The following is a 57,671-nucleotide window of genomic DNA, read 5'->3' on the forward strand; positions in this document are numbered from 1 at the left end:
CGAGCTGCTGCCGAGGTATGTGCTGGATCAGAAGACGGGGATTTATAAGCTGTGTGCGCTGTTGGACTGTAAGCTCTGTGTGGATGCTCATACAGGAGAAGTGATTTCGCTCTAGCTAGTATGAGAGGTGAGACAAGAGGGACGGTTCTCGTGTTTCATAGTGATTGGAACGACAGGGACGTATCTTGTCCAATATAAAAATGAAGCACGCGATCCCGTTCAAGGTTCGCGTGCTTCTTCTTTTTCATCAGCATCCCTTTTCTGATGTTTCAGTTCAACGAGCAGCTCTTCATTCAGTTCAATGAGTTTGTTGTTCTGATCGATCTGCTTCGATAGATAGAAGACCATGACCAGCAGTAAAATGATTATAAAAAAGATGATAGATAGGCTCCTTTCGATTTGAAATAGGGCTATGTATATGTCAAATCATAACATATTGGAACAAGAGAACCGTCCCCACCGTTTTTAAAAGGCGATTTCTTCGGCAAGGACCGTATCCGCAAACCACCTTAGTGCGTCGTTGTGATGCTGGATGATCTGCTTAGCCGTGAGATTGTGTGAATCCCATGTGCCGTGCGTATCGACAGCGAGCGTCACCTTGTAATCCATGCTGAAGGCTCTGCGGCAGGTCGTATCGACGCAGATTTCGGTCTGGATGCCGGTGAGGATAATGTGTTCTACGCCTTGTTTTTTCAATTCGTCATCCAGCGGCGTTTCGAAAAAGGCGTCGGGTGTGTGCTTCTCGATGATGGTGTCTTGATCGGTGGGCGCGATATCCGCGTGAATCTCCCAGTTTTCCGTGCCACGTTCCAACGGGGCCCCGGCTGGTGCGTTATGCTGGATATAGAAAATCGGGGTATTCGTGCTTCGTGCCCGGGTAATCAGGCTTTTCAGGTTCTCAAGAAGCTGTTCTCCGTTATGTACGGCTTCTTGGAACATGTAGTTCTGAACGTCGACAATCATCAGTGCTTTTTTCATAATACGCTCCTAAGTTCGAGCGGTTTTTTTCTCAAGTGTAGCTTGCTTCCAAACCTTTTATGGTGACCGTCCATTCCACTTCAGGGCAGTCAAAAAGCCCGCGAAAGGCGAATCCGTCCTCCGTTTTCTGCAGTTCGTGGTACAGCAGCCACTGTCCCACTTGGAGTGGTTGCGCAGCCTGCTGGGATTGGATGCCTAGAAACGAGAGCGTGATGGTATTTTTTTCTGAAAATCCAGACTCCATATTCAAAACCATGTGAAGGGCGTCCGTTTCGTAGTTAACCTCTTCAATGACCGCATCATGAAGACTGTCCGAGAATACGTCACGGGCTTTTTCGGATAAAAAGGGCAGCGCTTTCTCTGTCTGTTCCTCGGCCGCTTGGAGGACTTCGTTGAACTCGTTCTCTGCGTCTCTCTGAAACGAAAGGTAATCCTCCCTCACGGAATCTGGTAAACTCGGTTCGACGAGCGATCCTTCCTCAAGGTAGGGATGGAACCTCTCAGGCAGCGTTTGTTTGAGAAGAGGCTTTCCTTCCTTCAACTCATCCCGCAAGCTGTTTAAAGCATCGTCGTCCTCCTCTAAAAGTTCCTCCCACTCTTCACTTGATTCCGGTATCGGAAGCATCACTTTTATTAAAAAATCATCTTTGGCTTGTTGTGAGATATTCCACATCTTTGACCACCTCTACTGATATTGTACAATATTGGAAGGATGATGTAATTGTATAATAGAGTAATAGGCTGAGGTGAAACATGGACTTTCTTATCAGAAAAGGAGCTGCCGCTTTTTTTGTGACGTTGATCGGTAGTCTCATAGGAGCTTGGTTTGTGTACGATTTCGACGGTAATGTTTCTGGAGAATCCTTACTGACATGGACGTTCGGACTCTCCCTTTACATAGGTGCCGTTGTGTTCTTATACGGAACCCTCGCATCAGGACTCATCGAACTTCTCCACCACCGAGTGAGAACATTACCATCGCTGGTTTTCATCCTTATCCATGGCCTGTTCGGAGCACTCAGCGTGCTGGTAGTCGATTCATGGTCCTTCGGGTTGATCGCATTTCTGTTCGCTGTCGTCTATGCCGCTATTGACCGTTTGATCTTTTTGAGAAAAATGAAGCGGAAGATGGTCGCGGTAATCTGTGCGGTTCCACTCGTCCTTATTCTGGTCTCTGTTGCTGGACTGGAGCTGGCATCCCCACCTGAGCCAGCATTCGAAGCAGAAGATGCCGTGGAACGAGCCACGTCCGGTCAAGGCACGCGGACCGCAGACTTCCCTAATCATATCGGAACAGAAACTGGCGAAGAGGAGGGCTTGGTCTTTGAGCGGACGACATCGGTCGAAAAGCTCGGCGAAGAAACCTACCTCGTGACCTTTACCGAAGAATGGTCCGATGATTACGACAGTGGGAAGTAGTACCTCCGCTATGAAGTAGACCGTGACAGCACGACCTTCAAAGATGGCGGAGGGGTCGAGCCACCGATTTGATTTTGAGGAGGATTGGGACAGCCAGCTTTATGAGAGGAGCCGGTGAGTCTCAATAATTGAGAATCAGGACAGTCAGCCTAGTGGAGCGGAGTCAGCTTGTCCCAATAAGAGAGAATTGAGACAACGAACCTAGTGGAGCGGAGTCAGCTTGTCCCAATAAGAGAGAATTGAGACAACGAACCTAGTGGAGCGGAGTCAGCATGTCCCAATAAGAGAGAATCGGGACAGCCAGCTTAGTGAAGCGGAGCCAGCTTGTCTCAATAAGAAAGAATCGGGACAGCGAGCTTAGTGATGCGGAGCCAGCTTGTCTCAATAAAGAAAAATCGGGACAGGCCGCCCTGTGAAAGGAGAGCAGGAGTCCCAATAGAAGGGGAGGTGATGAATGTGAAACGATTTGAATATAAAGTCGAGGATATTCAGGTTTCCTTGAAGCAGAATCAAGTTCGGTTGGAAGACTTTGAAGAAAAGTTGAATGCTTTGGGCGAACAAGGCTGGGAGATGACGGGTGTGAACGGAACGCTGTTTTATTTCAAAAGAGAGCTAGAATAGGAGGAGTCTATGGAAGTTCTAAAAGATTTGATCTTCTTTTTCTCTGTATTTTCAGTCGTTGCTTTTTTACATAACGCATTAGACAAGGAAGGTAAGCTGTGGACGTGGACGGATGTCCGGTTCGCGCTTTTCACCTCCATTCTTTCAGTCGTGATTGTCTGGACACTGCGTCTGTTCAACATTCAAATCCTATAGGAAGGAGGGATCGGCCAATCGAATCTGTGATACCTATTGTTCTAGCAATCATTTTAGTCACCACTCTATCCATAGCGGCCGTCGTTGATTACAGGAGATTGACGGATAAGCAGAAAAAGAGACCACTCCATTTGATCATGGAGGCGCTGCTTCCTTTGGGGATTGTCTTCTATATTATAGGGGGTTCTATATTAGGCTTTGATCGATCGAGGGATATCGGACTCTGGATGTTCGTTATCGGGTGTGGTTATTTTCTGGTGACGAATAGAAACGGACTGCGGAAGAAAAGAACGTTTATGTGGGCGGGTCTCTTCGTGGTATGGCTGGTCGTTTATCTCGTTTAATTTTGAAAGGAGAATGATGATGGCAGAAGGTTTACTGCACCATGTTGAAATCTATGTATCTGATTTAGAAAAATCTTGTTCATTTTGGGAGTGGTTTCTGAAAGAGTTAGGCTATGAATCTTTTCAAAAGTGGGATCAGGGGCAGAGCTTCAAGCTTGGGGAAACGTATTTGGTTTTCGTCCAGGCGGAGGAGAAGTATTTGGATGTTCCTTACCACCGGTGCCGGCCGGGGCTGAACCATTTAGCTTTCCACGCGTCTTCAAGGGAACGGGTAGATGAACTCACCGAGATGCTTCGGGAAAAGGGCATCAACATTTTATATGAAGACCAGCATCCATTTGCGAGTGGTCCGGATTATTATGCGGTTTATTTTGAGGATCCGGACCGGATGAAGGTGGAGGTCGTGGCGCCTTAACTTTATACCTGAGTTCTGCCTGCGGGTGGAGCTCAGGTATATTTTTTTGAAACCGTTCGGCGGGTTCGATTGTCATTATATATAGAAAGGGTTGATGGAGGTGGTAGTTTGGACCAGCAGACGTTTAAAAAAGTGAAGAAGCGGGAGGAGTCCGCGTTCCTTTCGATGATGCAGGAGCATAAAGGGACGGTGTATTATACGGCGCTCACTTATTTTAAAAATGAGGACCTGGCGCGCGAAGCGGTTCAGGAAGTGACGTTTCGAGCCTATAAGAACGTACATAAAGTTAGAAAAATTTCAGCGATCAAGGCGTGGTTGACGCGGATCACAATCAATTACTGCCTGAACGAAATCAAGAAAAATAAGCGGTTCTCCCAAGATGAGCAAGTGCTTGAGGGGCTGTCTGAGTCGTTTGATCCTTCGGGGTCGCTTGTTTTATCTCAGGCGGTCCAGTCGTTGAGCAAGAAATATCAGACGATCGTCATCATGAAGTATCAGCAGGATTTGACGGTGACGGAGATTTCGGAAAGTCTCGGAATGCCAGTCGGCACGGTGAAGACCTATCTGAACCGCGCTTTGAAGGAACTAAGGGCTTACATGAAACGGGGAGGGGTGAATGCGCATGACTACAAAGCATGACGTAGAACAAGAATTGAAGCAGACCAGCAATCAGCCGCTGCCAAAAGGACTCGATCAGCAAATCCATCTCGGAATGGAGCGGGGAAAACGGCAGAGGAGGCGGTGGGATCTAGTGAAAAACAGCGGATTGTCTGCAGCCGCGCTTTTGATCCTGTTCGTTTTGTCCGTGAATTTCATCCCGAGCTTCGGTCCTGCCGCAAGCAACATTCCTGGAGTGAAGAAGCTTGTGGAGCTCGTTGAATATGACCCGGGCTTGAAGGACGCGGTGGACAATAAGTATGTGCAGGTGATTGATGAGAGTGATACGGAGAATGATGTGACGTTTACGATCGATCATTTGATTGCGGATCAGCGGAGGTTGATTTTATTTTATTCGGTAGAGGTTCAGGGAGATATTGAAGCTCTTGGGTTAGACGGTGTGACGCTGACGAACAGCGAGGGTGAAAAGTTGGAGGGGTACGGTCTTGGCAGCAGCCCACTCACATTAGAAAACGGGAAGGGTTCAGCAAGGTTGGACTTCACTTTCAATCAAGATCAGGAGTTCACGAATGAGATGACGCTTCGCTTTGCGCTGGAAGAGCATGTCAGAGAAGGTATTCTTAACGGAAAGAAACTGGATGATCCTTACGAGGTGACGTTCGCCATCGATCAAGATAAAATCCAAGCGAGTGAAGTATATGAGATCAAACAGTCAGCTGCGATCGAAGGGCAGGAGATTTATTTTGAAAAATTTATTTCCTATCCGACGAGTCAGGTGCTCTACCTGGAGGTCAACGAGGACAATACGAAAGAGATTTTTCATATGGATTCTATTCGGTTGGAGAACGAGCATGGAGAAGAAGTCGGAACTTATTCGAGATCCATTAGTGATGGAAATAAAAGAACCATCAGCTTTACGAGTGATTATTTCAAGGATAATGAGAAATTGTATATTGTTGCGGAGAAATTGATGGCATTAGACAAGGGGAATACGACGGTCAAAGTAGATCTGGACAATGAGAAGCTGTTGGAAGCACCGGATGATCGGCTTTCATTACGCGATATCCAGACTGAATCCATCGGGGATGGTGAAAAGGGTGCTGTCGCATTGAACTTTGGTGTGGATACGAGCGGAATGGAGCAGGAGGTGTTTTACGTATTGAGCGGTGAGTATCAGGATGCGACTGGGGAGACATTCTTTAGCGGAAGTCAGGCAGCATCGGCGGGCTCAGAAAACACAGAGTCTGTTTATCAGTTTTACTTGGATGACAATACGTATGAATCGCCATTGACGTTCCAAGTGAGTCAGTATCCAAGCTACATTGAAGGGGATATCAAAGTTCGAGTGAAATAATAAAAGAACCACGATGAAACAAGCGCCTGACCGCAGAGGTCAGGCGCTTGTTTGTATTCTTCTACAGCTCCTTCTTAAACGCCTTCACAATAATCCCGTCATTGGCGGGTTCGAAATCGTGTTCGGGCTGGCGTTTGAAGCCGTGCTTTTCGTAAAGCGCCATTGCTTGCTCCATAAATTCGCCTGTGTGAAGGCCGATGGCATCGTAGCCTTGGGCTTTGGCGCGGTCGATGCAGGTTTGGACCAGCGCTTGGCCGACGCCTTTGCCGCGGGCTTCACTGCTTACGGCGAGCACGCGGAGTTCCGGGTAGGCGACGGCGTCGACGTAGCCTTCGTAGGCATCCGTTTTGGCGGGGAAAAGGGCGACGCTTCCTACGATGTTTCCGTCAAGCTCTGCGACGTACAGCTCGACGCCGGGCTGCTGGTCGGCTTCTGATGAAATGGCTTTTTTCAACGCCTGCCAGTGCTCATCCGGAAGGGAAGCGGCGTGGTCGCTGTAGGCTTCCACGCGCTGCTTTCGGATGAAAGGAAGTTCTTCCTGGGTGGCTTCTCGAATCTGCATCTGTTTTCCTCTCCTTATCTGCGAAACTTATCGGTGCTTGAGCTCAGACGTTCACGGTCGTGAGATTCTTCCCACGGCGCAAGGTCTGGACCTTTTGGCAAAATATTCGTCTCTGCTTTATCCGGGTTGATCGTGATCGACACGTGGTAGTGACGCTTGATCGAATCAAAGTCCGTCGTGTCACCGAATCCTTCTGTCTGATAGAGGTCGCGGGCATAGCCCCATAGGTTCGGCATTTCGCGGATCAGGTTGCGGTTCGTGTTGAAGCCGTTGTAGTAAGCGGCGTCGAACCTCGCAAGCGTCGTGTACAGGCGGACGTCGGTGTCTGTGATGAAGTCACCGTGCATGAAACGCTGATTGGACAATCGCTCTTCCAGTTCATCGAGGCGGGCAAACAAGGTGTCAAACGCCGCTTCATAAGCTTCCTGAGAATGGGCGAATCCGCATTTGTATACGCCGTTGTTGATGTCGTGGAAAATGGCGTCGCTCCATTCGTCGATTTCCTCGCGGAGCTCTTCTGGATAGAGGTCGGGCGCATTGTCTTTATGGTGATCGGACCATTCCACTTCATAGTAGTTGGTCAGGTTGAAATAATCGTTGTTGACGGCTTTGTTGGTCGTCGTATCGACCATGACGGGTACCGTCGGGCGGCCGCTGTAATCGGGATCGGCTTTATAGTAGACTTCGCTGACGTACTGGATGCCGAGCTCGGGATCGAGATTCTTTTCATCTAATGAGAACTCCCAGTCGACGCGGTCGATGTTCGGACGCATCGGACTCGTCGACCCGAGGCTGATCGCATCTTCAAGGCCCAGTACCTTCCGCACGATGACGGCACGATGCGCCCACGGACAGGCGGGGGACCAGAGAAGTCGGTATCGTCCCGCTTCCACAGGCAGGTGCTCTTCTTTTTTTCCAAAAGGTGTTGTGAATCGGTTCGTCTGTCGCTTGAACGATCCGTCCTGGCTGATTTCTTTCGGTTTATCAGACAATTGAATACCCTCTTTTCAGCTTGGAATAATGTGGCTACCTTGTTTATCGCATGATATTATCTCGAAGTCAAACAAAATGATGGGGTGGATTCTTTGCGAAGCGGGCTGGTGTGTATTACACTTCGATTCAGAATCTATTTGTGAGGAGCGTGGCTTATGAAGGAGCAGAATCTGGTATGGTACGCGAGTTTTGGGTCGAATATCAATGTTGATCGTTTTCTATGTTATATCCGGGGCGGGAAGCCGGAGTTGTCCAATGATACGGAGCGGGGCTGTCGTGATGCGACGCTTCCGCGGAATGAGAAGCCGTTTGTGATGAATCACCAGCTTTATTTTGCCAAAGAAGCGGCGCGCTGGAACGGGGGAGGCGTCGGGTTTATTGCTGGTGAAGAGGATGACTCTTATGAAACGTACAGCAATATGTACTTGATCACGAGGGAGCAGTTCCTCGATGTGGTGGCGCAGGAGAACGGGCTCGATGAGTTCGAGATGGACTTTGAAGAGGTTATGGAAAAAGGATCGGAGAAAGTCCAGGAATCGTGGTATGGCAACATTCTCTATCTCGGCGATGAGGACGGTTATCCGGTCTTCACGTTCACGAGTCCTTATCCGATTGCGCCGGATGAAGTGAAGAAGCCGTCGGTCGAGTATTTGAGCACGATCATCGGTGGTTTGAAAAAAGGCGTCGGGCTGAGTGATGATGAGATTGTGGCGTACTTTATGGAAGTCCCCGGTGTGAAGGATGAGTTTTCCGAGGAAGCGTTACGAGCTGTGGTGGCGGACGTGTAAGCAGGGCCGTTGAGGCTCTGTTTTTTTGTGGGGGAATCTTCCTTATTGGAACGGGAGAACCGTCCCCAATGTTCCACTTTTTGAAACAGGAGAACCGTCCCCGATGTTCCACGCAAAAATTCAGAATTCCCGAACATTCGTCAAAGCCATTGACCCATTGGGCGTATGACTGATACGATTCTTCCTATAATTTATAACAGAAACACCTTGTATAAGCTCAGGAATAAGGCCTGAACGTATCTACCAGCTACCGGAAATAGCTAGTCTACAAGGGATTGTATGAAATTCATTTCTTTCTTTCCCTATGTGCAAGCACCGGTAGTCTGCCGGTGCTTTTTTGTATTCTAGGAGGCAGCAACATGAGAGAGTTCTTCAACTTCACAGAGCGTGAAACCAATTTTAGAAAAGAAACGCTTGCCGGCATTACGACGTTTCTTTCGATGGCCTATATATTAGTCGTCAACCCGATCATTTTAAGCCAGGCCGGTATCGATAAGGGAGCGCTCTTCACCGCAACGGCTCTATCGGCGATTGTCGGTTCGCTGTTGATCGGCCTGCTTGCGAACTTCCCTGTCGGCATAGCGCCGAGTATGGGACTGAACTCGTTCTTCACCTTCTCGGTTGTGATCGGAATGGGTATCGAATGGCAGATCGCGCTGACGGGTGTGTTCATTGCGGGAATCATCTTCGTTATATTGAGCCTGTTTAAGATCCGTGAAAAAATCATCAACGTCATACCGAAGGATCTGAAGCATGCGATCGCTGGAGGAATCGGCTTTTTCATTGCGTTTATCGGGCTTCAGAATGCCGGGTTCGTTGTGAAAAATGAAGAGACGTTCGTGTCGATTGGTAATTTGACTTCGCCAAATACCGCACTGGCAGCGTTCGGGTTTGTCCTTACTTTGATGATGCTGATCCGCGGTGTACGTGGAGGGATTTTTTACGGCATTGTGTTGACCAGTATTCTCGGAATGATCGTCGGCTTGGTCGATGTACCGAATTCCATTGTCGGACAGGTTCCGAGCCTTGAACCGACGTTCGGCGTCGTGTTCCAGCATCTTGGTGATATTTTCACTTGGGAGATTCTAGCTGTTATTTTCACCTTCTTATTTGTCGCATTCTTTGATACGGCAGGGGCTTTGATTGCTGTAGCGAGTCAGGCCGGGATTATGAAGGACAACAAAATTCCGAACGCCGGTCGTGCACTGCTTGCGGATTCATCTTCAGGCGTGCTTGGTGCGATCTTCGGAACGTCGACGACCGCTTCGTTCGTCGAGTCTTCAGCCGGCGTTGCTGTAGGAGGACGTACAGGATTTACGAGCGTCGTCATTTCCGCTTGTTTCTTTGTCGCCTTGTTCTTCTCACCGGTGCTCGGCGTCATCACACCGGCCGTGACGGCACCAGCGCTGATCATCGTCGGCGCTTTGATGGCGACGGAAGTGAAGGAAATCGACTGGAGCCGTTTCGAAATCGTCGTACCGGCTTTCGTCACCGTCATTATGATGCCGCTCACGTTCAGTGTCGCAACCGGAATTGCGCTTGGCTTCATCTTATATCCGTTTGCGATGATTGCGAAAAAAGAGTGGAAGCAGGTCCACCCGATCATGTACACACTCGGCGGTCTGTTTATGCTTTATTTCGTTCTTTTGTAATCTGAAGGCTGTTGGTCTTTGATTGGGACAGGGAGTGGCTTTGGAGTAGAGGTGATTGTCTCAATAAATCTTTAATGGGACAGTTGGCGCCTGGATGGTAGAGCTGCTAGTCCGAATAAACCTTTAATGGGACAGTAGCCGCCTGGATGGCAGAGCTGGTAGTCCTAATAAACCTTTAATGGGACAGTCACCGCCTGGATAGTAGAGCTGCCAGTCCCGATAAGTTTTTAATGGGACAAGGTGTGCTTGTGAAGCAGAGTTGCCTGTCCCAATAAAGGTCTAATGGGACTGAGACGGACCAGATAATAGAGTGGAAAGTTCCAATAAAATTCAATTGGGACAGAGGGGCGTTGAGAAGTGGTCCACCTGTCCAGAACAGATGATTTTTTTTAGAGACAAAAGAGGCTGTCGGATCATTTCGATTCGACAGCCTCTTTTTTCTGCTTTCGTTCCAGTTCTTTCGTCAGCTGATCTTTATATTTCGATTCTACAAGTATATAAAGAAAATCACCTGCTTTGATTTTCGTCTCTCCGTACGGCGTAATGACTTGGTCGTCCCGGATGACGGCGGTCACGTTGGCCTTGTTGGGGAGGGAGATTTCCTTCAGGCGCTTGCCGACGACTTCTGATTCCCCGTTCGTCTGGAACTGGATCATTTCGGCGGCGGTTTTGCCCATCGAGATCAGTTCGACCGAATGGTGGGGAATATCTTTTTTCGGTCCGATCAGCTTCAATTTTTTCGCGACGACAGAAATGGTCGACCCTTGGACGAGGGCGGATGTTAGCACGATGAAGAAGACGATGTTGAATACGGTTTGGTTGTTTTCAAGTCCGTTGACGACAGGAAACGTAGCGAGTACGATCGGCACGGCGCCGCGGAGCCCGGCCCATGAGATGAATATTTTTTCTTTAACGGTATAGTTCATGTTGATGAGCGACAGGAAGACGGCGGCCGGCCTTGCGACGAGAATGAGCAGGGCAGAGAGAATCACGCCGTCGATGACGACATCGGCTGAAAATAATTGCTCAGGAAATACGAGCAGTCCTAAGATGATGAACATCAGGATTTGAGCCATCCAGGCGAATCCTTCGTTGAACTGGAAAATCGAATAACGGTAGGTGAGCTCGCGGTTTCCGATGACGAGCGCCGCGATGTAGACGGCAAGGAAGCCACTTCCCCCGACAAAGGCGGTCACCCCGTAGATCAAGAGAGCGAAGGCGACGGACATGATCGGGTACAGCGCGCTTGACCCGAGCTTGATCCGGTTGATCGAGAAGGAGGCGAGCCTTCCGAACAGGATGCCGAGAAGTACGCCGAGTCCCATCTGCAGAAAGAACATCGGAATGAGGGTCCAGATCGACTTGTCCGGCATCATGATCAAGTCGATGAACGAAAGCGTCAGGAAGATGGCCATCGGATCGTTCGTCCCGGACTCGGCCTCGAGCGTCGCTCCCATCTTCGCTTTGATGTTTCGTTCTTTTAATGCGGCGAATACGGCAGCCGCATCTGTTGAGCCGACAATCGCGCCGAGCAGGAGTCCTTCGAGTAGGCTCAGCTCCAACAGCCAATAGGCGGCAGCACCAACGAGTATGGAGGTGATGAATACGCCGATGGTGGCCAGGGAAAGCGAAGGCCACGCAACAGAGCGGACTGTCCCCCATTTCGTATGGAGTCCTCCTTCGAACAGGATGATCACGAGTGCGAACACGCCGATGATCTGCGCGGTTCCGGCGTTGTCGAAATAGATGATGCCGAGCCCGTCACTTCCGACGAGCATGCCGAGCAGCATGAAGAGAATCAATGATGGGAGTCCCCATCGGTTTGAGAAAGTAGCGGCGAATATGCCGCTGAAAAAGAGCAGTGCAGTAAGTAGTAGAATCGAATCGGTTCCGAACGAATCAAAAAACATGAGGTAGTCGTTCCCCTTTTTATCATAAATTGTGTCGGTATCATGAAGATTCAGCTATTAGAGTTGCTTGGGTGCTATAATGAATGGAGGCGGATGTTGGGTGTTTCTTTGTTATGTAGCTTATTTCACAAGGAGCATCTTTATTAATTTTACAACAAAGTTCACAGGAGAAAAACAAAATAGACTTAAGAGACATGCGTGACTGCGTTGTATAATTATGGTAATATAAAATATTTGAAACAAATGACGATGTAGAAACGTAACTAAGGAAGAAACAAGAAGGGGGAGGTAGGGTTGGATAATCAATTCAACAATGTCACCGGTTTTTCTTCTGCGCAGAAGCGGAAGTGGAAAAAGTTCGGTGGATGGTTTGGCAAGTTCGCCATGATTTTGATCGTATTACTTATTTTAGTTTCGATATCCTTCGGCTGGTTTATTGATTACATTTGGATGGGGTCTGTCGGGTTCCAGGAATCCTTCATGACGATTCTGACAAGTAAGCTGATGCTCGGAGGCGTCGGATTCATTTTGTTCTCGGTGTTCACCTATATCATGTTCGGGTGGATCAGGTCCGTTTATGTCGGATACTTCTCAGCTGAACAGCTGCCGGGATTCATCCATAATAAAAAGCAGAGCCGCCTGATGCTGCTTGCGATCGCCCTGTTCGCAGGTCTGATCGGGAGTGCTCTCGTTCAGGGAGTAGGCTGGGAGCCGTGGCTGAAGTTCTTGAACTATGAACCGTTCGGCGTTACGGATCCGCACTTCGGACGCGACGTGTCGTTCTACATGTTCGTGCTTCCGTTCATTGAAATGGCCCTGTCGATCGTTGTGGGTCTTGCGATCTTTTTCTTCGTGATGGAAGTCGCATTCTATTCCGTTTACAGCATGTACAGCAAGAGCCGCGGTGCGCAGGTTCATATGGGTGTGACGCTTGCGATCATCGGTGTCCTGCTTGCCGCGCAGCACGTTCTTGAGCCGTTCCATTCGCTTTTGACGAATCAGGTGAATGCGTTCCAGGATAGTGTCGTGCACGGGTTGAGTTATACGGATGCGGTCATTAACAATCCGGCATCGTATGTGATGGCGGGTGTCGCGCTTTTCGGGACGATCTGGATCATCGTTTCGTTGTTCCGAGGCAACTGGAAAGGCATGATTGCGCCGATCGTACTGTATATTGCAGTCGGAATCCTTGCGCAGGGAGCTTCTATGATTGTACAGAACTTCGTCGTGTCGCCGAGTGAATTCTCGCGTGAGCGTCCTTACTTAGAGGAAAACCTCAACATGACGAGGGTGGCTTATGGATTGGAAGATATTACGGAAGACCAGCACCCGGGAGCTGACACGCTGAACCAGGCGATGGTCGAGCGAAACAGTGGAACGTTCGACAACGTCCGGATCAACGACAGTCGTCCGATTCTGGATGTCTACAACCAGCTTCAGACGTTCCGTACGTATTATGAGTTCAATGATATCGATATCGACCGTTATATGATTGACGGAGAATATACGCAAGTGTTTCTTGGAGCACGTGAACTGAATACGTCTGACCTGCCGTCTCAGGCGCAGACGTGGGTGAACCAGAATCTTCGTTACACGCACGGATATGGTGTTGCGATGAGTAATGTTCACGAAATCACGCCGCAGGGGCAGCCGGAATATATGGTGCAGAACCTTCCGCCACAAGGACAGCTTGAGATCAGCCGTCCGCAGGTGTATTTCGGGGAAGAAGACTATAATTCGGTCATCGTCGACAGTGGCGTCGAGGAGTTCGACTACCCTTCAGGTGATGAGAACGTATCCAACCGTTTCGAGGCGGACACAGGGATTAAGCTTTCCGGCTTGAACCGCGTCCTATTCGCACTGGATGAAGCGTCGTTCCGAATGTTCGTATCTGATCAAGTGACAGGAGACAGTCAGCTCTTGCAGACACGTAACATTATGGATCGTGTCCAGCGGATTGCGCCGTTCCTGACGTATGATGAAGATCCGTACATTTTCGTCCGCGATGATGGAACGATGGCATGGATGATTGATGCGTATGTGACGGAGGAGAACTATCCATACTCTGAGCCGTACTCCGGCAATACCAGCTACATCCGAAACGCTGTCAAAGTCACCGTCGACGCTTACACAGGGGAGACGACGTTCTACGCAGCAGAGCCGGATGAGCCGTTGATGCAGACGTATCAAAACATGTTCCCGGACTTATTTACAGCGGAGATTCCGGATGATGTGAGAAGTCACTTCCGTTATCCGATCGACCTGTTCAAAGTCCAATCCCAGATGTATCAGACGTATCATATGACGAACCTTGAAGTGTTCTACAACCGTGAGGACTACTGGGAAATCCCGACGGAAAAATACTTCAACGAAGACATCACGATGGAGCCGTACTACGTGACGATGCGCCTTCCGGAAGCGGAGGAAGAGGAATTCGTTCTGATGACGCCGTTCACGCCGCGTAACCGTCAAAACATGATCGCCTGGATGGGCGTTCGAAACGACGGAGAGAATTACGGCGATATGGTCGTCTACGAATTTCCGAAGCAGGAAACCGTCTACGGACCACAGCAGATCGAGAACCGGATCAACCAGGACAGCACCATTTCCCAGCAGTTGAACCTCTGGTCACAGGGTGGATCCGAAGTCATTCGAGGAAACCTGCTCGTGATGCCGATCGAGGATACCGTCCTTTATGTAGAACCGATCTACATCAAGTCCTCGAACGCGACGTCACTGCCTGAAGTGAAGCAGGTCATCGTCGCCTATCAGAACCAGATTGTGATGGAGCCGACCTTCGACCGCGCGCTTGAAGTCCTCTTGTCCCGTATCGATCCGGAAGCGGAAACAGAAGCACCGACAGATGACGGTGTGGAAGAGACACCGGATACCGGCGGAGAAGTAGTGGAATCGAGTCAAGTGCTTCAGCAGCTTGCTGATCTGTTTGAGCAGTATGAACAGCAGATGGCAGAAGGCAACTACCAGGAAGCCGGTCGTATTATGGAAGAAATCCAAACGACGTTACAAGACTCACAAGTGCTGGAGCAGCAGCCAGCTGAACCTGCTCAACCTGATGCGGAAAACGCAGAGGCTGAGAGTGGGGGAGAATAAATGAGAGAGTACCTGATCCTTGAGGGGGTCAGGTGCTTTTTTTTTATAAAAAAGGAAAATTCCAGTCATTATGAAACTTGTGGTCGGGGCTGTCCGTACAGGAGAGAGAAAGTTTTGTGGAATGGAGGGGCTTTATGTATGCGTTGAGACCGAGGGTGCTGATTTATTCTCTTATAGCGATAGCTTCAGTTGTGGCCAATATTTTAATGGAGGTCCTGTGGGATTCCCTCGTTTTGTACACGATCGTGCTATTGCTTGCTCTTCCTTTTGCGTGGATTCGGTTTTACTTTTCTATTGAGGACAATCATGTCTTGTATGTGGTGAAGTGGTTTGGGCGTGATGTGCTGACGAGACGGATCGGGCCGGAGGAGATGGAAGACGTGAGGTTCAAGCGTGTCGGCTGGTCGAGGAGAGCGGCGTTCATCAAGCGAAAGAAAGGCTTTACGATCCGGCTTGCTGTTTCTGAAGACACGGCATTGTATGAACGGCTTCTCGATTTCGCTGTGAAGCATGATGTGGCGATTTCGAAGACGGAGGATTATAAGCGTTTGGAAAAATGGTATTAGAAAATGCCCTTTACAGTGGTGCTGTAAGGGGCATTTTTTTGTTCAGGCGCGGGTGTAGGAGTATCCTGAATATTTCTTTGCGCGGTACATGGCGGAGTCGGCTGAATCTAATATGGTAGATAGGTTCTTTGCGTCTGACCGGAATGACGTGACGCCGACGCTCATATCGATGTGAATCGACTGCCCTTCGAAGTTGCACGGGGTTTCCAAGGCTTGCTTGAAGGCGCGGCACAGTCTTGTGATATCGTCCTGACCTTGCTCATCGCGCTGGATGACGATGAATTCGTCTCCGCCGTACCGGAAGAAGCCGTCGTCTTGAGTCAGGGTGGCGCCCACTGACCGTGCGAAGTGGCGCAGGACCTCGTCGCCCGCTGCATGACCGTACGTGTCGTTGATTTTTTTAAAACCGTCGAGGTCTAGGAAATACAGGTGGTAATGGGCTTCTTTTTTCTTAAGGTCGAGCATGAACTTCTGGAATGCGGATCGATTGGAGACACCGGTTAGCACGTCTGTCGATACGGCGGTCTGGGTTTCCTCGAGGGACGAGAGGGTCCGGTTCACGCTGCTTGAAAAAATGGACAGGTATCCGCTGCTCTTCAAATGCGAGCGCACGCTGAAATCTCCTTCTTCGATCGAACGGAAAATGCGGTGGAAGTAGGACAGGATGGTGCGTGTGAAGAAGAAAAATAAGGCGAAATTGAGAAGACCGAGACAGACGCCTGCCAGAATGGAGCTTGCTGTGAAGAGCGTGAGCAGGTTGTCGGGAACGGGAATGAAGGCGGGAAGGGCCATGCTGAACACGATGCCGATGCCTGCTCCAAGGAGGATATATAGAAAAAACATAATCGTTATATAGTTCAGTTGCATCGAATCACACCCCAGTTTACTGGTTTGTTTTTATTTCGACATATTTCGAGTGTTTGTTAAGTCTAAATATACGACTGGGGGCATGTTGTGTCAACTTTGGAGCTGGATTTTGTGTGCAAAAAAAGAAGCACCCGCTCGGGGTGCTTCCGGGTCAATCCTTTATTTTGCATCAAAGCGGTCAGCGTCCATGACTTTCACCCATGTGTCTACGAAGTCGCGCACGAATTTCTCTTGGTTGTCTGCTTGTGCGTACACTTCGGCATAGGCGCGAAGAATGGAGTTGGAACCGAATACAAGGTCGACGCGTGATGCGGTGCGAAGGAGTTCGCCGGATTGACGGTCGCGGCCTTCGTACTCGTTGTAGTCGACGGGTTCCCATTTCACGTTCATGTCGAGCAGGTTGACGAAGAAGTCGTTCGAAAGCGTGCCGACTTGGTCTGTGAAGACGCCGTGTTTCGAGTTGTTGTAGTTGGCGCCAAGGACACGCATACCACCTAGAAGAACCGTCATTTCAGGTGCTGAAAGACCCAGCAGCTGCGATTTATCGACGAGGATCTCTTCCGGGCTTAACGTGTAACGTTTCTTCTCGTAGTTACGGAAGCCGTCTGCCATCGGTTCGAGCACTTCGAAGCTCTCTTGGTCGGTCAGGTCTTCCGGTGCGTCACCGCGGCCTTGTGTGAACGGAACGGTAACGTCGACGCCAGCGTCTTTTGCTGCCTTTTCAACGGCTGCAGAACCGCCGAGCACGATCAAGTCTGCGAGACTGACGTTCTTCTCGTGTGCGCTCTGAATTTTTTCATAGACCGATAGAACCTTCTCGAGTTCTTCCGGCTCGTTCACTTCCCAGTTGCGCTGAGGCGATAGACGGATACGTCCGCCGTTTGCGCCGCCGCGTTTGTCGGACTGGCGGTACGTACTCGCCGAAGCCCAGGCAGTTTTGACAAGTTCACTGATCGTCAGTTCTGAATCTAGGATTTGAGCTTTCAAGTCTTCGATTTCAGAATCAGTCAAGTGATAGTCGACTTCTGGAATCGGATCCTGCCAGATGAAGTCTTCTTCCGGAACGTCTGGTCCGAGGTAGCGTGATTTCGGTCCCATGTCACGGTGAAGGAGCTTGAACCAAGCGCGGGCGAAGGCATCTTCGAATTCGTCCGGGCGTTGGTGGAAGCGGCGGGAAATCTCTTCATAGACTGGATCTTCTCGCATCGCCATGTCGGCAGTCGTCATCATCGTGTTCACTTTAATAGAAGAATCTTCTGCATCGGGTGCCAGGTGCTCGTCGGTCGGATTAACCGGCTTCCATTGGTGGGCGCCGGCCGGGCTCTTCGTCAGCTCCCATTCGTACCCGAATAAAAGATCGAAGTACGTCATGTCCCATTTCGTCGGAGTCGGCGTCCAGGCACCATCCACACCACTTGTGATCGTGTCGCGGCCTTTCCCGCTTCCGTGTGTGCTCTTCCAGCCGAAGCCTTGGTCCTCGATGTCAGCGGCTTCAGGAGCTGCACCGACATGAGCTTCTGCGTCACCGGCGCCGTGGGCTTTACCGAATGTGTGTCCACCAGCCGTCAGGGCTACGGTCTCTTCATCGTTCATTCCCATGCGGGCGAACGTTTCGCGGATGTCTCGTCCACTTGCAAGAGGATCAGGGTTGCCGTCCGGGCCTTCCGGGTTCACGTAAATGAGACCCATCTGCACGGCAGCTAATGGCTGTTCGAGTTCACGGTCACCGGAGTAACGCTCGTTATCGAGCCATTCTGTTTCATTCCCCCAATACGTATCCTCTTCCGGGTGCCAGACGTCTTCACGTCCGCCTCCGAATCCGATGGTCTCAAGACCCATATCATCAAGCGCGACGTTCCCTGCAAGGACAAGCAGGTCGGCCCAGGAAAGTTTGTTGCCATATTTTTGTTTGATCGGCCATAGGAGACGGCGGGCTTTGTCCAAGTTCCCGTTGTCCGGCCAGCTGTTCAGAGGAGCGAATCGCTGCTGACCTGATGAACCGCCTCCGCGGCCGTCCGCGGTACGGTATGTACCGGCCGCGTGCCAGGACATACGGATGAAGAGGGGACCATAGTGCCCGTAATCTGCCGGCCACCAGTCTTGGCTGTCCTTCATCAAGTCTTTCAAATCTTGTTTGACCGCTTCGAAGTCCAGCTTCTGGAATTCTTCTCTGTAATCGAAATCCTCTGTCATCGGATTGGTCTTTTTATCGTGTTGGTGAAGGATATCTAAATTGAGCTGATTCGGCCACCAGTCTTTGTTCTTCGTTCCGACTTTGATCGGAGTGATGGCGCTCGTTTCTTTGTTACTGCCATGTGAACCGTGAGAGACGGGGCAACCTTCAGCTTGGCTATGTTGCATTTCATTCTTGTCCATAGATAAAATGCTCCCTTCGATATTTGTGAAATAATTATAATGTATCTTAGATTATAATTATAATAAATAAGCTCGGAAAATGGAAGTGAGAAGATGCTGGAGGGGATAAAATTTTTCTGAAATCATATGTACATACCCTTCAAACGCCTGTATGAAACAGGAAAATAGATCCTTCTTTTCTATAAGGAATAAGACATTCATAACTGTTTAACTTTTCCAATAATAGTGATAGAGTGGTAACGAATGTAAATTTAAGGAGGTACATAGTATGGTAAGAAATGTGAAGAGGACGAGTGCACTGACGTTGTCGACACTGTTATCTCTCGGTGTGCTGGCTCCTGCGGTGAGCGCGGATACGACTGATCCGAACCAGCAGGACCAGGGGGCGAAGGTGGAAATTCTGTCCGCGGAGAAGATTGTTTCCAAGGATGAACTGATTGAAAGGTTCAGAGAATTTTTCCCGGATCGATTTGATTTTGTGACGGAGAAGGACTTCCATCTGAGTCCAGGGCATCGCTATCCTGATCAGGAGCAAACCCGCTATTCGCTTGACTTTCATACAACTGTTGAGGGTCAAAGTGTTTATGGCGGAATGACGTTTGTGGGGGAGGACTTGGAAATCGAGCGTTTCCATTCTGAACCGTTGAACGAAGCGGCAGCGCTGTTCCCGGCTGAAGTCTCGAAAGAGGAAGCGCGGGAGCTTGCGACGTCCTTCATCGAGGAGAAGCTCGATGTAGAGGGTTATGAGCTGGACCCAGAGGAAATGCTGTATCCGTCCATGAATAACGATACGTTGACGGAACCGATCCGCTATAGTTTTTCTTATGTGAAAACGAAAGATGATGTACCTGTGACGAACAAGCGGATTCGAGTTGAAGTGCTTGGGAACGGGGAGATCGTCCAGTTCCAAGTGCCGAGAGAAGTCGAGGAGAAGCCGTCGTTTCCGGATGTAAGCAAGGCGCTGTCTGAATCTGAGATTACTGAAAAAATCAAAGAGAGCCTGGCACTCGATCTTCGCTACAACGTTTTTACAGATTATGAGGCGGGCGAAACGACGACGAAACTCGTCTATCAATCTACGAAAGGTTACCGTGGTTTAGATGCGATTTCCGGTGAATGGGAAGGCAGCGATGAAGATGCTGTGAAGGATGAAATCGAATACATCTCTGATGAGGCGTTGGAGCCTGTGTCCAGTGATTTCACGGAAGAAGAAGCGAGAAAACGGGCGAAGGAACTTGTAGCTGTAGATTCCGATGAGATTTCACTCGCGATTAATTCCTATGATCAACGTAAGAATGAATTCGGAAAAGATGTCATCAGCATCCATTATATGTACGAGTTCAAGAACGGGGGCTCCGGCACGACGCTTGAGTTCGATGCCGACACGGGAGCGGTCTTGCAGTATCACGATATGAAACGGGATGTACTGGAGCGGACTGGACAAAAAGAAGAGACCGAGAAAGAACTTTCCAAGGAAGAAGCCGTGGACAAAGCGGTGGAGTACTTGAAAGAATATTCTCCTTCCTATCTTGATGATTATGCCCTTCCGATGGATGAAATTTCGTATCAGAAGGACCGTAACGTGTACCATATCACGTTCCCGCGTGTCGTGAATGGGCTGCTTGTGGATGGCGATCAAATTTCGGTTTCTGTCTATGGAGATGGTGGGCTGCAGGGGCTGAACATCAGAGGAGTCCAAGTAGACGAGTGGCCATCTAAGGAAGACGTCATTTCGAAAGAAGAAGCGCTTGAAACGTATAAAGAGAACTTGAACGTCGACCTTCGTTACGTGTTGGACCAGGAATCAGAAGGAGCCGAGTATGACCTGCTGTACTTCCCAGAGTACACGGAGAAAAAGGCCGCCTTCATGAATGCGAAAACAGGGAAATGGGAGCAGCGCTTCGGGAATGAAGGGGCGGACGTGACCGTGTCCCACCCGACCGCTGAACAGGAGCTGAACTTCCTGATCCAGAACGGCATCTTGAAGGTGGAAGATGCGGAAGCATTCGATGCCGATCAAGCCGTGACCAAAGGACAAGCTCTGGAGGTCATCATGAAGTCGTTGACCCGTTTCTATCAGGGCCACATTCCTGAGGACCGCGAGATGCCACAGGCGTTTGAAAACATTACGCCGGACCACCCGCTCTATCAAGTCGTCGAACGTGCGGTGCAACTTGGTGTCATAGATGGTGAAAAAGAGACGTTCGATGTCGATGGTGCATTGACGAGAGAACAGCTTGCCGTCTGGTACGTGCGTGCGCTCGGCCTGGATAAAGCAGCAGCATTCAGTGACATCTATGAGCTTGATTTCAAAGATGTTTCTGACATCGATGAGGAGCATGTCGGTCATGTTGCGCTGGCGGATGCGCTAGAGATTTTGCCGGCGACGGACGAACAGTTCAACCCGGATGATGATGTGACATACGCAGAGCTTGCGGTGTCGAACATCCGTCTTGCTCATGAAGCCTATGACAAAGAATTCCGATATCGTTATTAAGGTACAAGCCGGGGGTTTTTCCTCCGGTTTTTTTCTGTACAAGGATAAGTTGTTCAATTTTTCCATAATTAGTGTTAAGGTGGTACTGATTGAAATTTTTACAGGGGGTAGAGATATGAAGTATGTGAAAAGAACAGGAGTGGTGACGTTATCGACGCTCCTCTCGTTAGGCGTGCTTGTGCCGGGCGTGAGTGCCGAGACGTCTGAGGGAGAGAAGCAGGAGGATGTGAAGATTGAGATTCTGTCTGCTGAGAAGGACGTAACGAAGGAAGACTTGGTCGAGCGTTTCAAAGAGATGTTCCCGGAGCGTTATGAGACGTTCAAGGATGCGGAGTTCCGCCTAGAGGGCAGGCATTTGTACCCTGAAGAGGATGTCGTCCGTTATGGTCTTGACTTCAACAAGCAAGTCGATGGAGACTTTCTTCATGGATCGATCAGCTTCGTAGGGGAAGAGTTGAAGATCGATCATTTCTATTATCAGCCACCGAAGGAATCTCACGTATTATTCCCGGAAGCGATCTCGAAGAAAGAAGCAGAAGAGGCCGCTATCGAGTTTCTTGAGGAGAAGCTTGGGGAAAGTGGATATGAGCTGGAAGATGAGCAGAACTATTATCCATACCGCAACCAGGCCCTGACAGAGCCGGTCCGGTATAATTTTTCTTTTAACAAAATGAAGGATGATGTGCCTGTCTCCGATCAGTACGTTCACATAGAAGTGATTGGGAACGGTGAAGTCGTCCAGTTCTCCCGTCGCGCAGCTCAACAAGGAACGCCTACATATGATGACGTGAGTAAAGTGCTTTCTGAAGAAGAGGTAGTAAATCAAATCAAAGAAAATTTGAAGCTTGGTCTGCGTTATGACATTCAACGTGACCAGGAAACAGGTGAAAGAAGCGCGAAGCTTGTCTACCAATCTACTATGGATATCCGCGGTGTCGATGCGATTTCAGGAGATTGGAAGAAGAACGATGAGTTCGTCGAAGAGCTGCCTGAAGAAAAAGAAATCACGATGGTTGTCGATGAGCCATTGGAACCTACTGCGGAAGACTTTTCAAAAGAAGCGGCGAAAGAACAGGCACAGGAGCTGCTTGCTGTCGATTCTGAAGACATCGAGCTGGTCATTGAATCTGTACGTGAGCACGAGCGTGATGGAGAGAAGATCTATGACGTCCGTTATATGTATCAGTATGATCGCGGTGGACGCGGTACGAGCATTGAGTTTGATGCCGAAACGGGTGACCTGCGCTCTTACCGTGATGTGAAGCATGACCTTCCGATGGACAGGGAAGAAACAGACGAAGAGATCACTTCTGAAGAAGCCGTTGAGAAAGCGGTCGGTTATTTGAAGGAGTATGCTCCGTCCATGCTGCACCAGTATGCGATGCCCGTCGAAGGACCTTTCTTGGAAGACTTTGATGAAGCCTACCATGTCTCCTTCCCGCGAGTGAAAAACGGGGTATTGGTAAGCGGGGATTCCATGAGTGTGAGAGTCGCAAAAGACGGTTCGCTTGTTCATCTGGATGCCCGAACGGTCAAGTTGGAAGAATGGCCGTCACTAGAGGATGTTGTGCCGAAAGAAGAGGCGAAAGAATCCTTCATTGATGAATTGATGGTTGAACTGAGCTACGTGCAGGACCGCAGCACAGAAGACAATCATTACGACCTTCTGTATCGCCCGTTCTATCATGAAGAAGTGGGGAGCTACTTCGATGCGAAGGACGGCGAATGGAAGAACGAACGTCCTCAGGAAAAAGAGCAGCAGACGACCATCAGTCACCCGTGGGCTGAAAAAGAGTTGAACTACTTGATCGGTGCGGACATTCTGAACGTCGAAGACCCGGAAACCTTTGATGCAGACTCTGCCATTACAAAAGGACAAGGGATCGAGGTCATCATGAAATCGCTGACTCATTTCTATAATGACCATTATCCGGAAGAGCGCAAAATGCCGAAGACGTTTGATAATATCGGTGCGGATCATCCCCTTTACGAAATCGTGGAACGCGCAGCGGAAATGGGGGTTCTGACGGAAGAAAATGATTCGTTCCCTCTCGATGAAAAGCTGACGCGTGAAGAGCTTGCGGTTTGGTATGTGCGCGCCTTGAACCTTGACCGCGCCGCTGAATACAGTGACATCTACGACCTGGATTTCAAAGATGCGTCTGAAGTAGAGGCTGAAAATGTCGGGTACGTCGCACTCGCTGATGCCCTTGGATTGCTTCAGGGCAACCACAACCAGTTCAATCCTGATGGTGAAGTGACCTTTGCACAGCTTGCGGTGTCCAACATCCGCCTTGCTAAGCAGGCGTATGAAGAGGATCTCCGCTACTAATCTTTTTTACAGGAGGCGTCCGTATGAGTCGGGATCACGAAACGCCTGAGGAAAAAAGAGAGAAACTGAGACAGAAAGAATTGAAGAATCCATCAAGCAGTGGGCATAGCAGCAATCTAGCGGACTTGGTCGGTGGTCTGGACTGGAAAGGGACGGTGCTCCTGATCCTCGTCTTGATTGCCGGGTTCATAGTCTATGCGTTATTCCTCCGCTGATGGAATCGGAACAGAACTTCCTTTGAGGGAGTTCTGTTTTTTTATTTAGCTTGATTGGGACAGCGAACGTCGGGGCGCGTGAGTGCGCGTCCTGATTATTTTTTTATGGGACTGTGGGCAGCTTGAGTAGGGGGAAGCTAGTCCCAATAAAGTCTAAATGGGACTGTGAACAGCTTGAGTGGGGGTGTCACTGTCCCGATAAAGTTTTTATGGGACAGCGGAGAGAGAGTGTGTAGGCGTGTGCGTCCCGATTTCCACTTATTGGGACAACGAACGAGCCTGCCTGGGGAGTGCCAGTCCCGATTCGAGATAATTGGGACTGGATGTGCTGTGTGAGGAAGTCTGCTAGTCCCATAAAACGAAAAAAGCCGCGAGGAACTTGGTTCCCTGCGGCTTTTTCAAATTAAAAGGAGAATGTCGTAAAGCGGTTGTAGTCTTCTTCTGCTTTTAACTTGATACTCGGAAATCCTTTATGGTGCAGGGAAGCGGGGGAGGACTGGGTTTCCAGGCATAGGCCGTCGTGCTTCCGAGCGGTGCCGTGAGTGAGGGCCTCGCCTGCTCCTAAGTTATTCCCGGTGTAAAAGACGACGCCGGGTTGGTCGGTTTGGACGGTCATCGTGCGCCCGCTTTCTGGTTCCTGAAGAACGATTTTTTCATCCGTACCTTCTTTGAAAAGCAGGGTATGATCGAATCCGCCTCCAGCGAGCTTGATCTGTGGATCATCGGATGAAAAGCGTGGGCCGAGCTGCGTATCTTTTTGTAAATCGAAGGGCGTCCCCTCTACAGGGTGGATGCTGCCAGTTGGAATCAGCTGTTCATCGAGCTCGACATAGCGGTCGCTTTCGATGCGGATGGTGTGATCTTCGACGGTGCGTTTCGTATCGCCGCTCAAGTTGAAGTAGCTGTGATTGGTCAGTGTCAGGACCGTATCGGCGTTGCTTTTGGCGTGATAGTAGATTCTAAATTGGTTGTCGTTATTCAGTTCATAGGTTACTTGGAAGGTGACATGACCTGGATAGCCGCCTTCTAAGTGGTCGCTTTCGCATGTCAGCACGACGCCGGAGCGGTCTTCTTCTTTATATTCGGCCATCTCCCACAGTTTGTTATGGAGGCCGTCTTTACCTCCGTGCAGAGAGTTTTCCCCTTCATTGGCGTGGACCTGGTAAGTTTCGCCGTTCAAATCGAACGATGACCCATCCACTCTGCCTGCAACGCGGCCGATCAGTGCGCCGAGGTAGTTCGGATCGCCGATATAGTCTTCATAGTTCTTGTGAGCCAGTACGACATTCTCAAGCGTTCCGTTTCGGTCAGGGACGTTCAGGGCGGTCAAAATCCCTCCGTAGTTCAGCACGCTGAAAGATAAGCCGTTGGCGTTATGGAGCGTTACTTCTTTCCAATCCTTCATAACCGTGTCCTTCATTTTGTTTTCCATCCTCTCTTGTTTTGAAAACGTTTGTATCATTATGGCACAGAATCGCTTTTTATTACAACTAATAATGTAATAAAAGATAAAACACTTAGTAAAAATTTAAGTAAAACTATTGATTATTTTACCTATACGTTTTACTATAGATTTGAAAGCGATTTCTGAAAACTTAAAATAAGACTATATAGATCCATCATTCCAGGAGGGGTAAAGATGAAAGAGACATTTGAGCGGTTGTTTGGGGACAAGGAGACACGGTTGTTTTTTGCACCGGGAAGAATCAATTTGATCGGGGAGCACACGGACTACAATGGCGGCCACGTGTTTCCAGCGACGATTACGTACGGGACGTATGCGCTGGCTGCGAAGCGTGATGATCGTACAGTGAACCTTTATTCGATGAACTTTGAAGATAAAGGTGTCGTGTCCTTTTCGCTGGATGAACTTGATTTCGACAAGGCGCATGACTGGGCGAATTATCCGAAGGGGATGATCCGTTACCTTCAGTCTGAGGCACGCACGTCAGGCAGCGGCTTTGACGTCGTGTATTACGGCAACATTCCGAACGGTGCGGGCTTGTCTTCATCTGCGTCGATCGAGATCGTGACGGGTGTCATGCTTGAATCGTTATTCGACTGGAATCTGGACCGCGTCGAAATGGTGAAGATCGGTCAGAAGGTGGAGAATGAGTTCATGGGCGTCAATAGTGGCATTATGGACCAGTTCGCCATCGGTATGGGGAAAAAAGGAGCGGGGATTCTGCTCGACTGCAACACCCTGCAGTATGAATACGCGCCGCTTGAGCTCGAGCGTGAGCAGGTGATCATCATGAATACGAATAAGCGTCGTGAGCTGGCAGATTCGAAATACAATGAGCGCAGGGGTGAGTGTGACCTGGCCGTGGAACAGCTTCAGAAGGAGCTTTCCATCGAAACGCTCGGTGAGCTGACAGAGGAAGCGTTTGAAGCGAACAAGCATCTGATTGAAAGTGAAACGGTTCAAAAAAGAGCGAAGCACGCCGTTTATGAGAATGAGCGCACAGTGAAGGCATTGAAGGCGCTGAAAAATGGTGAGTTGGAACGCTTCGGTGAGCTGATGAACGCTTCGCATGTCTCGCTTCGAGATGACTATGAAGTGACTGGAAAAGAGCTCGATACGTTAGTGGAAGCGGCATGGGAGCAGCGTGGTGTCCTCGGTGCCCGCATGACGGGGGCTGGGTTCGGCGGCTGTGCGATTGCGATTGTGAAGACGGATGAAGTGGAAGCGTTTATCGACCAGGTTGGAAAGACGTACGAAGAGAAGATCGGGTATGAAGCGACGTTTTATGTAGCGGATATTGGAGACGGAGCGAGAGAACTAAGTGCGGATGAGGTGATCGTGTGAGTGTATTAGTTGTCGGTGGAGCGGGTTATATTGGGTCCCATGCGGTATGGCAGCTCGTGGACAGAGGGCGCGACGTCGTCGTTGTGGATCGTCTGTCGACGGGGCATCGCGGCGCAGTAGCCCCGGAGGTTCCATTCTATGAAGGGGACATTCGTGACCGGGCCTTTCTACGCTCTGTTTTTCAAAAGGAAAAGGTGGAGGCGGTGATTCACTTTGCTGCGAATTCGTTGGTGGGAGAGTCGATGGAGAAGCCGCTGGAGTACTTTGATAACAATGTGTACGGGACGCAGGTGCTGCTTGAGGTGATGAAGGAGTTCGATGTGAAGAATATCGTATTTTCTTCGACGGCGGCGACGTACGGGGAGCCGGATGTGGTGCCGATTACGGAGGAGATGCCGACGAAACCTGAGAATACGTATGGTGAGACGAAGCTTACGATGGAGAAGATGATGAAGTGGTGTGACAAGGCGTTCGGGATGAAGTATGTGTCGCTTCGTTACTTCAATGTGGCGGGGGCTCGTTCGACGACGGAGATCGGCGAGGACCATCGTCCGGAGACGCATTTGATTCCGATCATTCTTCAGGTGGCGCTTGGGCAGCGCGATCATATTACGGTGTTCGGGGATGATTATGATACGCCGGACGGGACGTGTATCCGTGATTACATCCATGTCGAGGATTTGATAGATGCGCATATTCTGGCGGTCGATTATTTGGCGGATGGTGGCGAGAGTGATGTGTTCAACTTAGGCAGCAGCCGCGGCTTTTCTGTCAAAGAGATGATCGATACGGCGCGTGAGGTGACCGGGCATGAGATTCCTGCTGAGATGGGGGATCGTCGTGCGGGGGATCCGAGTAAGTTGATTGCGTCTTCTGATAAAGCGCAGAAGGTATTGGGTTGGAATCCGAAGCGTACGGACGTGCATACGATCATCGAGGACGCGTGGCGCTGGCACCAGAAGTACCCGAAAGGCTATGACGACAAGGAGGCAGAGGGATGAACATCTATGATACGGTACAGCAGCTCGTCGACAAGGCTTTGGCGGCGGAATTGATTGAGGAAACGGACGTCATTTATACGCGTAATCAGGTGCTCGGGCAGCTTGACCTTGATACGTTTACGCCGGACGGGGACAACGGATTGGACCGGTCGATTCCGGATTTATTGGAGGTGCTCGTTGATTATGCGGCAGGACAGCGTTTGATTGATGATGTATTGGATGAGAAGGAGCAGTTCCAGGCGGATTTGATGAATCATTTTCTGCCGCGTCCGAGCGACGTGAACCGGACGTTCAAACAGAAGTATGAGCAGGACCCGGTGGCGGCGACGGATTATTTTTACGAGATGAGTCAGAAGAGTAACTACATCCAGACGAAGCGGATTGCTCAGAATGTATCGTTCAAGGCGGATACAGAGTATGGGGATTTGGACATTACAATCAACTTGTCGAAGCCGGAGAAGGATCCGAAGCAGATTGCGAAGGAACGTGAGATGAAAAAAACGGACGCGGATTATCCGAAGTGTCTGCTTTGTGTCGAGAATGAGGGCTACCCGGGTCGGATCGGTCACCCGGCGCGCTCGAACCACAGGTTAGTGCGGCTCGATCTTGGCGGTGAGAACTGGATGCTGCAGTATTCGCCGTATGTGTATTACAACGAGCACAGCATTGTTCTGTCTGAAAAGCATGTGCCGATGACGATCGACCGGAAGACGTTCGATCAGCTGCTCGAGTTCACAGATCAGTTCCCGCACTATTTCATCGGCTCGAATGCGGATCTACCGATTGTCGGGGGTTCGATTCTGTCGCATGACCATTATCAGGCGGGGCGCTATGAGTTTGCGATGGCGAAGGCGGAGGATGCGTTCACCTTCCCGCTTGATGGGCATCCTGATGTGGAGGCTTCTGTGCTGAAGTGGCCGATGTCTGTGGTCAGGCTTCGCGGGCAGAATCGCGAGGAGCTTGCGGCGTTGTCGGATCAGGTGCTTTCGGTTTGGCGTGAGTACAGTGATCCGGAGGCGTCTGTGCATGCGTACTCTGGTGATGAGCCGCACAATACGGTGACGCCGATTGCGCGCCGTCGCGGGGAGGCCTTTGAAGTCGACCTCGTGCTGCGGAATAACCGGACGAGTGAGGAGCACCCGATGGGGATCTTCCACCCTCATGAAGAGGTGCACCACATTAAGAAGGAGAACATCGGGCTCATCGAAGTGATGGGGCTTGCGGTGCTGCCGGCTCGTTTGAAAAGCGAATTGAAGGAAGTGGAGAAATTCGTTGCGGGCGAAGAGGCGGAGGTCACGGAGAACCATCAAGAGTGGGCGGATGATTTGAAAGCGGCGTATGCCGGAGGAGATGTGACGGCGTTCGTCGAGGAAGCGGTCGGCGAGAAGTTCAAGCAGGTGCTCACGCACGCCGGTGTGTTCAAGCAGGACGAAGACGGTCAGGCCGCGTTCAAGCGATTCATCGATACGTTGTAAAAAAAGGGGCTCAGCAATGGCGGACCGTTGCTGAGTTCTTTTATAATGGAAGAAGAGGATATAAGATTTTCTGAGGTTGCAGCTATATGACATGGTAAGCCACGTCCGGCTCCAGCGCCCAGCCCCTCGTGTCATAAGCAACCCGTCCTGCGGGAGGGAAAATCGTCTCCCTCCGGCCGTTTTGCTTATGCGTTTCGGGTCTCCCAGGGCGCCTGCGCCTTTGGTCTAATGGAAGAAGAGAAAGGAGTTCGTTTGGGCATGGCAACGATCAAAGATATTGCGAACAAAGTGGACGTATCGATTGCGACCGTCTCGCGCGTCCTGAACTATGACGAGACATTGTCTGTGAGTGATGACACGAAGCTGAAGATATTCGAAGCGGCCGAATCGCTTTCTTATAAGAAACGGGCGGCGAAGCGGACGAAGGTGAAGACGTTCGCCATCGTCCACTGGTACACGGAGAAGGAGGAGCTCGAGGACTTGTACTATATGTCAATCCGGATGGGGGCGGAAGAGCGCTGCCAGGATGACGGGGTGCAGGTCGTGCGGTATTTCCAGGACAATTTCCAACCGTTGAAAAAAGAGAAGGTGGACGGGCTGATTGCGATCGGCAAGTTCAGTGAGAAGCAGCGTGACGAGTTCGAGCAGCTCGCGCCTCACGTCGTCTACGTCGATGATTATGAGCCGACGAAGCGCAAAGTGGACCGGGTGGTCGTGGACTTCAGCCGCGTGACGCGGAGCGTACTGGACCATTTCATGGGGCAGGGGCTGACGCAGATCGGCTACATTGGTGGCCAGGAACGTCACAAGGATGACGCCTCGCCGATTCGGGATCCGCGTGAAGAAACGTTCCTGTCTTACATGCGTGAAAAGGGTGCGCTTGAAGAGAAGTGGATGTACCGTGGACCGTTTTCTGTCGAGGATGGCTATGAGCTGATGAAGAAGGCGATTGATGAGCATGGGGAAAGGCTCCCGCAAGCCTTCTTCGTCGGAAATGATTCGCTCGCCGTCGGCTGCCTGCGCGCGCTGAATGAAGCGGGTGTTTCGGTGCCGGGTCGCGTGCAGGTCATCGGCGTGAACGATATCAGCGTTTCGAAGTATGTGTTCCCTGCGCTGAGTACGGTGAAGGTGTACACGGAAATGATGGGCCGGGAAGCGGTCGATCTATTGAAGCAGCGGATGGAAGGTCGTCAGGTTGCGAAGACGGTGTATTTGGATACGGATCTTGTTGTGAGAGGCAGTAGTTATTGAATAAAAGGACTCCTGAGAGGCTGGAAGGCTGCTTAGGGGTCTTTTTTGTTATTTGTTTATTTGTAATGAAAGGGTTGAGGTTATCGGTCTCAAGTCGGTTTTAGAGAGAGTGAGAAAGTGTAGTGAGAGATGGGTATGATGGTATTGGGAGGACGTTAAAAGCATCCTCCCTTTATTTTTTAACTTTTATAACAATTTTACTTGTAATAAAACGTTTATTCATGTAATAATAGAGTTAACTTAAATGAAAGCCCTTTCTGAAAAGGGATTCAGGAATTCGACATAAATGAGGTGGAGCGCATGATGGCGACAGAACGGTTGCTTGAGAGAAAAGGGAGTACGTCGGTGGATTATCCGAGGCCGCAGTTCAAACGCAGCGAGTGGATCGATTTGAACGGGGCGTGGGCGTTTGGATTTGATCCGGAAAATCGCGGCGAGTCGGAAGGGTGGCAGCACGGTGGTTTCTTGAAGGATGAGATCAAGGTGCCGTATGTGTACCAGAGCGCGCAATCGACGGTGGAAAATAAAGAGCTGCATTCTATTGTCTGGTATGAGCGCACGTTTGAATGGGAGCTTACGGAGAAGGATGTGCACCTTCACTTTGAAGCGGTCGACTATTTGGCGAAGGTTTGGGTGAACGGGCAGTTCGCGGGTTCACATGAAGGTGGGCATACGCCGTTCCAGATGGAGATTCATTCCTTTTTAACAGACGGGGAGAACAGGATTACGGTTCGGGTCGAGGATGAGAATGATGTGGAGCAGCCGATTGGGAAGCAGTCATGGAAGGCTGAGAATTTCTTGTGCTGGTACACGAGGACGACGGGGATTTGGCAGTCGGTTTGGATGGAGGAAGTATGGACGGTTTATCTGGAGGATGTGAGGATGACGCCGCAGGTCGAGGATTCGGCGATTCAGATCGAAGCGCAAGTCAAAAGACACGATCACCCCGTGTACGTAGAGGCGGAAGTATTTTTCCAAGGGGAATGGATCACGACGGGTGGTGTGTGGTTGAAGGCGCATCAGAGGACGGCGGAGATGATGCTGGATGTCGAGTCGGATCAGGCGGATTTCCGGGTGTTCTACTGGTCGCCGGATGAGCCGAATTTGTATGATGTGCGCTTCACGGTGAAGGATCAGGATACGGTGCACGACCGGGTGGAGAGTTACTTCGGGATGAGGAAAATCGAGGTGGAAGATGGACGGATGCTGCTCAACCGGGAAACGTTCTATCAGAAGTTGATTCTTGATCAGGGCTATTACGGGGATGCGTTGATGACGGCGTCGTTCGATGAGATGAAGGCGGATCTTGAAAAGGTGAAGGAGATGGGCTTCAATGGGGTGCGTCGCCACCAGACGATTGCGGACCGCCGTTATATGTATTTGTGTGACAAGCTTGGGCTTGTGATGTGGGCGGAGATGCCGAGTTTCTTCAAGTTCTCGAAGCGTTCGATGAAGCGGATGATGGATGAGTCGAGGGAGATGATCGAGAAGCATGTCAATCATCCTTCTGTCATCGTCTACACGTTGATGAATGAGTCGTGGGGTGTGAATGAGGTGTATCATCGGAAGGATCAGCAGGACTTTGTAAACGCTTTATACTATCAGGCGAAGGCGCTGGATCCGACGAGGCTGGTCGTTGGGAATGACGGCTGGGAGCATACGATGACGGATATTCTGACGATTCACGACTACAATGCGGATGCGGATTCGATGCGGGAGAGTTATCGGGACAAAGCGTCGTTCGTCGATGGCAGTCCTTCGAAGACCAGCCGGAAGCAGAATTACGCGAAAGGCTATCGTTACCGCGGTGAACCGGTGATGGTGAGTGAGTATGGCGGCATCGCCTACGGATCGAGCGGGGGCTCGGACTGGGGCTATGGGAAGCGGCCTGAGTCGGAGGAGGAAGTGTTGAACCGTTTGAAGGCGTTGACGAGTGTCATTGAGGAGACGCCTTACGTGCAGGGCTTCTGCTATACGCAGCTCACTGATGTCGAACAGGAAGTGAATGGGCTGCTCGACCACAATCACGAGTACAAGTTCGCTCCTGAAAAAATAAAAGCCATTATGGCCAAGCAGTCTGACGGGTTTATTTTCGAATGAATCAAAGGAGGAGAAGAGGATGGCAACAGCAAAAAAGATGGTGACACAGGAAGTGGATAAGCGGGAGGATATCAGCAACAAGGAGTTTGCGTCGTATTTCGGCTACGGGTTCGGGCAGTGTATCAGCTTCGGACTCGTCGGCTCGTACATTTTGTTTTTCTACACGGATATTCTCGGGATTTCGGCAGCGGCGGCGAGTATGATCTTTCTGATCGCGCGGACGTGGGATGCGATCAATGATCCGATGATGGCGTCTGTGATGGATACGCTTCACTCTAAGCACGGGAAGTTCCGGCCTTATTTGAAGTACATGCCGTTTTTAATTGCTATTATTACTGTTGTTTGTTTTATACCGCTTGATGGACTGAGCATGACGGCTAAGATCTTGTTTGCGGGTGGTACGTACATTCTTTGGGGAATGATTTACACGGTTTCGGATGTGCCGTACTGGTCGTTGTCGACGGTGATGAGTCAGGACGCGCAGCAGCGGACGAAGCTGATTACGTTTGCGAACATGGGCGTTTTTGCCGGAATCGGATTGTCGCCGGTCGTGTTCGTCCCGCTTGCTGAGTGGCTTGGGCAGGGGGATCTCGGTCAGGGATACTTTCTTGCGACGGCTGTCTTGATGGTCGTGGCGCTTCCGATCATGTTGAATGGGTTCAAGAACACGAAAGAACGTGTCGCTCCGCCGAAGACGAAAGTGACATTGAAGGATGCCGCTCGCGCGGTTCGTGCCAACAAGCCGATGTTTGCGATCCTTGTCGTCTTCTTCTGTAATGTCTTCATGAACATAACGCAGGCGCTCAACGTATTCTTTTTTACGTACAATCTTGGAAACGCTTCCTTGATGTCGATCTTCGGAATCATCAGTCTGGCGAGCTGTATCGGATTCTTCGTCATTCCGAGCCTTGCCAAACGCTTTAAGAAAAAACATCTGCTGATGACGATTGTGGCGGCGGATATCGTCGTACGGATCGTCTGGTTCTCGGTTGGGTACTCAAGCGTCATCGTCTCCTTCGTCTTCATCGCGATTACGATGCTGTTGTACACGGCAACCGGTCCACTGATTTCTGCGATGCTTGCTGAGACGATTGAATATACCGAGCTGAAGACAGGAAAACGGAACGAAGCCGTGACCTTCTCGGGTCAGACGTTCACCGGCAAGCTGTCTGTTGCAGTGGCGGGTGGTCTGACGGGTGTGATCCTGACGTGGATCAACTACGCTCCGAACCAGGCTCAGTCCGTTGCGACGACCGACGCTCTGTTCTTCGTTGTCGCCCTGCTTCCGGCACTCGGCTCCCTGATCCGTCTGATTGTGATGTATTTCTACAATTATACGGAGGATGAGTATCAGGATGTCGTCGAGAAGCTTGAACAGCGTAAGTTGGAAGAGAATCCTTCCTATTAAATAGTAGCCTCTCCTTTTGCCGGGAGAGGCTTTTTTGTCGGGGGAAGGGTTGTGAGGGGAGGCTGGCTTTTCTGATATAATGGAAAAAGACTAGAAAAAACGGCGGTGTTGGAATGAAAAGTTTACAGTTATCGTTTGATAATATGCTGTCGATCAGCAAGGCGTTGGCGAATCAGACGCGGATCGATATTCTGAAAATCTTGAGTGAGAAGCCTCACAATGTGAACGAGTTGAAGGGGAAGCTCGGTCTTCCGTTTTCGACGACGGCCTCTCACGTCAATAAGCTCGAGGAGGTCGGGCTGATTGTGACCGAGCTTGTTCCGGGGCGGGGGACGCAGAAGGTGAGTGCGATCAATTATGACCGGGTCGTGATGGATCTCTTTTCTGATGACGGGACCTCGAATGATTATGAGCTGAAGTTCGAGATGCCGATCGGGGATTATCTCGATTGTCATGTCGTGCCGAACTGCGGGCTGGTCGCTGAAGACGGCTACATCGGTATGCAGGACGATCCCCGTTCATTCTATGAGCCGGAGCGGAAGCGGGCGCAGCTATTGTTTTTCCGGGACGGGTATGTCGAGTATCGTTTCCCGAACCGGATTCCCTACGGCTATCAGGCGAAGGAGATTGAATTCAGTGCCGAGCTTTGTTCGGAGGCGCCGAATCATAAGATGGAGTGGCCGTCTGACATTACCGCGTGGATCAACGGCTTTGATGTCGGGACGTGGACATCGCCGAGCGACTTCGGTGGTGAGCGCGGGTTGTTGACACCGGATTGGTGGAGGACGAACTACACGCAGTACGGTCTTTTGAAGCAGTGGAAGGTGACGGATCAGGGCTGTTTTATCGATGGAAACAAAATTGACAACGGCCTGAGCCTTGGTGACCTGATGATTGACGGGAAACCGTACATTTCATTCAAGCTTGGCATCAAGGAAGACGCGGTCAATTCGGGAGGCTTGAACTTGTTCGGTCCGAAGTTCGGGAATTACGAGCAGGGGATTCTGATGCACGTGAAGTATGAGAAGTAGAGGGGGCGATTCCCCTTTGCTTCAGGCTTGGATGAACGATATACTGGTTGTAAACGTTTTTAACAAACATACGGGGAGCATACATATGGAAAAATTGAATGTGCTTGTAACAGGAATCGGTGGGCCGATCGCTCAGGGCATCCTGCAGGGCTTGAAAAAGCGGCATGATGTACGGCTGATCGGAGCGGACCGCCGGGAGCTGACGACTGGAAATCAGTTCTGTGATGAAGTCCGGCTCATTCCACCACTATCGGAGAGGGAAAACTATCAATCGGCCATTCTCGACATCATAGAGAGAGACGAGATCGACGCCATTTTCCCCTGTCTGCACGAGGAAGCGGAAATCTATCAGCAATTCAGACACCAACTCACCATCCCAGTCGCTCTGCCAACCGGCCATCACGGCGCTGAACTTCTGAACAAAGAGAGCGTCTATCAGCTCATGGAAACGCACCATCTTCACGACTATATCCCACACTATTATGGATTCAACACCAAAGAAGAACTTCTACACATCAAAGAACATCATTTCCCGAATCATCCATACATGGTCGCTAAAAAAGTGAACGGACACGGGTCCCTCGGCTACTCGGTTTTGATGGATCGCGGCGATTATCTCAAGGCTTATCAAAGAGGCATGCAAAAAGCGATCAACCTTGAAGATTACATCGATATCGACGAATCGAGCCGCCGGATTGCAATGGAATACATAGATGAACCAGAATACAGCGTCGACGTCTACATCCACGAAGGCCAGGTGATAACTGCCGTCCCAAGGAGGAGAACCGGCGTCTCGAACGGCATCGTCCTCGATGGCATTGTAGAGAAACACGAAGAATTGATCGAAGCAGCGACCGAGATTTCTGAATCGCTCGTCGTCAGCGGGTTTCTCAACCTTCAATTCATGGGGAAAAAATTGACCGATCTCAACCCGAGGTTCTGCGGCAGCCAAGTGATGTCGCTCGGGGCGAATGTGAATTTCCCAGAACTCTTTTTACAATATGAAGTGTTAGGCGAACCGGTTGAGGTTTCGCCGAAATGGAACACGCGCATGCTCCGCTACAGGCAGAGCATGTTCATACACGAAGAATAAATTTTGTCAGGCATTGGGGTACATCATGAAAAAAGCTGTTGTTACATTAATGGTCTTAACGGTTCTTTCGAAAATCATCGGATTTCTGCGCGACGTCACCCTGTCGTATTTCTACGGAACGAGTGGCATCAGTGATGCCTACGTCGTGGCGATTACGATTCCGACGGTGCTCTTCGGCATCGTCGCAGCGGGAATTTCGACGGGGTACATTCCGATGTACAGCCGGATTGAGGAAGAGGAAGGATCCGTTCCGGCCAAACGTTTTACCAATCAATTGATCACGGTGCTCATGATCGCTTCCACGCTCTTACTTGTGGCGGGATGGGTATGGGCAGAGCCGCTGGTGCAGGTATTCGCCAAAGGATTTGAAGGCGATGTCTTGAGGACGGCGGTTCTATTCACGAGGTGGAGCTTGTTCGGCATCTACTTCACGATTCTGATCCGCGTGTTGAGTGCGTATTTGAATTATCAAAAGCAGTTCGCGATCCCGAACTTGATCGGGATTCCGATGAGTCTTGTCGTGATTCTCTCAATCTATTTGAGCTTCGTTTTCGACCGCCCTGTGCTGCTTGCGGCGGGGTATGTGGTCGCGCTCGGGGTGCAGTTCGTCATTCTATCGATTTTTTCCTACCGGCATCAGTTCCGGTTCAGGTGGTCGCTCGATGTTCGGAACAAGCACTTGAAACGAATGCTCGTCATCGCCGTGCCGGTCATGCTCGGGACCGCGGCGACGCAAATGAACCGTCTCGTCGACCGGACGCTTGCCTCTGATGTCATCGTCGGGGGTGTGTCGGCGATGAATTATGCGCAGTCGTTGAACGGCATCATCCACGGCGTTTTCGTCGTCTCAATCACGACGGTCATGTATCCGATGATTACGAAGATGGCTTCTAAACAAAACATCGACGGCATGAAAAAAGCGGTCAACGATTCGATGACGGCGGTCATCATGCTCGTTGTTCCGGCTACAGTCGGTGCGATGCTTTTTGCTGAACCGATCGTCCGGCTGTTGTTCGAGCGCGGCGCGTTCGGGGAGGAGGCGGTCGAGCTGACGTCATCTGTGTACTTTTACTATTCGCTTGGAATGGTCGCGGTGGGTCTGCGGGTTGTGCTTTCGCAAGCCTTCTATGCCCAGCAGGATACGAAGACGCCGATGTTCAATACGGCGGTCTCGATGATTGTGAACATCATTTTGAGCCTGCTGTTCGTCCCATCACTCGGAGTCGGCGGCCTGGCGCTCGCCACGAGCATCGCCGCCTTCTTAGCGACCTTCCTCCTGCTCCTTCGTCTGAGGATGAAGGTCGGACAGCTCCGTCTCAAGCGGGTGGCCGTTTCCACGGTGAAAATTGTGGTGGCTTCCCTTGTGATGGGTGCAGCCGCGATGTGGGTGTACAGCCAGATGACGACGGTGATGCCGCTGAATGCTGCGCTGATCGTCACGGTTTTGGCAGCGGCTGTTGTTTATGTGGTGCTGCTTGTCCTTTTCCGAGTGCCGGAAGTGCGGACGTTGATTCAGAGATTCAGATAAAATCAGAAACGGACCTTTTCGCTCTTATGCGGGGGTCCGATTTTTTTGCATCTGTGTTAAGGTATTGGTAGGTTATGACATTTGGAGAAGGGGGAGTGCGTGGATGAAAAAGTGGATCGGGATGGCGCTCCTGCTTTTTATCGCAGGCTGCCAGTCGGAGTTGACGATTGCGGAAGAGTTTTCGATTCAAGAGGAAGTGTGGAAGATTTCGATTGAGGAAAACCGAGAGGCCGTGGAGACAGTGAATACGGAGATCATCGATTCATTCATGACAACGATTCGGGACTTGCCGTTAATGGAAGCAGAAGGGCGCTGGGTGAGTGCAAACAACGACCTGCACGGCTCATCGATCCGGGCGCGGCTGTTCAGAGAAGGGTCGGACGTGGCCTTTGCCGAGTTTGCTGTGGCAGAGTCCGGAGAGGCGCTTTTTTTATATGAACAGGTGGAGCCGGTGGAGAACGGGTATATTTTAGAAGAGAAAAACCCGGAACTTTATGAAGAAGTACGGGGGTTCTATGAAGCTGTTCATGTTGCGGAGGTCATGGAGATTGTCGAATAAGAGAAAGAGGGAGTAGACATGCGCTTTTTAGTCTGTGGCCAAGCACGAAACTTGATGAAGGGGATTCGATGAAGAAGCATATTTGGAAGTTGATGACGGCCGTGTTGGCTGTTGGTTTAATCGTTGTGGGGTATCAATTTTACTCCCAGCAAGCCCAGGCCGTCGAAGAGAAAAAAGAGATGTATGTAGAGTTAGCTGTTGATGAAGAAATGAAGTTTCACAGATTAAATGAGTACACGGAGACGATCCTGACTTCAACAAACCTTGAAGAGGTTCACTCGGCACTACAGGAAATGTCTGGACACGGTCTCTATGAGTACCGGACGACACTTGATTTTATCAGTATGATAGATGTTCAGTCAGGGAACGAAGTAACGCGACTAGAAGTACCTTTTAATCAATACAGTGACTATCTGTTAGAGAAGTGGGATGGAAGCGGCTTGGATGCTCATGAGTGGGAAGCCATCCGAATGCTGCACCTTAAGGCTGTCGAAGCGGAAACAGCTTTTAAGGACATAACGGCGGTGTTAATGGGAAGTAAAGGGAGCCTGCAGAAGGAAGTCCTCCAAGAAAGAGTTGTAAGGCTGGTCACAACCTGGGGCGAACAGGCCACACTGAAAGAACTTGACCCCCAATACGCTCAATACAAAGAAGCGCCGAACGTTCCCGCAGAAGCCCCTTCAGAACCGGAGCCGATTCTGTCTGATGAAGAGGTCCGTGCGGCAGCCAAAGAAAGAATGGCGCCGTTCTGGAGAGAAGGAGAGTCGCTCAGGCAGACAGGCAGCGGTCAGCATTACTCTACGGTTTATGGGAAATACGTGACGCTCATCCAAGAAGGCAGCCCTTACCAAGCGTGGATGGCGAAGCAGGGGGGCGTGCTGCTCGAATTTACGACTATCAATCATAAACTGCTTGAAGATAGAGACGTTACGGGAGAAGCTATGGTGAAAGATGCGGTTGAAGCTGTGCAGCCTTTTGAGCCGGATATGAACTTTTCCGGGGAGATCGATTGGAGTGAACAAGGGCGAACGATGGTGAAGGTCTACCGTGAAATCGAAGGGCTCGTTGATCGGTCGAGCTTTATTGCCGTGACCTACGACGAGACGTCCTCAGGGAATGGGCTTTCAAAAATGGTGTTCACAGAGTGGTATGACGACGACCGGATTCAAAATGTGACGCCGGAACTGACACCAGAAGAAGCTAAGCAGCATGTTCATCCGAATCTGACCGTAAGCGGTGAACCGGAGCTTGCGATCAAGAATGGGGATGTGCTGGTATACTTGGTTCCTGTCGAAGGGGTTGAAACCGTCGAGTATGTCAAACTGAACGCTGACACGGGTGCGTATATCGGTACAAAATAAACAAAAGCCTGACTCCCACTGGGAATCAGGCTTTTTCTTTTACTGGCTCAGACCCTCCTGAATGGTTTCGATGTTCGATTCCATCATGGAGATGTACGTATCACCTTCTTCACCCGGTGCTGCCAGGGAGTCGGTGAAGACGTCGCCGCGGATCGGGACGCCGGTTTCTTCTGATACGGCTTCCATGCTGCGTGGGTCGATACTTGTTTCAACAAATAGCCCTGTGATTTGTTTTTCGTTGATGATGTCTACGATACGGGTGATCTGTTCAGGGGTTCCCTGGTTCTCCTGGTTGATTTCCCAGATGTATTCGGCTTGGAACCCGTAGGCTTCGCTGAAGTATTTGAATGCACCTTCACTCGTGACGAGGACGCGCTCTTCTTCAGGGATTTTGTTGTATTCGGATACTGCTCTGTCATGCAGCTCTTGCAACTCGGCGATGTAGGCTTCGGCATTTTCTTCATAAACGTCTTTGTTTTCCGGATCGGCTTCGATCAGGCCGTCTCTTGCATTCTCGGCATATTGGATGCCGTTACGGATGTCGAGCCATGCGTGAGGGTCAGCTTCGCCTTCGTTCCCTTCAGAGGTCAAATACATTTCCTCGACTCCTTCACTCATGAGGAAAACGGGCGCATCTTCTCCGTCTTTACCTGCGGTTTCCATTAAGCGGTCGAACCACGCGTTGCCTGCTTCCAAGTTTAAGCCGTTGTAGAAGACAGCGTCAGCGTCGGTCGCTTTTTTCACATCTTCCGGAAGTGGTTCGTATTCGTGAGGGTTGGACCCGATCGGGGCGAGACTGTGAATGTCGACCTGGTCACCTCCGACGTTCTTTACGATGTCATAGACGATGGAATACGTCGTCACGACCTGCAGTTTGCCGCTATCCGACTCTTCCGCATTCCCCTCTGCTTCTTCTGAACTGCAAGCTGTAAGTAAACCGATGGCGAGTATCGTCACCAGCATAAACCAAAGTTTCTTCATGATTAAATCTCTCCTTTATTGTAGTGACGCGCGTTGTCGGCGCGTTTTTGCGAGTTTGAACAGCCATCCGTGTTTCGGTGAAAACAGGAAGGCTACGATAAACAGAGACGTCGCGGCCATGACGATGGTGGCTCCTGAAGCCAGGTTGTACGTGAAGCTGAAGTACAGCCCGACGATTGAGGACACGGCGCCGATGCCAGCCGCGAGAAAGACCATGACCGCCAGCCGGTCTGTAAGTAAATAAGCGGTCGCAGCCGGTGTGATCAGCATCGCGACGACGAGGACAATCCCGACCGTCTGCAGCGAAGCGACCGTGACCATCGTCAGCAGCGTCATAAGGAAATAGTGAATGATGCGCACCGGTAGACCGTATGCCGCCGCCATCGTTTCGTCGAATGACGTGACCAGCAATTCTTTATAGAAAAGATAGACGAGTGCGATGACGAACAGTCCGATTCCGAGCGTAATCCACATATCCGATGAACGGACAGCGAGGACGTTCCCGAACAGGATGTGATACAAGTCGGTACTGCTTTTCAGCATCGTAATGACGATGATTCCGGCTGCGAAGGCGGCCGTGAACATGATGCCGATCGACGTATCGTGCTTGATCCGGCTGTTCTGGCTGACGAACCCGATGGCAATCGCCGTGAGTACACCGCTGAATACGGCCCCGAAGAAAAAGTTGATTCCGAGCATATACGAAATCGCCACTCCGGGCAGGACGGCGTGCGAAATCGCATCACCCATCAGCGCCATCCCGCGCAGGATAATGAAGCAGCCGATCACTCCGCAGATGATGCCGACCATCGTGGAGGTGAGCAGCGCTTTTTGTAAAAAGCCATATTCCATGACGGCTTGAATAAATTCCATCCTCTACACCCCCATTTCATTCATGAAGGCAAACGGCGTCTGATAAGCGCGCTGCATGACGTCCGGTTGGAAAACATCCTGCACCGCTCCGAACCCGACCAACTCTTTGTTCAAAAGAATCAGCTGATCGAAATACTCCTGCGCCTTGCTCAAGTCGTGGTGCACGACGACGACCGTCTTCCCGTGCCGGCACAATTCCTTCAAAATCTTCACGATTGTTTCCTCACTCGACACATCGACTCCGACGAACGGTTCATCGAGAAAAAAGACATCCGCTTCCTGCGCGAGGGCCCGTGCCAGAAACACGCGCTGTTGCTGACCACCCGATAGTTCGCCGATCTGCCTGCGGCTGAAGTCTTCCATCCCGACACGGCGCAGACATTCCATTGCCCACTGCTTCTCTTTTTTACGAGGGCGTCTGAACCACTTCAATTTCGGATACGTGCCGAGAAGAACGGCGTCAAGCACCGTAATCGGGAAATCCCAGTCGATGTGATTCCGCTGAGGGACGTAGGCAATCTGTTTCTGCACCTCTTTGACAGGTGCCCCGAGTATGTTGACGAGTCCTTTATCTCTCGGAATCAAACCGAGTACCGACTTGATGAACGTCGACTTCCCAGCCCCGTTCGGGCCGACGATTCCGACGAGATTGCCGGATTCGATATCAAGCGTCACACCGCTTACAGCCTCCGTTCCGAAATAGGAGACGTAGAGATCCTGAACGGATATCGCTGTCTGTTTCATCCTGATTCCTCCTTTGTGAATGTTGATAAAAAGCACATGTTTTTCCTTTGACCAACTTTTAGATTAAAAAATAATTCTCCTCTTACGATATGGGAGAAGGGTTTGAATGTTTCTTACTTTTTTAGTTAACCGTCAAAAAGTTTCCTTGATGCAAAATATATAGAAGTGCGCACAAATTGTCAACCGTTTTTATGAAAAAGAAAAGCCGCATTGGACTCAAGGGTCCGATGCGGCGGGGATTTAATTGCGATACGCTTTTTTGATTTGTTCTTCATAATCTGGCGTGAGCGAGACGTCCGGATGATACGCCGGTGCCTGGTTGAACGCTTCTTTGATGGCGGCCGTCTGGATCGTCTGCTCGGCCCAGCTCACATTCACGATCTGTTCGGAAGGGAGGAGGACTTTCTTGTCGGCATCCTCCATTTTCACGATGACATACCGGATCTTCCACGTTTCGTCATCAATGAGGAAACTCTCCACTTTTCCAGTCACGCCGTCTTTCGCTCTGACGTGATAGCCCTCGATTTCAGATGTCTTCCGGACGTGGGATTCCTCGGACTGCTCTTCGGTCATTTCGATCATTTCCTGCTGGACGACTTCTGATGGGTAGAAGCCGGGGCCCCAAATGCCGGGCTCTCCCCAGTAGTTGCCCCAGCCGAAGAACAAGTTCATCCTCGCTTCCTGTTCACGGGAAACGGGCTGATCGGTGTCGATATCCGGACTCTCCTTCACCTGCTCTTTCGTCAAATGGACGGAGATGTGATTCGCATCGTGGTTGATTTTTTCAATGGAAATGGGGGAGATGAGCACCTTCCGCCCGGGAAGCCACTTTCTCGTATCGGCAGCGAGATAGCGCACCGCCCACTTTTCGTCATCGAATAAAAACGCATCGACTTTGCCGAGCTCTGCGTCTTCGGCGTCGATCGTGTAGTCTTCTATGAATCGTTCATTATGGATCATTGGGAATCCTCCTTCTAATCAGTAGATTCCCGTGGCGCACGGTTTTGAATCATAGGAGCAGGCTTTTCGGACATAAGGGGATATTTTTGAAGGATTTTGTCAAGTTTTAGCGAAATAAAGGGTATGTAAAGATTCCGTCGGAAAAAAGGGGTGGAACGAAGATGGGGGCACTGGTGATCTATATTCTGCTGTATCTGCTGCCCGCAGGTTTACTTTTTCACCTGGCTCTGGACATTCTTGGCAGAAACATGAAAAACACGGAGCATCTCTTGCTGAGCGGGTATATCGGATGTTATGGGATTCTCTTTTTCTCTGAATTCATGCGTCATCTCGTGGACGTATCGTATAGTCCATTCTTCATCACTTATCTATTCGGAAATGCGGGACTTCTCTTATTCTCGTTTTCTCTTCATTTCATCTTCAAGGTTACGAAATTGGGTGAGCGGATGCCGAAGTGGGTCTATCCGTGGGTGTTCTACCTGCCGGTTGTGATCATTCTATTTACGGTTCTCTTCCAGACGAACGTGACCAACAGTGCTTCTTTTGAAAAAGTCGGGTATTTCATTTATCCGGAATTCAATGCGTCTTACTTGATTACGATGACGGTCGGAAACGTCTTTCATTTCCTTGTCGTCATCCTGCTTCTCGTCGTCCATCGCCGTCTGCAGCTATCGGTTCGGAGAAGGATCATTCGACTGCTTGCGGTGATTGCCAGCTTTGTCCTTGTGTGGGACATCATCTTCGGCTATGTGCAGCTGCAAGGGTCGATTCCCCCTTATCCATATATTTACGGAGGGATGATCTGGACACTGGCGCTCGGTGTCGGGATGAAACGCTTCGACTTCCTGGCATCCTACAGCCACCGTTTTTCCATTTTGTATGACCTGAACCCATCGTCGATCCTGCTGCTCGATGCTCGTTATAAAATCGACAGCGCCAACCCGGCGACGAAGAAGCTCCTCGAACTGCCTCGCGTGCAGGGGAAAGATTTTCTCGATCATTTAAGTATCGATAAAAAGGAAGAAACCATTGAGCATTTGAACCGGAGTTTTCTTACTGGGAAGAAATTCTCAAGCTTCGAAACGATGCTCCGGACAACTTCTGGCAGCCCACGTCACGTCTTGATGGATGGCGACTTTCTGCTTATCGATCAGCGTGTGTATCTGATGCTGATCATACGCGACATCCAGGTGATGAAGGAAGCTGAGGAGACGATTCGCTTCCTTGCTTACAACGATGCCTTGACCGAACTGCCGAACCGCCGCTCCTTTTACGAGTCGGCCGAGAAGGAATTGTCGGAGTCCGATACGGTCGCGTTTCTTATCCTGGATCTGGACGGCTTCAAGAGCATCAATGACACATACGGACACCAGACTGGGGACGATTTCCTCATTCATGTGGCACGGTTTCTTGAAACGCATATTGGAAAGAAGGGAACAGTTGCCCGTGTGGGAGGGGATGAGTTCTATGCGGTCCTTCCCGCCCAGTCCAAGCAGGAGGTGGAGCGGTTCGAACGCAGCTTGAGGGAAGCCGCCGACGAGCGCCCGTTCCGGCATGGACAGGAAGCGATTCCGATTCGATACAGTTTGGGGATCAGTCTTTATCCTGAGCATGGGGAGACGGTGGAGTCTCTGATATCGAAGGCGGATCGTTCGATGTATCAGGTGAAGAAGAATGGGAAGAACGGGTCTTCTGTGTGGGTGAGGTAGTAGAGTACCACAATGAATTTTGCTCTCCGTTCCATTGCTGTCTTGGAAACGTAGGCAAAAATAGTAGCAATAATGTAGAAAACAAGCGTGCTGCCCTGTGAGCGGGGTGGCACTTTTTTGTATGTGATATTTGTTATACTGAAAGGAAGAACTTTCCTTTTGCTTGATGAAAATAGGAAAGAAGATGCTAGATAGAAAAACCTTTTACATAAAGGAGAGGAAATGATGAACAAGATGATGACCGTATTCATTTTGATCCTGGCTCTTATCGGCTGTCAGCCCAATACGCCGGAGCCTGAATTCACATTGGGAAACTATTATCCGAGTCAAATGGCGCCGAACGAGACCTATACGATTGTGGTTCCTTTTGAATGGGAGGGGGAAGAGGAGCTGACATTGAAATCGATGGTTCCCGTGGCAGAGGGAGAGCCTTCGGTTGACGCTGCTTTCCAGCCGGCGTTTTATATCGGGGAAAGCACGAAGCGGACGGGAATCTACAGTCGCCAGGAGATTGGGGAGCGGACCGAGGTGGAAGGCTATCCGGTTCAGAACGAGCAGACGCTGATCATGCAGTGGACGGCACCGGATGATGCGACCAACCAAACGTACAATCTGCAAATCACCTATGAATCTGGCGGGGAGGAGTATCAAAAAGAAGTCGAGTGGGGCACGTTGACGGAAGTCATGAGTGATGAAGTGATTTCAGCACCGAAGAAGGCAACACCGCTCGAGGAGAAACCGAATTTCGTCCTTACCTTGGATGGTGAAGAAGTTCCTTTTCAAGTTATCGAAGAGTGTTGGGCTGAGGATTGCAGTGAAGATGAATCCTTTCTATCAGAGCCTGTCATTGATTTAGAAGTCGAGGAAATGACGGAGGACTTGGAGCCCGTTCCAGTAAGTTCTGGTGATTTTCTTGAGATTACTGTGGAAGGAGAGGAGCCTGAACTGATTGAGTATAAGAGACTTGTGGATTCGATTTTCATAGAGGAGCGGCTGAATGATTCTGCGATTGAATTATATAAAGAAGGCACGCATCATTTCCTGTTTACGGCACTCTGGTATGATGAGGACATGCTTTTTCAAGGTTCGAAAACAATTGGTGTCGTCTTTAAGGTTGGGGATTGAGGGTGTGAGCTCTTATTTGTTTTGAAACGTTTCCTTGATGAAATGGTCGTTAGATAGATTTGGGACAAGCATGGCCAAGGTCAGTGGATTTTCTGTCTCATATTTCTGGTATTGAGACAGCCACTGCACCAGTAAGGCGATTTTGTGTCCCATATATCTCTAAATGGGACAGCACCTCCACGAGTCAAGCGTTTCGGAGTCCCATATCCACTTTTATGGGACAGCCATTGCACGAGACAGGCGTTTCAGCGTCCCATATCTCTATTTATAGGACAGCTCCACCCGCGAACTGAGTGGTCATTGTCCCAATCCTACGTCAGGCTTAAAAGTCCCATCTTCGTCTCATTCATTCTATGATCATTTGAAAAATTCTTTTGTAAGTCTTTTCTAAATGGTTGGATTGACCCCGTGTAATGGTATATGATGACCCTATTCGAAACTATGAAAGGGATGACCATTTGTGCGCGCCATTGCCAACCATTTATACATTTTTTACTCATTCGTCTTTCTACTAAACGTCGTTCACGTCTTTTGGCAGAACAGCGTACTCTATACCATCATCGGTGTTCTCGGTATCATCATGACCGCGATCAGCTTCCCGCGTGCTGACCGCGTCTTCCGGACACTCGGCATCATCTTGATCGCAGCGGGGACCTTTTTCTTCCTATCGAGTGACGCCGACATTTCAAGCATTCCCGCTTTCTTCGCAGGCAACGTCGGCATTCTGTTTCTCGTCTCCATGCTGCCGTGGATGAACAGCGCCGTGAAGGCAGGAAGGTACAACAAACTGTTGAAAACCCTGCTCGGACGCAACGTCGACGGACTCGGGACCTTGTACATGCGCTCAGAGGCGACGATGGTCTCCCTCGCCGCTTTTCTCAACTTGTCGTCTGCGACCATTTCGCAGGACCTCCTGCGCGAACAGCTGAAGGACATCCAGACGAAGGTCAAGAACAGCTTCATCCTGATGACCACCCTGCGCGGCTACTCGCTCGCCCTGTTGTGGAGCCCGCTTGAAGTCCTGCTTGCGACATCGATCTTCATCACAGGTGCCGACTACATACAAGTCCTCCCGTGGATGCTGCTCATCGCCATCCTCGGCCTGACCGTCGACTCCCTGATCGGACGATTCCTGTTCCGCAAGCATGACATCGATTTATCGGTAAAAGTAGAACGGGGTCAGAAGACCGGCAAACTCGTCCAGTTCATCGCAGCACTCGTTCTCTTTCTGTGCGTAGTGGTTTTCTTAGGCAACGTGATCGAGCTTGACTTTCTCTTTTCTGTGACCGTGTCGATCTTCCCGTTCGCGCTTCTTTGGACGCTGCTGATCAAGAGGAGGAGGAGCTTCTTCAAAATCGGCTGGCCGGCATGGAAGACGAGTACGAATCACTTGAGCAACTTCATCGTACTCTTGCTCACGCTCTCCTTTTTGACCGAAGCCTTGAATGCTTCTCCGTACTTGAGCTATCTGCAGGATCCGCTGATTGCCTTGGAGGGGAGTCCAATTTACATCATGCTGTTCATTCAATCGGCATTTCTCGTCATGACGCTCCTCGGGGTACACCCGATTGCGACGATGGGAATCTTCGGAGGCGTGGGGGAGCTCTTAATCGGAAGCTTCTCACCTGTGACGCTGACGATTCTGCTTTCGACGTGCGCGATTGCGACTGTACCGTCGGCGCCGTATGGTTTGATCGTGACGATTACATCGGTCGCGCTTCGGATGAATCCGTATCAGATTGTGCTTAGAAACCTGCCGTATAGCATTGTACTTGGACTGATCGGCATCGCCATTTCGCTCTTGACGATGGTGGTGTAAGCTTCGACGAAAGGAGAGGATATCAATCAGACGTCATCAACTGGAGGCCATAGCTGCGTACATCGAGGAACAGGCGCCTTCTTTTATAGAAGAAACCGCCATCTGGATTTCCAAAATCTTTTTGACGAAAACGAGAGTGGATTATAAATCAGGGGAGGGCCTCTCTGACAGCGGGGAGTGGCTTGAGCCGACGGATTACCAGTCGCTCGCAAGCTTCACGGAAGAGGAGTACACAGGCGTCAGCTTCTCCTCGCCGCTCGATGGGATGGGCATGGTCCATGAAACGTATGCAGAAGAGATGGATGCGCTTTTGACAGAATGGATGCAGGAACAGAAGCGGGAGGCCATAGCCGACATCGTGGTGACGGATCAATATGTTGATGACATTCTTCTAGAGCTAGAAGGGAACGAACTTTTTTCTGAACTGGAGGAGGCATTGAAGGCAAGGGTTGAGTCCGCAGATGTTTCCTACTTACTGAAGCTTGGTGAGAGGAAGGTGCAGGAAGACCTGTGGGTGGAGCTTGAAGAAAGTGAGCGTCAGCAGGAGAAGGAACGGCAGAACAAGACGCTCGCTGGTGCCTACTGGAACCGCGTCTGCAACCTGCATAAGCTGAAGGATCGCCGGAAGATGCCGGAGATGGTCGATGAACCGTACTTCGACACCTACATCGCACCGCTTCTTAAGAAAGACATCATCGAAAACGGAAAAGCCAAGGCCGTCCACCTGCTCGGCACCTACCAGCCTCATTCGTTCTCAAACGCGGTGGTGAGAAAGCTGAAACAGTTCGACGTGTGAATTGAAGTGGAATCCCAGTGCGGGTTCTGCTTTTTTTATAGGAAGAAGTAGGCTATGCGCGCTCGTCGTGTGCCAATGCGCGTTTGTAGCGATCCTATGCGCATTCGCCGTGTTCTAAGCGCCTTCAGGACGATCCCATGCGCGTACATCCACACTTCTCTATCAGCCTATTTTCCATACCGCCCTTAACTTCAGGCAGGGTCATGCATATAAAAACAGTACAGCGCTTTTAATGAGAATAGTAGGGAAATCTCATGTGTGGCTGTACGTGACGTTCGACCAGGCTGGGATCTAGTTTGTAGGAAAGTTGACCTCAACGGAGATGAGGAGAAGGTGTGGTGTGAATCGGGTGAAAAAGCACTTCGTTTCTATCTTTCTCGTTTATTTTGTTTGGGTGGTTATTGGTGTCCTTGTCGTGATGAGCTTTGCTGGATTTCCGTTTGAACAGAGTGTTAGGCTGGCTTTACTTTTTGCCGTTTCGTTCACGGGCGCTATGTGCTCGACGAAGTGGTCTCAGAAATATCATGGCTATAAGCAAACGAAGACGTTGTTTGGGCTTTTCGTAGCGATGTTGTACTCGATAATCTTTGTTGTTGTCACATGCATTCTGCTTGAGCTGATCGGTGTGTACCAAGTCGCATGGGAAGCACTTCTTTTCGCAGGATTCGGAGCTGTTCTGGGAATCTTTATCCCTCGTCTGTTGTTTGAGCTTGTGGAGGATCGTTCGTACCCACTTGTCAAAAGAGGGAAGAAAGCCTTGATTATCGGAGCAGGGGAAGCCGGTCAAATCGTGCTGAATGAGTTGAAAGTTGAATCGGAAAATCCATTGTTTCCAGTGCTCTACCTCGATGATGATAAGGATAAGCAGGGCATGAAGATCCAGAGCATTCCAGTACTCGGCAAGGTCGAGGACCTCGAATGGATCGTGCACAGGTTCAGGATCGAAGTCGTCATCATTGCCATCCCCTCTGCGCCGAAAAAAGAAATCTCCAGCATCGTGGGTCTCTGCGAGGAGCTTGAGTTGGAAGTTCGAATGCTTCCTTCAATCAGGGAGATTATTGATAAACAAGTGAACACCGAGGCAGGCGGCGATGTGCAGATGCAAGACTAGCTGGGATGGAATCGTTGAAACCGTTCAGAGAAAGTGTCTCTGGGCGGTTTTTTCGGTTGGCGTGGAGGGAAAAGGTTGAGAGCGGCATCGTCACGACCGTTATTTCGCAAAGCGGCAGGATGTGCAGTACAATAGAGGAAGCGAACCGTAAGCTTTGAGGAGGAAGACACGATGACAACAAAATTATTTTATGAAGATCCCTATAGAACACAGTTTGAGACGACCGTTTTGAAGCAGGAGGAGGACAAGCAGGGGCTTTATGCGGTGCTTCAGGAGACCGCTTTCTACCCGACAGGTGGCGGGCAGCCGCATGACACCGGAACGCTTTCGGGGGTTAAGGTGACGGATGTAGAGGAAGTGGACGGGGAGATCCGGCATTACATAGAAGAGCCGCTTCAAGGCGATACGGTGGAAGGGTCGGTCGACTGGGAGCGCCGCTTCGATCATATGCAGCAGCATAGCGGACAGCATATCGTTTCGGCTGTTTTTCACGATACGTTCAATCTTCCGACGACGAGTTTCCATTTAGGAAAAGAGACCGTTACGATCGACCTCGATGCAGAGGAGCTTTCCGATGAGGTGCTTCAGCAGGCAGAGGACAAGGTCCAGGAGATCATCATGAAGGGTCTTCCGATTGAACCTGAATGGATGTCGGTCGAGAAGGCGGGAGACTATCCTTTGCGTAAGCCCCTGTCCGTTGAAGGAGACGTGCGTCTCGTCATCATTCCGGAAGTCGATTACAGCGGGTGCGGCGGTACGCATCCTGCTTCGACGAGCGAAGTGCTGGCCGTGAAGTTCCTCGGCTGGACGAAAAATAAAAAACAGGTCCGCCTTGAATTTGTGTGCGGTCACCGTGTGCTGAAGGAACTCGGCGCGAAGCATCAGGTGCTCGGCGACGTGAAGCGGCTGGTCTCAAGACCTGAGCCTGAGGTCGCGGATGAAATCGAACAGCTTTTGACAGCGGGGAAAGAAAAAGAGAAGAGAATCCGTGATTTGGAAGAGAAGCTTCTGACGTATGAAGCGCGTGAGCTTGCCGCGGAAGCACTGGGAGGGCAGGTGATCCAGCACGTTTTTGAGAACCGTCCGATGAAGGACCTCCAGGCGCTCGGCAAAGCGATCGTCGAACAGAAGAGGGATTCCTACGTCATTTTGGTCAGTGAACAGGATGAACAGCTGCAGTTCATTCTCGCTCATGGACAGGAGCTTGATCGGAATATGAATGAAGTAGCGAAAGAGGTCATGCCATTGATCGATGGAAAAGGTGGCGGAAAGCCGGACTTCGTCCAAGGCGGCGGCCGGAACGTAATCGATGCTGTGACCTTCGCGGATCATGTGAAAAACGCGCTGTAAAAAAGAAAAGCCCAAATCGCATCGCCGGCCGTTACATCGTGCCGCGGTCGATTTGGGAGCGGAGCATCGCTAAGTTGTTCGAGACAAATCGGGATGTGTCTGCGAGTGTGTCGATGGCGTTCGCCTTCTGTGCAGACAGTTGGCGGACGATATCATCGAACAATTGAATCATTTCCTCGAGAAGGACGGTTGCACTCACATTGTAGAGTCGTACGTTCTCATATTGACTGCCTTCAAAAAGAGCAGTCTCGATATAAGGCTGGAACCGTTCTAACAGCTCCGGCAGATGGGCCGCTAATTTGGTCACCCCTTCTTGAAGTCCCTCGACCATATCTTCCATTTCGTCTAAAGGCTGCAACGCATCATTGACATAGGCGCGTACTTTATCGTCGAAATCATTGAACAATCCGATCAGCTTCATCGGCAGAGAATTCGTTGCCTGGACGGTAATCATCCGGATGGTTTGCTTTGCTGTGGAGATGCTTTGTTCCATCATTCCGAGCACGCCATCCACGGTCGTCAATAAAGGTAAGATGCGCACATGGACGGACTGCTTCAACAGGTCGAACGCCGAGTCACGTGCCTGTTCACGAATCAAGAGCCCGATACCTAAGTAATCCGATTCCGTCATATCGAACGCTTCTGTCTTTTGCAGGGCTTCGACGTCACGAACAGCCGTCGCTCCGGTTTGGATGGATTGACCAACCGACCGGTCACGCGCTTCGAAATTCTCGCCGACTTGAAGGACCTGCGTGCCGTACTGGCTGATCTGGGTCATCATCTTCTCTTTATTTTGTTGAATCACCTCATAGTGGGCATCCAGTTCACCGACGACGGCATCGTAGAACGCATCGGTGCCTCCTTCGAATAACTGAGGGAAGATCTGTTGTTTAATATGAAGGAACTGTCCCACTGCCTCTTCCAACAAGGTGCCGAGATTGTAGACGAGCTCCTTCAAGTAAGCGAAGATGCTCTCCACGCTGATGTCGACATCGAATACGAATTCCGCAATTTCGAAGGGAGGGGAGTTGAGGATGGTGTTCAGCCCTCTGTAACGCTGCTCGGCCTCATCTAGTTTACTCGCAATCAGCTCCTGCTCGAAAAAAGCGGCATTGCCGTTCACCGTGAGCCCCCTTAGGGCAGGATGGAACGAAATGCCGTCCACCATCTCGGTGAACACCTGCTTCAATTTTTCAAGGCGGGTGTGAAAAAGAGACGCCTCGTGGTCGACGATGTCGATGGAGTGACCGAGGTAACTCGAAGCAAGGGAGAGTCTCTCGGTGACCAGCCCTTGGACAGCTTCTGATAACTCGGTCAGCTGAGTGGAATTGATATCGATGATGTCGGTCTGTCCCCCATAAAGCGGGACGCCGGTCCAGACGCTTGTGACGATGTGTTCGTCTGATCCGATGTAGATTTTACCGTAGCCGGGTTCGCCTTTTTCTCCGACCCTAATAAACTGCTGAGACATTTCCTTCGACAGATAGCCTGTATGGTTAGAACTCAGTAAATGATCTGAATGTGGCACGCCAGAAGATATTCGATAGACTTTACCTGGAATTCGGTAATCCAGATTGATAGATTCTTCTACACCAGTCAGAACATCGTATTTAGAAAAGTAGTTGGTAATGTTCGTATGTTCTTGGGTTTGGTCCACTAAATCCTTTGGTAAGATGGCTGGATTCAAGGTGACAGCATGTACACTTTTTTCTTCAACTGCAATAGCGTTTGTAAGTGCCCCTCCTAAGGAATTTCCAGCAACATACGATATTTTTCCAAACCTTTTTTCCATACGATCGAAATAGTTTTTAGCATCTGATAGCTGTTGGGGTACGTTGCTCCCAATTAACTGTGCATCTGTTGAAAGATCCTGAAATTGCTCTTTGTTTGTTCCTGCATAAATAATTGCGTATTCGGTAGGGATGTCAGATTCCACAGAATCCTCAGAATCCATTTCGACATTACTAATAGTATAAGCATCTAATCCTGATTCACTAATGTTTACCTTATCTTTTATCATATATTTGTTGTTGTTTACAATAATTGTTTCGGTCCGGCCGTAACTCTTATAAGCATTGTACCCGGCTAGTTCTACCAGATCTCGATCATTAAACCAGTTTGGCTTATTCTTCAAAATAATAAGTACCTCCTATTCGTTTTATTTTTTGATTATTGGATCAGGGAAAGATTTTTGTAGGGAATTGGGTTTGTTATTTTGACCACTGCTCTTTCTTATTTGATTATCATGCAAAAGAACACTGTACGTCCCTGCTGGAATGCCTTCCATACTTTTAATGTCGTTTACCATTTCATTGAATATTTCTTCATCTGGTTCAACATTGCTTTCGTCCATGTGTAATTGAATGGTAATGTTGACCATATCAGGATTGATTCCTTCTTCGCCTAAGAGTTCGGACCATTCTTCTTTTGAAAGGTTTGAGTCTGTGAGGTATTGATTCAGCAATTCCTCTAGCTTTCCTCCTGCAATGGGTACGTGGTAATAAGGAGTCATGTAATAACTACCACCTACATTTTCCAGGGCAGCGATGTTCTTACCGACGACTGGATGATTCTTTTGAAACTTCTTGAAATATTGATCTAGAGCCGTAAATTCTTCTTCTTTGATCCACGCGTAAAGTCCACTCATAATGGCTTGCTCTACTTGATATTCTTGAGACCACACCTCATCTGTCAAAACCTCTTGGTTACTTGAATCAATTGGAACAATCGCAAACGAATAGAAATGAGGTTTTCCTTTTGATTCCACAAACACAGACACTCCATCTTCAGCGCCTACCATGTTATGAACTTCTACATCCGTCTTGTACTCTTCTTTGAAATAGTCTACAACTGCTTTTTCAATCTCTTCTGAGTGATTTTCTGCAATATTATCCGCCTTTTCTCCATTCGGGAGATCGTATCCCTGACCTGTATAGTCTTGAACAGGGATATAGTCGCTGCTTTCATTCGTTTCTTCTGTTTGGGTATTTTCAGGGTTTGTATTTTGTGAGTCTTCTGACTGTGTCAATGCTGAACAACCTCCTAAGAGAAATAATGAGCCTACTAAGATGCCTGTCAGAATTCTGTATGTGATCTTCATGTGTCAGCTCCTCTGATAAGAATCAACGTTCAATCACCACTATTATAAGAGACAAAACGCAGAAAATCTTCCATTTATTAGGTCTGAAATCAATTTCCTTCCTGCTACCTATGAGATTCTTGTCAAAGATACTTAAGACGTCCCATCGTGTTCGACAGGATTCTAAATAGTGGTAGCTTTGTTCATAGTCCAAAAGAAGGGGTGTTCAATTTTTTATAATGGGGTCAGGAAGGGATTTTTCTAATGTGTTCGGCTTATTATTCTGTCCGCTGCTTTGGTTGATTTCATTGTCATGCAGGTAAATTCCGTATGTTCCTGCCGGGATACCCGTCATATTTTCTATATCTTCAACGATCTTATTGAATATCACGTTATCAGGAGGGATATTTGGTTTCTCCATATAAAGCTGTAGCGTGATGGTGACCATATTCGGGTCGATGGGCTCTGTTCCAAGCAGCCTTGTCCATTCTTCTTTCGTCCTTTCAGGGTTTGTAAGATAGGCTTTAAGCAAATGTTCAAGCTTTCCACCACCTACTGGAACGTTGTAATACCTCGTCATGTAATACCCTGCACCGACGTTCTCCAATGCTTCCTTCTGAAGTCCGGTTATTGGATATTCTGTTGTAAGGGAGGCGATATAGTCATTCAATTTGTCGAACTCATCTTCTTTAATCCACGCGTATAACCCGCTCATAATAGCCTCTTCCACTTGGTATTCCTGCGACCATACCTCATCAGTCAAAACCTCTTGATTCCGTGTATCAATCGGAACGATCGCAAACGAATAGAAGTGAGGCTTTCCTTTTGACTCAACAAAAACAGACACCTCGCCTTCAGCCCCCACCATGTTGTGGACTTCCACATCTGTCTTATATTCTTCTTTGAAAAAACGCACGACAGCTGTCTCAATTTCCTCCGCATGCTCCTCGGCAATCTGGTCTGTTTTGTCACCATTCGGGAGGTCGTAGCCTTGGCCTGTGTAATCCTGGACAGGGATATAGTCTCTGGTCTTTTCATTTTCTTCTGATGCCGTCCATGCTGAACAGCCTGCTAAGATTAGTGAGCTTACTAAGATGAATATGCTTTTCAACTTGTGTGTCACCTCCTAAGGGGATTTGATGATGGGGGTAGGATCAGATTTCTCTAAAGCATTGTCCTTCGTATTAGAAAAACGGGTTGGATCAATGGTGTTGTCGAATAAGTAAACCGCGTAATTCCCGAGAGGAAGCCCGGCATTTCCTTCGATGTTTTTCACAATCCTGTTGAAAAGGCTACTGTCCGGTTCGACGCCGTCTTCGTTCATATATAGTCTTACGGTAATGTCGATCGTATTTGGGTCTAGTTGTTCTTGATTCAACTTGTTTTTATAGAATTCAATCGATTCTTCGGGGTTATTCAAGTAGATTTCCAGTAGGCGCTCGAGTTCATCCCCGTGTGCCGCAATAGAGAAATAGCGCGTCATGAAATATCCACCTCCGACGTTCTCGTTCGCCTCTTCGTTCACCCCTGTGACGGGATAGCGTTGAACGATATCTTCTAAGTACGATTCGAAGCGGTTGAATTTCTCTTCGTGAATCCAGGAGTACAAGCTGCTCATAATCGCAATCTCAACCTGTCCTTCCTGCGACCATACCTCATCAGTCAAAACCTCCTGATTCCGTGTATCAATGGGAACGATCGCAAACGAATAGAAGTGAGGCTTTCCGTTGGATTCCACAAAAACAGACACCCCGTCTTCAGCTCCCACCATGTTGTGGACTTCCACATCTGTCTTGTATTCCTCTTTGAAAAAACGCACGACCGCTGTCTCAATTTCCTCCGCATGCTCCTCAGCAATCTGATCTGTTTTGTCACCATTCGGGAGGTCGTAGCCTTGGCCGGTGTAATCCTGAACAGGGATATAGTCTGGGAGCTCCTCGTTTTCTTCTGATGCCGTCCATGCCGAACACCCTACTAAGAGGCATAACGAGCCGGTCAAGATGATTGTCAACATGCTGTATGTGATCTTCATTTGCTGTCTCCTCTTATAAAATCATTTTCCATTCTTCAATAGTATAAAAGACAAGGGATTCAATTTCTTCCATTTACTAGATTTCCATGGAAATTCGTACGTCTTTCCTATATAGAAGGGTGAAACGTGACCTAAAAGTGGTTTGGAATTTTGTGGGAGGGGGATTTAATTACCAAATATGTAAATCGGGAGGGGGTGGGATGGTGAAGAGAGTGGTGGGGGTTGTCTTCGTTCTGGTGATGCTGAGCGGTTGCTCTCTTCTGACATCGGATCTTTTTACATCTGATTTCCAAAGTGAATTTCTGAGCTATGTGAATGATGATCTTCAGGAAGTAGGGGACATGGAGGCGGGGGCGATCGATTCGATGAACGCGGTCACAGGCGCGAATTACACCGACGATGCCACGCTGAAAACGGCGCTCGAGACGGATGTGATTCCGCCCTACACTGAAGTCGTCGACAAGCTGAAGGCGATTGAGCTGCAGGAGGAAGAGCTTCAGGATCTGCATGAACAATATGTCCAAGGCGCCGAGTCTCAGCTCGAAGGGTTCGAGAAGGCCCTCGAGGCGATTGATACGCAGGACCAGACGCTGGTGAATGAAGCGAATCAGCTCATGATGGAAGGGCAGAAGCAAATCGAAGGCTATACGAAAGGCATGCAGGAGCTCTCGGAGGAACATAACCTGGAATATACAACTGAGGGTATGGAATGAGTCTTGTTCCCCTATTCGAGACCCGTGCTATCGTACTAGTTTACGAAGTTCAGGTTTCATTTCCTTTACAGAATTTAGATAGATTTTACCGAATTTTGTATTATCGTTGACTGAAAAATTTACCAAGGGTACCATGGAAGCAAATTGGAAAAGGAGTGGTGTAAATGGCAGGGAATATCCGTCTGACCCCTGATGAGTTAAGAGAGTTTGCGAGACAGTACAACAACGAGAGTGCGAATGTCCAAGATTTGATCGGCCGTCTCGACGGCATGAGTGGACAGCTTCAAGAGATTTGGGAAGGGGCTTCAAGTGAAGCTTTCGCAGCGCAGTACCAAGAGCTTCGCCCATCTTTCGAAAAAATGAGCACGCTTCTTGCCGAAGTATCCCAACAGCTCAACAATTCCGCGAACACGCTGGAAGAGACCGACCAGAATATCGCAGGTCAAATCCGCGGATAAGGACAGGTGGGAAAAGTATCGTGCAGATGCTTTTCCCCTTGTATTTCCTTTGGGTCTCTTCAACAAGAGAATCGAAGTAAATGCAAGGGGGAGAACGCGTGAAGAACATCTTAGATCCAGTCAGACAGTCCGTGAAAGAAATCCGGACGCTTTGGAACGCAAGACGTACAGAGGGAGCGAAGCCGAAATTATTCGGCCTCATCTATTTCAATCTTCTGTTCGTCTTCATGTACAGCGTGTTATTGGCGTTCGGAGTCTTTTACATCGGTATTGGTATTTTCGTACACCCGAACGGATTCCTCGGGTTGGTCGCCCCCATTCCAGGATTGCTGGTCGCTTATTTCATCAGGATGAAGGTGTACCCAAAGGCGAGAGAAAAAGCCGTCAAACAACCAGGATGGGAGTAAACGAATCATGTACATCCAAATCACCATCGATTTACACCACTACAACCAAGACGAAATCGACCTTCGTCTGTCCGATCATACGACA

54 protein-coding genes and 1 riboswitch (2 of these 55 only partly in view) are annotated in these 57,671 nt (G+C 49.8%); of the genes, 37 read left to right on the plus strand and 17 right to left on the minus strand.

The genetic code is table 11. The annotated features are described in order from the left end of the window. Positions 1-115, plus strand: the end of a protein-coding gene (locus tag LCM20_RS08880) for a hypothetical protein (RefSeq protein ID WP_225195096.1). 1,124 nt of this gene lie to the left of the window's left edge; the window shows 115 of its 1,239 coding nt (coding positions 1,125-1,239); the start codon falls outside the window, past its left edge; the stop codon is at positions 113-115. Positions 116-219: 104 nt separating this feature from the next. Here the strand turns inward: LCM20_RS08880 and LCM20_RS20060 are convergent, their stop codons facing one another. From LCM20_RS20060 to LCM20_RS08890, 3 genes are all read right to left on the minus strand, one after another. Beyond that, positions 220-348 (minus strand): hypothetical protein, encoded by a 129-nt coding sequence (locus tag LCM20_RS20060; protein WP_263622022.1) that lies wholly within the window; start codon positions 346-348, stop codon positions 220-222. Positions 349-465: 117 nt separating this feature from the next. After that, complete coding sequence (locus LCM20_RS08885) at positions 466-978, minus strand: cysteine hydrolase family protein (protein WP_225195097.1); 513 nt, start codon at positions 976-978, stop codon at positions 466-468. Positions 979-1,009: 31 nt separating this feature from the next. After that, positions 1,010-1,651: a DUF4085 family protein gene (locus LCM20_RS08890; RefSeq protein ID WP_225195098.1), complete on the minus strand. Its 642-nt coding sequence runs from the start codon at positions 1,649-1,651 to the stop codon at positions 1,010-1,012. An 80-nt stretch (positions 1,652-1,731) separates the two neighbouring features. Between LCM20_RS08890 and LCM20_RS08895 the strand changes: the two genes are divergently transcribed. The 7 genes from LCM20_RS08895 to LCM20_RS08925 all read left to right on the plus strand — a co-directional run bounded on the left by LCM20_RS08895 (position 1,732) and on the right by LCM20_RS08925 (position 5,944). Next, on the plus strand, positions 1,732-2,397 hold the full coding sequence (locus LCM20_RS08895) for a hypothetical protein (RefSeq protein WP_225195099.1): 666 nt from the start codon (positions 1,732-1,734) through the stop codon (positions 2,395-2,397). A 456-nt stretch (positions 2,398-2,853) separates the two neighbouring features. After that, a complete protein-coding gene (locus LCM20_RS08900) occupies positions 2,854-3,018 on the plus strand; it encodes a hypothetical protein (RefSeq protein ID WP_225195323.1) in 165 nt (54 codons plus the stop codon). A gap of 9 nt (positions 3,019-3,027) precedes the next feature. Further along, positions 3,028-3,213 (plus strand): hypothetical protein, encoded by a 186-nt coding sequence (locus LCM20_RS08905; RefSeq protein ID WP_225195100.1) that lies wholly within the window; start codon positions 3,028-3,030, stop codon positions 3,211-3,213. Between the two features lie 26 nt (positions 3,214-3,239). Next, a complete protein-coding gene (locus LCM20_RS08910) occupies positions 3,240-3,557 on the plus strand; it encodes a hypothetical protein (RefSeq protein ID WP_225195101.1) in 318 nt (105 codons plus the stop codon). A gap of 19 nt (positions 3,558-3,576) precedes the next feature. Next, a complete protein-coding gene (locus LCM20_RS08915; protein ID WP_225195102.1) occupies positions 3,577-3,972 on the plus strand; it encodes a VOC family protein in 396 nt (131 codons plus the stop codon). 108 nt (positions 3,973-4,080) lie between these two features. Next, on the plus strand, positions 4,081-4,611 hold the full coding sequence (locus tag LCM20_RS08920) for an RNA polymerase sigma factor (protein WP_225195103.1): 531 nt from the start codon (positions 4,081-4,083) through the stop codon (positions 4,609-4,611). Next, positions 4,595-5,944: a DUF4179 domain-containing protein gene (locus tag LCM20_RS08925; protein ID WP_225195104.1), complete on the plus strand. Its 1,350-nt coding sequence runs from the start codon at positions 4,595-4,597 to the stop codon at positions 5,942-5,944. Before LCM20_RS08920 ends, LCM20_RS08925 begins: the two co-directional genes overlap by 17 nt. 61 nt (positions 5,945-6,005) lie before the next feature. Here LCM20_RS08925 and LCM20_RS08930 read toward each other — a convergent pair whose 3' ends face one another. Both LCM20_RS08930 and LCM20_RS08935 read right to left on the minus strand, forming a co-directional pair. Beyond that, positions 6,006-6,506 carry a GNAT family N-acetyltransferase gene (locus tag LCM20_RS08930; protein WP_225195105.1) on the minus strand — a complete coding sequence of 167 codons (501 nt, stop codon included), beginning with the start codon at positions 6,504-6,506 and terminating at the stop codon, positions 6,006-6,008. A gap of 14 nt (positions 6,507-6,520) precedes the next feature. Beyond that, positions 6,521-7,504, minus strand: a complete 984-nt coding sequence (locus LCM20_RS08935) for a glutathione S-transferase family protein (protein ID WP_225195320.1) — start codon at positions 7,502-7,504, stop codon at positions 6,521-6,523. 150 nt (positions 7,505-7,654) lie between these two features. On the opposite strand from LCM20_RS08935, the gene LCM20_RS08940 reads away from it, so the two are divergent. Together LCM20_RS08940 and LCM20_RS08945 are read left to right on the plus strand one after the other, a co-directional pair. After that, the gene (locus LCM20_RS08940; protein WP_225195106.1) at positions 7,655-8,287 is read left to right on the plus strand and encodes a hypothetical protein; all 633 of its coding nucleotides are present in this window, start codon (positions 7,655-7,657) and stop codon (positions 8,285-8,287) included. A gap of 187 nt (positions 8,288-8,474) precedes the next feature. Further along, positions 8,475-8,575, plus strand: a riboswitch (purine riboswitch). 71 nt (positions 8,576-8,646) lie between these two features. Continuing rightward, entirely contained in the window at positions 8,647-9,939 is a 1,293-nt protein-coding gene (locus LCM20_RS08945) for an NCS2 family permease (RefSeq protein WP_225195107.1), read from the plus strand. A 413-nt stretch (positions 9,940-10,352) separates the two neighbouring features. Here LCM20_RS08945 and LCM20_RS08950 read toward each other — a convergent pair whose 3' ends face one another. Beyond that, a complete protein-coding gene (locus LCM20_RS08950) occupies positions 10,353-11,849 on the minus strand; it encodes a potassium/proton antiporter (RefSeq protein WP_225195108.1) in 1,497 nt (498 codons plus the stop codon). A 294-nt stretch (positions 11,850-12,143) separates the two neighbouring features. On the opposite strand from LCM20_RS08950, the gene LCM20_RS08955 reads away from it, so the two are divergent. Further along, positions 12,144-14,960, plus strand: coding sequence for a UPF0182 family protein (locus tag LCM20_RS08955; RefSeq protein WP_225195109.1), 2,817 nt, complete (start codon positions 12,144-12,146; stop codon positions 14,958-14,960). A 134-nt stretch (positions 14,961-15,094) separates the two neighbouring features. Continuing rightward, a complete protein-coding gene (locus LCM20_RS08960) occupies positions 15,095-15,526 on the plus strand; it encodes a hypothetical protein (protein ID WP_225195110.1) in 432 nt (143 codons plus the stop codon). Positions 15,527-15,568: 42 nt separating this feature from the next. On the opposite strand, the gene LCM20_RS08965 is transcribed toward LCM20_RS08960, so the two are convergent. Further along, positions 15,569-16,393, minus strand: coding sequence for a GGDEF domain-containing protein (locus LCM20_RS08965; RefSeq protein ID WP_225195111.1), 825 nt, complete (start codon positions 16,391-16,393; stop codon positions 15,569-15,571). Between the two features lie 159 nt (positions 16,394-16,552). Beyond that, complete coding sequence (gene katG / locus LCM20_RS08970) at positions 16,553-18,754, minus strand: catalase/peroxidase HPI (RefSeq protein WP_412097994.1); 2,202 nt, start codon at positions 18,752-18,754, stop codon at positions 16,553-16,555. A gap of 283 nt (positions 18,755-19,037) precedes the next feature. On the opposite strand from katG, the gene LCM20_RS08975 reads away from it, so the two are divergent. From LCM20_RS08975 to LCM20_RS08985, 3 genes are all read left to right on the plus strand, one after another. Beyond that, positions 19,038-21,266, plus strand: a complete 2,229-nt coding sequence (locus LCM20_RS08975; protein ID WP_225195113.1) for a YcdB/YcdC domain-containing protein — start codon at positions 19,038-19,040, stop codon at positions 21,264-21,266. A 115-nt stretch (positions 21,267-21,381) separates the two neighbouring features. Continuing rightward, the gene (locus LCM20_RS08980) at positions 21,382-23,598 is read left to right on the plus strand and encodes a YcdB/YcdC domain-containing protein (protein WP_225195114.1); all 2,217 of its coding nucleotides are present in this window, start codon (positions 21,382-21,384) and stop codon (positions 23,596-23,598) included. 23 nt (positions 23,599-23,621) lie between these two features. Beyond that, positions 23,622-23,813: a DUF6366 family protein gene (locus LCM20_RS08985; RefSeq protein ID WP_225195115.1), complete on the plus strand. Its 192-nt coding sequence runs from the start codon at positions 23,622-23,624 to the stop codon at positions 23,811-23,813. Between the two features lie 403 nt (positions 23,814-24,216). On the opposite strand, the gene LCM20_RS08990 is transcribed toward LCM20_RS08985, so the two are convergent. Then, positions 24,217-25,218 (minus strand): aldose epimerase family protein, encoded by a 1,002-nt coding sequence (locus tag LCM20_RS08990; RefSeq protein WP_225195116.1) that lies wholly within the window; start codon positions 25,216-25,218, stop codon positions 24,217-24,219. 234 nt (positions 25,219-25,452) lie between these two features. Between LCM20_RS08990 and LCM20_RS08995 the strand changes: the two genes are divergently transcribed. From LCM20_RS08995 to LCM20_RS09045, 11 genes are all read left to right on the plus strand, one after another. Next, positions 25,453-26,622: a galactokinase gene (locus LCM20_RS08995; protein ID WP_225195117.1), complete on the plus strand. Its 1,170-nt coding sequence runs from the start codon at positions 25,453-25,455 to the stop codon at positions 26,620-26,622. Then, positions 26,619-27,623 (plus strand): UDP-glucose 4-epimerase GalE, encoded by a 1,005-nt coding sequence (galE, locus tag LCM20_RS09000; protein ID WP_225195118.1) that lies wholly within the window; start codon positions 26,619-26,621, stop codon positions 27,621-27,623. The genes LCM20_RS08995 and galE overlap by 4 nt, the downstream gene beginning before the upstream one ends. Beyond that, positions 27,620-29,098 (plus strand): UDP-glucose--hexose-1-phosphate uridylyltransferase, encoded by a 1,479-nt coding sequence (gene galT / locus LCM20_RS09005; protein WP_225195119.1) that lies wholly within the window; start codon positions 27,620-27,622, stop codon positions 29,096-29,098. The genes galE and galT overlap by 4 nt, the downstream gene beginning before the upstream one ends. Before the next feature lie 258 nt (positions 29,099-29,356). Next, entirely contained in the window at positions 29,357-30,349 is a 993-nt protein-coding gene (locus tag LCM20_RS09010; protein WP_225195120.1) for a LacI family DNA-binding transcriptional regulator, read from the plus strand. 303 nt (positions 30,350-30,652) lie between these two features. After that, the gene (locus tag LCM20_RS09015; RefSeq protein WP_225195121.1) at positions 30,653-32,449 is read left to right on the plus strand and encodes a glycoside hydrolase family 2 protein; all 1,797 of its coding nucleotides are present in this window, start codon (positions 30,653-30,655) and stop codon (positions 32,447-32,449) included. A 19-nt stretch (positions 32,450-32,468) separates the two neighbouring features. After that, a complete protein-coding gene (locus LCM20_RS09020) occupies positions 32,469-33,857 on the plus strand; it encodes an MFS transporter (RefSeq protein ID WP_225195122.1) in 1,389 nt (462 codons plus the stop codon). Positions 33,858-33,970: 113 nt separating this feature from the next. Further along, complete coding sequence (locus LCM20_RS09025; protein WP_225195123.1) at positions 33,971-34,888, plus strand: ArsR/SmtB family transcription factor; 918 nt, start codon at positions 33,971-33,973, stop codon at positions 34,886-34,888. A gap of 85 nt (positions 34,889-34,973) precedes the next feature. Next, positions 34,974-35,981 carry an ATP-grasp domain-containing protein gene (locus LCM20_RS09030; protein ID WP_225195124.1) on the plus strand — a complete coding sequence of 336 codons (1,008 nt, stop codon included), beginning with the start codon at positions 34,974-34,976 and terminating at the stop codon, positions 35,979-35,981. A gap of 25 nt (positions 35,982-36,006) precedes the next feature. Further along, positions 36,007-37,509, plus strand: coding sequence for a murein biosynthesis integral membrane protein MurJ (gene murJ / locus LCM20_RS09035; RefSeq protein WP_225195125.1), 1,503 nt, complete (start codon positions 36,007-36,009; stop codon positions 37,507-37,509). Between the two features lie 103 nt (positions 37,510-37,612). Further along, positions 37,613-38,068, plus strand: a complete 456-nt coding sequence (locus LCM20_RS09040) for a hypothetical protein (RefSeq protein WP_225195126.1) — start codon at positions 37,613-37,615, stop codon at positions 38,066-38,068. A 68-nt stretch (positions 38,069-38,136) separates the two neighbouring features. Further along, positions 38,137-39,429, plus strand: a complete 1,293-nt coding sequence (locus LCM20_RS09045; RefSeq protein ID WP_225195127.1) for a hypothetical protein — start codon at positions 38,137-38,139, stop codon at positions 39,427-39,429. Positions 39,430-39,468: 39 nt separating this feature from the next. Here LCM20_RS09045 and LCM20_RS09050 read toward each other — a convergent pair whose 3' ends face one another. From LCM20_RS09050 to LCM20_RS09065, 4 genes are all read right to left on the minus strand, one after another. Then, positions 39,469-40,410, minus strand: a complete 942-nt coding sequence (locus LCM20_RS09050; RefSeq protein WP_225195128.1) for a metal ABC transporter substrate-binding protein — start codon at positions 40,408-40,410, stop codon at positions 39,469-39,471. A 15-nt stretch (positions 40,411-40,425) separates the two neighbouring features. Further along, positions 40,426-41,283: a metal ABC transporter permease gene (locus LCM20_RS09055; RefSeq protein ID WP_225195129.1), complete on the minus strand. Its 858-nt coding sequence runs from the start codon at positions 41,281-41,283 to the stop codon at positions 40,426-40,428. 3 nt (positions 41,284-41,286) lie between these two features. Then, on the minus strand, positions 41,287-42,027 hold the full coding sequence (locus tag LCM20_RS09060) for a metal ABC transporter ATP-binding protein (protein ID WP_225195130.1): 741 nt from the start codon (positions 42,025-42,027) through the stop codon (positions 41,287-41,289). A gap of 240 nt (positions 42,028-42,267) precedes the next feature. Beyond that, a complete protein-coding gene (locus LCM20_RS09065) occupies positions 42,268-42,987 on the minus strand; it encodes a PRC-barrel domain-containing protein (RefSeq protein ID WP_225195131.1) in 720 nt (239 codons plus the stop codon). Positions 42,988-43,160: 173 nt separating this feature from the next. Here LCM20_RS09065 and LCM20_RS09070 point away from each other — a divergent pair, with 173 nt between their 5' ends. The 7 genes from LCM20_RS09070 to LCM20_RS09100 all read left to right on the plus strand — a co-directional run bounded on the left by LCM20_RS09070 (position 43,161) and on the right by LCM20_RS09100 (position 50,897). Continuing rightward, the gene (locus LCM20_RS09070) at positions 43,161-44,696 is read left to right on the plus strand and encodes a diguanylate cyclase domain-containing protein (protein WP_225195132.1); all 1,536 of its coding nucleotides are present in this window, start codon (positions 43,161-43,163) and stop codon (positions 44,694-44,696) included. A 225-nt stretch (positions 44,697-44,921) separates the two neighbouring features. Beyond that, on the plus strand, positions 44,922-45,821 hold the full coding sequence (locus LCM20_RS09075) for a hypothetical protein (protein WP_225195133.1): 900 nt from the start codon (positions 44,922-44,924) through the stop codon (positions 45,819-45,821). 460 nt (positions 45,822-46,281) lie between these two features. Continuing rightward, positions 46,282-47,640, plus strand: a complete 1,359-nt coding sequence (locus LCM20_RS09080; RefSeq protein WP_225195134.1) for a hypothetical protein — start codon at positions 46,282-46,284, stop codon at positions 47,638-47,640. Between the two features lie 121 nt (positions 47,641-47,761). Continuing rightward, positions 47,762-48,436, plus strand: a complete 675-nt coding sequence (locus LCM20_RS09085; protein WP_225195135.1) for a hypothetical protein — start codon at positions 47,762-47,764, stop codon at positions 48,434-48,436. A 340-nt stretch (positions 48,437-48,776) separates the two neighbouring features. Further along, on the plus strand, positions 48,777-49,547 hold the full coding sequence (locus tag LCM20_RS09090) for a nucleoside-diphosphate sugar epimerase/dehydratase (RefSeq protein WP_225195136.1): 771 nt from the start codon (positions 48,777-48,779) through the stop codon (positions 49,545-49,547). Between the two features lie 5 nt (positions 49,548-49,552). Further along, on the plus strand, positions 49,553-49,705 hold the full coding sequence (locus LCM20_RS09095) for a hypothetical protein (RefSeq protein ID WP_225195137.1): 153 nt from the start codon (positions 49,553-49,555) through the stop codon (positions 49,703-49,705). A 13-nt stretch (positions 49,706-49,718) separates the two neighbouring features. Further along, positions 49,719-50,897 (plus strand): alanyl-tRNA editing protein, encoded by a 1,179-nt coding sequence (locus LCM20_RS09100; RefSeq protein ID WP_225195138.1) that lies wholly within the window; start codon positions 49,719-49,721, stop codon positions 50,895-50,897. Positions 50,898-50,928: 31 nt separating this feature from the next. On the opposite strand, the gene LCM20_RS09105 is transcribed toward LCM20_RS09100, so the two are convergent. The 4 genes from LCM20_RS09105 to LCM20_RS09120 all read right to left on the minus strand — a co-directional run bounded on the left by LCM20_RS09105 (position 50,929) and on the right by LCM20_RS09120 (position 56,008). Further along, entirely contained in the window at positions 50,929-53,031 is a 2,103-nt protein-coding gene (locus tag LCM20_RS09105; RefSeq protein ID WP_225195139.1) for an SA1320 family protein, read from the minus strand. A 24-nt stretch (positions 53,032-53,055) separates the two neighbouring features. After that, a complete protein-coding gene (locus LCM20_RS09110) occupies positions 53,056-53,997 on the minus strand; it encodes a DUF1672 family protein (protein ID WP_225195140.1) in 942 nt (313 codons plus the stop codon). A gap of 205 nt (positions 53,998-54,202) precedes the next feature. Continuing rightward, positions 54,203-55,087, minus strand: coding sequence for a DUF1672 family protein (locus LCM20_RS09115; RefSeq protein ID WP_225195141.1), 885 nt, complete (start codon positions 55,085-55,087; stop codon positions 54,203-54,205). Positions 55,088-55,102: 15 nt separating this feature from the next. Then, positions 55,103-56,008, minus strand: a complete 906-nt coding sequence (locus LCM20_RS09120) for a DUF1672 family protein (RefSeq protein ID WP_225195142.1) — start codon at positions 56,006-56,008, stop codon at positions 55,103-55,105. Positions 56,009-56,211: 203 nt separating this feature from the next. On the opposite strand from LCM20_RS09120, the gene LCM20_RS09125 reads away from it, so the two are divergent. The 4 genes from LCM20_RS09125 to LCM20_RS09140 form a co-directional block, all read left to right on the plus strand. Further along, a complete protein-coding gene (locus tag LCM20_RS09125) occupies positions 56,212-56,721 on the plus strand; it encodes a hypothetical protein (RefSeq protein WP_225195143.1) in 510 nt (169 codons plus the stop codon). A 164-nt stretch (positions 56,722-56,885) separates the two neighbouring features. After that, positions 56,886-57,179, plus strand: a complete 294-nt coding sequence (locus LCM20_RS09130; protein WP_225195144.1) for a WXG100 family type VII secretion target — start codon at positions 56,886-56,888, stop codon at positions 57,177-57,179. Positions 57,180-57,277: 98 nt separating this feature from the next. Next, positions 57,278-57,586, plus strand: a complete 309-nt coding sequence (locus LCM20_RS09135; protein WP_225195145.1) for a hypothetical protein — start codon at positions 57,278-57,280, stop codon at positions 57,584-57,586. Positions 57,587-57,593: 7 nt separating this feature from the next. Next, positions 57,594-57,671: the 5' end (the start) of an EsaB/YukD family protein gene (locus LCM20_RS09140; protein WP_225195146.1), read on the plus strand. Its footprint extends 162 nt past the window's final position; only the first 78 of its 240 coding nucleotides appear in the window; it begins with the start codon at positions 57,594-57,596; its stop codon lies beyond the right edge, outside the window.

The sequence above is a fragment of the Halobacillus litoralis genome, assembly GCF_020171725.1.
GTDB classification, from domain to species: Bacteria; Bacillota; Bacilli; order Bacillales; family Halobacillaceae; genus Halobacillus; species Halobacillus litoralis_F.

Coding starts and splice junctions, on each gene's coding strand:
- murJ (WP_225195125.1), top strand. CDS start 36,007: ATGAAAAAAGCTGTTGTTACATTAATGGTCTTAACGGTTCTTTCGAAA.
- LCM20_RS08930 (WP_225195105.1), bottom strand. CDS start 6,506: ATGCAGATTCGAGAAGCCACCCAGGAAGAACTTCCTTTCATCCGAAAG.
- LCM20_RS08990 (WP_225195116.1), bottom strand. CDS start 25,218: ATGAAGGATTGGAAAGAAGTAACGCTCCATAACGCCAACGGCTTATCT.
- LCM20_RS09010 (WP_225195120.1), top strand. CDS start 29,357: ATGGCAACGATCAAAGATATTGCGAACAAAGTGGACGTATCGATTGCG.
- LCM20_RS08980 (WP_225195114.1), top strand. CDS start 21,382: ATGAAGTATGTGAAAAGAACAGGAGTGGTGACGTTATCGACGCTCCTC.
- LCM20_RS08945 (WP_225195107.1), top strand. CDS start 8,647: ATGAGAGAGTTCTTCAACTTCACAGAGCGTGAAACCAATTTTAGAAAA.
- LCM20_RS09040 (WP_225195126.1), top strand. CDS start 37,613: ATGAAAAAGTGGATCGGGATGGCGCTCCTGCTTTTTATCGCAGGCTGC.
- LCM20_RS08975 (WP_225195113.1), top strand. CDS start 19,038: ATGGTAAGAAATGTGAAGAGGACGAGTGCACTGACGTTGTCGACACTG.
- LCM20_RS09050 (WP_225195128.1), bottom strand. CDS start 40,410: ATGAAGAAACTTTGGTTTATGCTGGTGACGATACTCGCCATCGGTTTA.
- LCM20_RS20060 (WP_263622022.1), bottom strand. CDS start 348: ATGGTCTTCTATCTATCGAAGCAGATCGATCAGAACAACAAACTCATT.
- LCM20_RS08890 (WP_225195098.1), bottom strand. CDS start 1,651: ATGTGGAATATCTCACAACAAGCCAAAGATGATTTTTTAATAAAAGTG.
- LCM20_RS09100 (WP_225195138.1), top strand. CDS start 49,719: ATGACAACAAAATTATTTTATGAAGATCCCTATAGAACACAGTTTGAG.
- LCM20_RS09055 (WP_225195129.1), bottom strand. CDS start 41,283: ATGGAATTTATTCAAGCCGTCATGGAATATGGCTTTTTACAAAAAGCG.
- LCM20_RS08895 (WP_225195099.1), top strand. CDS start 1,732: ATGGACTTTCTTATCAGAAAAGGAGCTGCCGCTTTTTTTGTGACGTTG.
- LCM20_RS08905 (WP_225195100.1), top strand. CDS start 3,028: ATGGAAGTTCTAAAAGATTTGATCTTCTTTTTCTCTGTATTTTCAGTC.
- katG (WP_412097994.1), bottom strand. CDS start 18,754: ATGCAACATAGCCAAGCTGAAGGTTGCCCCGTCTCTCACGGTTCACAT.
- LCM20_RS09045 (WP_225195127.1), top strand. CDS start 38,137: ATGAAGAAGCATATTTGGAAGTTGATGACGGCCGTGTTGGCTGTTGGT.
- LCM20_RS08915 (WP_225195102.1), top strand. CDS start 3,577: ATGGCAGAAGGTTTACTGCACCATGTTGAAATCTATGTATCTGATTTA.
- LCM20_RS08925 (WP_225195104.1), top strand. CDS start 4,595: ATGACTACAAAGCATGACGTAGAACAAGAATTGAAGCAGACCAGCAAT.
- LCM20_RS09075 (WP_225195133.1), top strand. CDS start 44,922: ATGAACAAGATGATGACCGTATTCATTTTGATCCTGGCTCTTATCGGC.
- galT (WP_225195119.1), top strand. CDS start 27,620: ATGAACATCTATGATACGGTACAGCAGCTCGTCGACAAGGCTTTGGCG.
- LCM20_RS09020 (WP_225195122.1), top strand. CDS start 32,469: ATGGCAACAGCAAAAAAGATGGTGACACAGGAAGTGGATAAGCGGGAG.
- LCM20_RS09120 (WP_225195142.1), bottom strand. CDS start 56,008: ATGAAGATCACATACAGCATGTTGACAATCATCTTGACCGGCTCGTTA.
- LCM20_RS09065 (WP_225195131.1), bottom strand. CDS start 42,987: ATGATCCATAATGAACGATTCATAGAAGACTACACGATCGACGCCGAA.
- LCM20_RS08885 (WP_225195097.1), bottom strand. CDS start 978: ATGAAAAAAGCACTGATGATTGTCGACGTTCAGAACTACATGTTCCAA.
- LCM20_RS09130 (WP_225195144.1), top strand. CDS start 56,886: ATGGCAGGGAATATCCGTCTGACCCCTGATGAGTTAAGAGAGTTTGCG.
- LCM20_RS08965 (WP_225195111.1), bottom strand. CDS start 16,393: ATGCAACTGAACTATATAACGATTATGTTTTTTCTATATATCCTCCTT.
- LCM20_RS09110 (WP_225195140.1), bottom strand. CDS start 53,997: ATGAAGATCACATACAGAATTCTGACAGGCATCTTAGTAGGCTCATTA.
- LCM20_RS09030 (WP_225195124.1), top strand. CDS start 34,974: ATGGAAAAATTGAATGTGCTTGTAACAGGAATCGGTGGGCCGATCGCT.
- LCM20_RS09025 (WP_225195123.1), top strand. CDS start 33,971: ATGAAAAGTTTACAGTTATCGTTTGATAATATGCTGTCGATCAGCAAG.
- LCM20_RS08985 (WP_225195115.1), top strand. CDS start 23,622: ATGAGTCGGGATCACGAAACGCCTGAGGAAAAAAGAGAGAAACTGAGA.
- LCM20_RS09015 (WP_225195121.1), top strand. CDS start 30,653: ATGGCGACAGAACGGTTGCTTGAGAGAAAAGGGAGTACGTCGGTGGAT.
- LCM20_RS08995 (WP_225195117.1), top strand. CDS start 25,453: ATGAAAGAGACATTTGAGCGGTTGTTTGGGGACAAGGAGACACGGTTG.
- LCM20_RS08950 (WP_225195108.1), bottom strand. CDS start 11,849: ATGTTTTTTGATTCGTTCGGAACCGATTCGATTCTACTACTTACTGCA.
- LCM20_RS09095 (WP_225195137.1), top strand. CDS start 49,553: ATGGAATCGTTGAAACCGTTCAGAGAAAGTGTCTCTGGGCGGTTTTTT.
- LCM20_RS08960 (WP_225195110.1), top strand. CDS start 15,095: ATGTATGCGTTGAGACCGAGGGTGCTGATTTATTCTCTTATAGCGATA.
- LCM20_RS08940 (WP_225195106.1), top strand. CDS start 7,655: ATGAAGGAGCAGAATCTGGTATGGTACGCGAGTTTTGGGTCGAATATC.
- LCM20_RS09060 (WP_225195130.1), bottom strand. CDS start 42,027: ATGAAACAGACAGCGATATCCGTTCAGGATCTCTACGTCTCCTATTTC.